General features: G+C 41.2%; 50 protein-coding genes, 2 tRNA genes and 2 pseudogenes (1 of these 54 running past the window's edge). 23 read left to right on the forward strand and 31 right to left on the reverse strand.

From position 1 onward, the window contains the following. From ACK5MF_RS01400 to kduI, 5 genes are all read right to left on the reverse strand, one after another. Positions 1-362 (reverse strand): IclR family transcriptional regulator (locus ACK5MF_RS01400; RefSeq protein ID WP_416918647.1); only part of this gene is annotated, 362 nt, incomplete at its 3' end. Positions 363-588: 226 nt separating this feature from the next. Continuing rightward, positions 589-1,896: a TRAP transporter large permease gene (locus tag ACK5MF_RS01405; RefSeq protein ID WP_416918649.1), complete on the reverse strand. Its 1,308-nt coding sequence runs from the start codon at positions 1,894-1,896 to the stop codon at positions 589-591. A gap of 9 nt (positions 1,897-1,905) precedes the next feature. After that, on the reverse strand, positions 1,906-2,433 hold the full coding sequence (locus ACK5MF_RS01410) for a TRAP transporter small permease (protein WP_416918651.1): 528 nt from the start codon (positions 2,431-2,433) through the stop codon (positions 1,906-1,908). A 78-nt stretch (positions 2,434-2,511) separates the two neighbouring features. Next, entirely contained in the window at positions 2,512-3,501 is a 990-nt protein-coding gene (locus ACK5MF_RS01415) for a TRAP transporter substrate-binding protein (protein ID WP_416918761.1), read from the reverse strand. Positions 3,502-3,535: 34 nt separating this feature from the next. Then, positions 3,536-4,372 (reverse strand): 5-dehydro-4-deoxy-D-glucuronate isomerase, encoded by an 837-nt coding sequence (gene kduI / locus ACK5MF_RS01420; protein ID WP_416918653.1) that lies wholly within the window; start codon positions 4,370-4,372, stop codon positions 3,536-3,538. 300 nt (positions 4,373-4,672) lie between these two features. On the opposite strand from kduI, the gene ACK5MF_RS01425 reads away from it, so the two are divergent. Then, the gene (locus ACK5MF_RS01425; RefSeq protein WP_416918655.1) at positions 4,673-5,614 is read left to right on the forward strand and encodes a DMT family transporter; all 942 of its coding nucleotides are present in this window, start codon (positions 4,673-4,675) and stop codon (positions 5,612-5,614) included. Positions 5,615-5,647: 33 nt separating this feature from the next. Here ACK5MF_RS01425 and ACK5MF_RS01430 read toward each other — a convergent pair whose 3' ends face one another. Next, positions 5,648-6,958, reverse strand: a complete 1,311-nt coding sequence (locus tag ACK5MF_RS01430) for a PTS sugar transporter subunit IIC (RefSeq protein WP_416918657.1) — start codon at positions 6,956-6,958, stop codon at positions 5,648-5,650. A 385-nt stretch (positions 6,959-7,343) separates the two neighbouring features. Here ACK5MF_RS01430 and ACK5MF_RS01435 point away from each other — a divergent pair, with 385 nt between their 5' ends. The 5 genes from ACK5MF_RS01435 to ACK5MF_RS01455 all read left to right on the forward strand — a co-directional run bounded on the left by ACK5MF_RS01435 (position 7,344) and on the right by ACK5MF_RS01455 (position 12,111). After that, a complete protein-coding gene (locus ACK5MF_RS01435; RefSeq protein ID WP_416918659.1) occupies positions 7,344-7,649 on the forward strand; it encodes a PTS sugar transporter subunit IIB in 306 nt (101 codons plus the stop codon). A gap of 110 nt (positions 7,650-7,759) precedes the next feature. After that, positions 7,760-9,085, forward strand: a complete 1,326-nt coding sequence (locus tag ACK5MF_RS01440; protein WP_416918661.1) for a PTS sugar transporter subunit IIC — start codon at positions 7,760-7,762, stop codon at positions 9,083-9,085. 68 nt (positions 9,086-9,153) lie between these two features. Further along, positions 9,154-10,548: a glycoside hydrolase family 1 protein gene (locus tag ACK5MF_RS01445; RefSeq protein WP_416918663.1), complete on the forward strand. Its 1,395-nt coding sequence runs from the start codon at positions 9,154-9,156 to the stop codon at positions 10,546-10,548. Positions 10,549-10,651: 103 nt separating this feature from the next. After that, the gene (locus tag ACK5MF_RS01450) at positions 10,652-10,972 is read left to right on the forward strand and encodes a PTS lactose/cellobiose transporter subunit IIA (protein WP_416918665.1); all 321 of its coding nucleotides are present in this window, start codon (positions 10,652-10,654) and stop codon (positions 10,970-10,972) included. Between the two features lie 182 nt (positions 10,973-11,154). After that, entirely contained in the window at positions 11,155-12,111 is a 957-nt protein-coding gene (locus ACK5MF_RS01455) for a LacI family DNA-binding transcriptional regulator (RefSeq protein ID WP_416918667.1), read from the forward strand. A 43-nt stretch (positions 12,112-12,154) separates the two neighbouring features. Here the strand turns inward: ACK5MF_RS01455 and ACK5MF_RS01460 are convergent, their stop codons facing one another. Together ACK5MF_RS01460 and pxpB are read right to left on the reverse strand one after the other, a co-directional pair. Next, the gene (locus ACK5MF_RS01460; RefSeq protein WP_416918669.1) at positions 12,155-13,093 is read right to left on the reverse strand and encodes a biotin-dependent carboxyltransferase family protein; all 939 of its coding nucleotides are present in this window, start codon (positions 13,091-13,093) and stop codon (positions 12,155-12,157) included. After that, positions 13,090-13,794, reverse strand: coding sequence for a 5-oxoprolinase subunit PxpB (gene pxpB / locus ACK5MF_RS01465; protein WP_416918671.1), 705 nt, complete (start codon positions 13,792-13,794; stop codon positions 13,090-13,092). Before pxpB ends, ACK5MF_RS01460 begins: the two co-directional genes overlap by 4 nt. Before the next feature lie 447 nt (positions 13,795-14,241). On the opposite strand from pxpB, the gene dndB reads away from it, so the two are divergent. Genes dndB through dndE form a run of 4 tightly spaced genes read left to right on the forward strand, consistent with a single transcriptional unit; the run spans position 14,242 to position 19,321 of the window. After that, entirely contained in the window at positions 14,242-15,318 is a 1,077-nt protein-coding gene (gene dndB, locus ACK5MF_RS01470) for a DNA sulfur modification protein DndB (RefSeq protein ID WP_416918673.1), read from the forward strand. After that, complete coding sequence (locus tag ACK5MF_RS01475) at positions 15,318-16,949, forward strand: DNA phosphorothioation system sulfurtransferase DndC (RefSeq protein WP_416918675.1); 1,632 nt, start codon at positions 15,318-15,320, stop codon at positions 16,947-16,949. The genes dndB and ACK5MF_RS01475 overlap by 1 nt, the downstream gene beginning before the upstream one ends. 9 nt (positions 16,950-16,958) lie before the next feature. Next, a complete protein-coding gene (dndD, locus tag ACK5MF_RS01480; protein WP_416918677.1) occupies positions 16,959-18,971 on the forward strand; it encodes a DNA sulfur modification protein DndD in 2,013 nt (670 codons plus the stop codon). Then, the gene (gene dndE, locus ACK5MF_RS01485; RefSeq protein WP_416918679.1) at positions 18,971-19,321 is read left to right on the forward strand and encodes a DNA sulfur modification protein DndE; all 351 of its coding nucleotides are present in this window, start codon (positions 18,971-18,973) and stop codon (positions 19,319-19,321) included. Before dndD ends, dndE begins: the two co-directional genes overlap by 1 nt. A gap of 64 nt (positions 19,322-19,385) precedes the next feature. Here the strand turns inward: dndE and ACK5MF_RS01490 are convergent, their stop codons facing one another. From ACK5MF_RS01490 to dptF, 6 genes are all read right to left on the reverse strand, one after another. Beyond that, positions 19,386-20,510 carry a DGQHR domain-containing protein gene (locus ACK5MF_RS01490; protein WP_416918681.1) on the reverse strand — a complete coding sequence of 375 codons (1,125 nt, stop codon included), beginning with the start codon at positions 20,508-20,510 and terminating at the stop codon, positions 19,386-19,388. 5 nt (positions 20,511-20,515) lie between these two features. Beyond that, positions 20,516-21,025: a hypothetical protein gene (locus ACK5MF_RS01495; protein ID WP_416918683.1), complete on the reverse strand. Its 510-nt coding sequence runs from the start codon at positions 21,023-21,025 to the stop codon at positions 20,516-20,518. 3 nt (positions 21,026-21,028) lie between these two features. Continuing rightward, a complete protein-coding gene (locus ACK5MF_RS01500; protein WP_416918685.1) occupies positions 21,029-22,156 on the reverse strand; it encodes a PIN-like domain-containing protein in 1,128 nt (375 codons plus the stop codon). 87 nt (positions 22,157-22,243) lie between these two features. Continuing rightward, a complete protein-coding gene (gene dptH, locus ACK5MF_RS01505; RefSeq protein ID WP_416918687.1) occupies positions 22,244-27,346 on the reverse strand; it encodes a DNA phosphorothioation-dependent restriction protein DptH in 5,103 nt (1,700 codons plus the stop codon). Beyond that, entirely contained in the window at positions 27,327-28,679 is a 1,353-nt protein-coding gene (gene dptG / locus ACK5MF_RS01510) for a DNA phosphorothioation-dependent restriction protein DptG (protein WP_416918689.1), read from the reverse strand. The genes dptH and dptG overlap by 20 nt, the downstream gene beginning before the upstream one ends. Positions 28,680-28,681: 2 nt before the next feature. After that, positions 28,682-30,271, reverse strand: a complete 1,590-nt coding sequence (dptF, locus tag ACK5MF_RS01515) for a DNA phosphorothioation-dependent restriction protein DptF (protein WP_416918691.1) — start codon at positions 30,269-30,271, stop codon at positions 28,682-28,684. 163 nt (positions 30,272-30,434) lie between these two features. Between dptF and ACK5MF_RS01520 the strand changes: the two are divergent. Continuing rightward, positions 30,435-30,630 (forward strand): annotated as a pseudogene (locus tag ACK5MF_RS01520) (IS3 family transposase); the annotation flags it as partial. Between the two features lie 122 nt (positions 30,631-30,752). On the opposite strand, the gene ACK5MF_RS01525 reads toward ACK5MF_RS01520, so the two are convergent. The 6 genes from ACK5MF_RS01525 to ACK5MF_RS01550 form a co-directional block, all read right to left on the reverse strand. Further along, complete coding sequence (locus tag ACK5MF_RS01525; RefSeq protein WP_416918693.1) at positions 30,753-31,316, reverse strand: condensin complex protein MksE; 564 nt, start codon at positions 31,314-31,316, stop codon at positions 30,753-30,755. Beyond that, entirely contained in the window at positions 31,313-32,722 is a 1,410-nt protein-coding gene (locus ACK5MF_RS01530; protein WP_416918695.1) for a hypothetical protein, read from the reverse strand. The genes ACK5MF_RS01525 and ACK5MF_RS01530 overlap by 4 nt, the downstream gene beginning before the upstream one ends. After that, positions 32,715-35,657: a hypothetical protein gene (locus ACK5MF_RS01535; protein WP_416918697.1), complete on the reverse strand. Its 2,943-nt coding sequence runs from the start codon at positions 35,655-35,657 to the stop codon at positions 32,715-32,717. Before ACK5MF_RS01535 ends, ACK5MF_RS01530 begins: the two co-directional genes overlap by 8 nt. 8 nt (positions 35,658-35,665) lie before the next feature. Continuing rightward, the gene (locus tag ACK5MF_RS01540) at positions 35,666-36,439 is read right to left on the reverse strand and encodes a Wadjet anti-phage system protein JetD domain-containing protein (RefSeq protein ID WP_416918699.1); all 774 of its coding nucleotides are present in this window, start codon (positions 36,437-36,439) and stop codon (positions 35,666-35,668) included. A gap of 319 nt (positions 36,440-36,758) precedes the next feature. After that, positions 36,759-36,835, reverse strand: a tRNA-Val gene (locus tag ACK5MF_RS01545). 34 nt (positions 36,836-36,869) lie between these two features. Continuing rightward, positions 36,870-36,946, reverse strand: a tRNA-Val gene (locus ACK5MF_RS01550). A gap of 294 nt (positions 36,947-37,240) precedes the next feature. Between ACK5MF_RS01550 and ACK5MF_RS01555 the strand changes: the two genes are divergently transcribed. Then, complete coding sequence (locus ACK5MF_RS01555; protein WP_416918701.1) at positions 37,241-38,293, forward strand: GGDEF domain-containing protein; 1,053 nt, start codon at positions 37,241-37,243, stop codon at positions 38,291-38,293. A gap of 11 nt (positions 38,294-38,304) precedes the next feature. Here the strand turns inward: ACK5MF_RS01555 and ACK5MF_RS01560 are convergent, their stop codons facing one another. Together ACK5MF_RS01560 and ACK5MF_RS01565 are read right to left on the reverse strand one after the other, a co-directional pair. Further along, positions 38,305-38,997 (reverse strand): DUF2726 domain-containing protein, encoded by a 693-nt coding sequence (locus ACK5MF_RS01560; protein ID WP_416918703.1) that lies wholly within the window; start codon positions 38,995-38,997, stop codon positions 38,305-38,307. A gap of 196 nt (positions 38,998-39,193) precedes the next feature. Next, a pseudogene (locus tag ACK5MF_RS01565) lies at positions 39,194-40,138 on the reverse strand (histidine kinase); the annotation flags it as partial. 388 nt (positions 40,139-40,526) lie between these two features. On the opposite strand from ACK5MF_RS01565, the gene ACK5MF_RS01570 reads away from it, so the two are divergent. From ACK5MF_RS01570 to ACK5MF_RS01590, 5 genes are all read left to right on the forward strand, one after another. Then, entirely contained in the window at positions 40,527-40,760 is a 234-nt protein-coding gene (locus ACK5MF_RS01570) for a hypothetical protein (protein ID WP_416918705.1), read from the forward strand. 251 nt (positions 40,761-41,011) lie between these two features. Beyond that, positions 41,012-42,484 (forward strand): TolC family protein, encoded by a 1,473-nt coding sequence (locus ACK5MF_RS01575; RefSeq protein WP_416918707.1) that lies wholly within the window; start codon positions 41,012-41,014, stop codon positions 42,482-42,484. After that, on the forward strand, positions 42,481-43,455 hold the full coding sequence (locus ACK5MF_RS01580) for an HlyD family secretion protein (protein WP_416918709.1): 975 nt from the start codon (positions 42,481-42,483) through the stop codon (positions 43,453-43,455). Before ACK5MF_RS01575 ends, ACK5MF_RS01580 begins: the two co-directional genes overlap by 4 nt. A gap of 2 nt (positions 43,456-43,457) precedes the next feature. Further along, positions 43,458-44,651 (forward strand): ABC transporter permease, encoded by a 1,194-nt coding sequence (locus ACK5MF_RS01585; RefSeq protein ID WP_416918763.1) that lies wholly within the window; start codon positions 43,458-43,460, stop codon positions 44,649-44,651. Next, positions 44,638-45,786, forward strand: coding sequence for an ABC transporter permease (locus tag ACK5MF_RS01590; protein WP_416918711.1), 1,149 nt, complete (start codon positions 44,638-44,640; stop codon positions 45,784-45,786). Before ACK5MF_RS01585 ends, ACK5MF_RS01590 begins: the two co-directional genes overlap by 14 nt. A gap of 33 nt (positions 45,787-45,819) precedes the next feature. On the opposite strand, the gene ACK5MF_RS01595 is transcribed toward ACK5MF_RS01590, so the two are convergent. Next, entirely contained in the window at positions 45,820-46,191 is a 372-nt protein-coding gene (locus ACK5MF_RS01595; RefSeq protein WP_416918713.1) for an ATP-binding protein, read from the reverse strand. Between the two features lie 160 nt (positions 46,192-46,351). Between ACK5MF_RS01595 and metA the strand changes: the two genes are divergently transcribed. Together metA and pilW are read left to right on the forward strand one after the other, a co-directional pair. Next, positions 46,352-47,293 (forward strand): homoserine O-succinyltransferase MetA, encoded by a 942-nt coding sequence (gene metA / locus ACK5MF_RS01600; RefSeq protein ID WP_416918715.1) that lies wholly within the window; start codon positions 46,352-46,354, stop codon positions 47,291-47,293. A gap of 176 nt (positions 47,294-47,469) precedes the next feature. Beyond that, positions 47,470-48,180 carry a type IV pilus biogenesis/stability protein PilW gene (gene pilW, locus ACK5MF_RS01605; RefSeq protein WP_416918717.1) on the forward strand — a complete coding sequence of 237 codons (711 nt, stop codon included), beginning with the start codon at positions 47,470-47,472 and terminating at the stop codon, positions 48,178-48,180. Between the two features lie 8 nt (positions 48,181-48,188). Here pilW and ACK5MF_RS01610 read toward each other — a convergent pair whose 3' ends face one another. The 3 genes from ACK5MF_RS01610 to ACK5MF_RS01620 are packed head-to-tail and all read right to left on the reverse strand — an operon-like array spanning position 48,189 to position 49,963. Continuing rightward, a complete protein-coding gene (locus ACK5MF_RS01610; protein ID WP_416918719.1) occupies positions 48,189-48,410 on the reverse strand; it encodes a hypothetical protein in 222 nt (73 codons plus the stop codon). 48 nt (positions 48,411-48,458) lie between these two features. Next, positions 48,459-49,460 (reverse strand): 23S rRNA (adenine(1618)-N(6))-methyltransferase RlmF, encoded by a 1,002-nt coding sequence (gene rlmF, locus ACK5MF_RS01615; RefSeq protein ID WP_416918720.1) that lies wholly within the window; start codon positions 49,458-49,460, stop codon positions 48,459-48,461. Next, positions 49,457-49,963, reverse strand: a complete 507-nt coding sequence (locus tag ACK5MF_RS01620) for a M48 family metallopeptidase (protein ID WP_416918722.1) — start codon at positions 49,961-49,963, stop codon at positions 49,457-49,459. The genes rlmF and ACK5MF_RS01620 overlap by 4 nt, the downstream gene beginning before the upstream one ends. 182 nt (positions 49,964-50,145) lie before the next feature. Between ACK5MF_RS01620 and ACK5MF_RS01625 the strand changes: the two genes are divergently transcribed. Further along, a complete protein-coding gene (locus ACK5MF_RS01625; RefSeq protein ID WP_102955196.1) occupies positions 50,146-50,376 on the forward strand; it encodes a glutaredoxin family protein in 231 nt (76 codons plus the stop codon). A 20-nt stretch (positions 50,377-50,396) separates the two neighbouring features. Here the strand turns inward: ACK5MF_RS01625 and ACK5MF_RS01630 are convergent, their stop codons facing one another. Continuing rightward, positions 50,397-51,266 (reverse strand): LysR family transcriptional regulator, encoded by an 870-nt coding sequence (locus ACK5MF_RS01630; RefSeq protein WP_416918724.1) that lies wholly within the window; start codon positions 51,264-51,266, stop codon positions 50,397-50,399. A gap of 133 nt (positions 51,267-51,399) precedes the next feature. Between ACK5MF_RS01630 and ACK5MF_RS01635 the strand changes: the two genes are divergently transcribed. The 3 genes from ACK5MF_RS01635 to ACK5MF_RS01645 all read left to right on the forward strand — a co-directional run bounded on the left by ACK5MF_RS01635 (position 51,400) and on the right by ACK5MF_RS01645 (position 53,792). Continuing rightward, a complete protein-coding gene (locus tag ACK5MF_RS01635) occupies positions 51,400-52,617 on the forward strand; it encodes an MFS transporter (protein ID WP_416918726.1) in 1,218 nt (405 codons plus the stop codon). Positions 52,618-52,744: 127 nt separating this feature from the next. Then, the gene (locus ACK5MF_RS01640; RefSeq protein ID WP_416918728.1) at positions 52,745-53,095 is read left to right on the forward strand and encodes a DUF2750 domain-containing protein; all 351 of its coding nucleotides are present in this window, start codon (positions 52,745-52,747) and stop codon (positions 53,093-53,095) included. Positions 53,096-53,216: 121 nt separating this feature from the next. Then, positions 53,217-53,792, forward strand: coding sequence for a nucleoside triphosphate pyrophosphohydrolase family protein (locus ACK5MF_RS01645; RefSeq protein ID WP_416918730.1), 576 nt, complete (start codon positions 53,217-53,219; stop codon positions 53,790-53,792). A gap of 265 nt (positions 53,793-54,057) precedes the next feature. On the opposite strand, the gene btuD is transcribed toward ACK5MF_RS01645, so the two are convergent. The 4 genes from btuD to ACK5MF_RS01665 all read right to left on the reverse strand — a co-directional run. Continuing rightward, complete coding sequence (gene btuD / locus ACK5MF_RS01650; protein ID WP_416918732.1) at positions 54,058-54,813, reverse strand: vitamin B12 ABC transporter ATP-binding protein BtuD; 756 nt, start codon at positions 54,811-54,813, stop codon at positions 54,058-54,060. Then, entirely contained in the window at positions 54,800-55,810 is a 1,011-nt protein-coding gene (btuC, locus tag ACK5MF_RS01655) for a vitamin B12 ABC transporter permease BtuC (protein ID WP_416918734.1), read from the reverse strand. The genes btuD and btuC overlap by 14 nt, the downstream gene beginning before the upstream one ends. A gap of 104 nt (positions 55,811-55,914) precedes the next feature. Then, positions 55,915-56,943 carry a succinylglutamate desuccinylase gene (locus tag ACK5MF_RS01660; RefSeq protein ID WP_416918736.1) on the reverse strand — a complete coding sequence of 343 codons (1,029 nt, stop codon included), beginning with the start codon at positions 56,941-56,943 and terminating at the stop codon, positions 55,915-55,917. Positions 56,944-57,300: 357 nt separating this feature from the next. Continuing rightward, positions 57,301-57,671, reverse strand: the 3' portion of a protein-coding gene (locus ACK5MF_RS01665; protein WP_416918738.1) for an adenosylcobinamide-GDP ribazoletransferase. Its footprint extends 430 nt past the window's final position; only the last 371 of its 801 coding nucleotides appear in the window; its start codon lies off the right edge, out of view; the stop codon is at positions 57,301-57,303.

A 57,671-nucleotide genomic window follows, 5' to 3' on the forward strand; every position in this document is an offset into this window, starting at 1 on the left:
GCAATAACGGTCATTTCGCCATTGCTGTATGCCGACATATGGCAAGATTGGTTAACTTTGTTACAGATGTCTTCCATCAAAGGCGTCGCACGCTTTAAAAGCTGTGCTATCGGTGGATGTTGGTTCGATAACGCAAACATTTTTAGCGTTAATGCATAGGTTGAAGTGTAACTATCGTATTCAATGAACTGTTTTTCGACTAACACAGACAGCATGCGAAAAATTTCGTTAACACTTCTATCTAAGCTTTCGGCTATTTGTTTTTTACTCAACGGTTCATCTTGTTGAGCAAGTAGCTCAAGAATATCTAAGCCTTTTTCTAACGCAGGCGCTCTATATTCAGTTTTTTTAACTGATTCCATTCCCATTTACTCAATACGTGTTCATTAAAACGAGCCGATAATACTCGAAATGAACTTTGTTTGTCTCATACTGATGCCCACTATTTTATAACTGGCATTGTTTATAACTAACATTGTTTATAACTGGCATTAGTATAAATTCACATGTTCAATAACCACACAAGCCTGGGCCCGAAAGAAAACAACCCCAGACTAAGCTGAGGTTGTTCTAGACAGGCTATTAAACTTACTTAATCAAACCCATTGCTTCTGGAAGCGTCATCGAGATTGCTGGAATATATGTAACTAACATCAACACGACGAAAATTGCAAAGAAGAATGGTAGCAATGTCTTAATCACAGAATCAATACTAATACCACTCACCTTACAACCAGTAAACAGAATTGGTCCGACTGGTGGCGTGATCGTACCTAGTGAAAGGTTGAATACCAGTAGAATACCGAACTGTACTGGATCCATACCTAATCCCATACAAATTGGTAGGAAAATAGGCGTAAAGATAAGTACTGCTGGTGTTGGGTCCATAAATGTGCCCACAAACAGCAAGATAATATTAATAATCAATAGAATGATAATAGGATTATCGGTTAGCCCCAGAAGGAAATCAGCGATCATACCGGGAATTTGTGTAAACGCCATTACCCACGACATGATTGACGAAGTTGCCAACATAAAGATAACAATTGCCGTCATTTTTGCCGATTGTAGGAAGATTTCAGGTAGCTTAGAGAAATCTAACGAACGGTACATAGCACTTAATAGTAGCGAGTAGACAACGGCAATTGCTGACGCTTCTGTTGCAGTGAATACACCACCTAAGATACCACCGATCACAACAATGATCAGAGACAAACTTGGGATTGCATCAACCGTTACTTGACCACACTCTTTAAGAGTCATGCGATGTTTTGCGATGTAACCACGACGTTTTGCCATCACACCGGCAACGATCATCACCCCTAAGCCCCATAGGATGCCCGGGATATAGCCACCCATAAACAATGCAGAGATAGAAACGCTACCCGCCACTGTCGCATACACGATCAGAGTGTTACTTGGTGGAATCAACATACCCGTTGGTGCTGATGCAATGTTTACCGCTGTGCTAAAACGTTTGTCGTAACCTTCTTTCTCTTGGATTGGTGACATGATGCCACCGATAGCCGCCGCAGAGGCGACACCAGAACCACTGATTGAACCGAACAACATGTTAGATACAACGTTGGTTTGAGCAAGAGAACCAGGGAAGAAACCACTGACAATCTTTGAGAAATTGATCAAACGTATCGCTATCCCGCCGTTATTCATGATGTTACCAGCAAGAATAAAGAATGGTATTGCGAGCAGAGCGAAGGAGTCTAAGCCAACGAACATACGTTGTGCTGACGTTACCATTGCACCTTGCGCAGGCAGGATAACCATCATTGCGCCGAAAGAGGAAATACCTACCGCGATAGCAATGGGTGCACCGATCACGAGGAAGAAAACCACACCGGCGAACATAATTAGGGCAGCTGTTAATGCTAAGTCCATGACTCACTCCTACTCTGCCGAAGAACGTAATTGCTTCCAGCGCTCGACTAGCTGCAATTCGTTATGAATAAAATAGAAAACCATTAACGCACCACTAATTGGAATTGCTGCGTAAATCGTTCCCATAGGAATTTGTAGAGCAGAATCTAGCTGCCACATTTGGCGTGCTGCACTGCTGTATCCACCAAAGATCATGATTGATAGAGCGAAAGTGACAATCGCTAGCTCAATAAATGCTTCAACAATGATTTGTGTTTTTTTAGAAAACTTCTCTTTAATAAAAGAGATAGCCATGTGTTCTTTCAAACCGAAAACAAGTGCACTACCAAACAACACTAACCAGATGAACAGGTAGCGAGAAAGTACTTCACTTACCGCGCTCGGACTATTGAAAACGTAACGAACAATAACTTGATAAGTAACAAGAATTGTCATTAGGGTAACAATGGAAATACAGAACCAAGAAACAATCTTGTCTAACCAATGTTTTACGACAGAAAAAACTTTAAATAAGCCACTTGGAGTATGGTCTAACATAACATCTTACCTTTATATGGCTAGGCCGAAGGCTAATGAGGCCGAGCACAAAACGCTCGGCCATATTACAGTTGGAAATTATTGCAGTGCTGCAACTTTTTCGAATAGATCTTTTTGCTCTGGAGTCTTGATTAGGTCATGTTGTAGAGCGCTGCAAGACTCTTGGAAAGGTTTGATATCAACTTCTACGAAAGTTGCACCTTTATCCATAGCGGTTTTCTTAGCTGTTTCGATTTGAGCATTCCATAGAGCGAATTCGCTTACTGTGCTCTCTTTCGCTAGCTTTTTGAAAGTCGCTTGGTCTTCTTTAGACATAGTTGATAGGAAGTAGCTGCTTGCTACGACTAGGTCTGGAACCATTAGGTGACGAGTAGCAGAGAAGTATGGAGCCACTTCGTATTGCTTAAGGTCAGCGTAAGTGATTTCGTTGTTTTCTGCACCATCAAGAACGCCTTGTTGTACTGCAGTGTAAACTTCACCTTGGCTCATTGGTACACCAGTACCACCCATGCAAGAAAGCATCTTGATCATAGTGTCAGATTGCATTACACGGATTTTCTTACCTTTCATGTCTGCAACGTTTGCTACAGAGTTACCTTTTGTGTACATGCTACGTGCACCAGCTGTGTAAGCTGTTAGTACTTCAAAACCAAATTTTTGAGTCGATGCAAATAGGTTATCCAGTATGCCAGAAGTAAATACTTTCTCTTGGTGTGCTGAACCTGTGTACACGTAAGGCATGCCGATAACAGCAAATGTTTTGTCGTAGTTTTCAACCAGTGGGTTAGCCACTACAGCCATTTGAATCGCGCCGTTTTGTACTAGTTCAAGTGCTGCACGTTGGTCGCCTAATAGTTCGTTAGGGAAAATGTTTAGCTTGTAACGACCGTCAGTTTCTTTGTTTAGCTTCTCACCGAACTCTTTAAGAGCCAGGTATTGTGGGTGCTTGTCAGATTGGTTGAAAGCCGCTTTGATTTCTGTCGCCGCAGACGCAATTGAAGAATAGCTAAGTGCACTACCAACAACTGTAGCAATAGCAGCTAATTTTAGGGCTGATTTTTTAAACATCATGTCTCTCCGTTGGATGAAAATAAAGTTTTTGCTATCGAATTTCGTTCATATCAACGAAATCCATATCATCGAATGTTTGGTTTTCACCCAACATTCCCCATACAAAACTGTAGTTTTGCGTACCACAACCAGAGTGAATTGACCAACTTGGAGATAGAACAAGTTGATGGTTTCTCACTACGATGTGGCGCGTTTCAGTTGGTTCACCCATGAAGTGGAAGACCACTTGAGATGGTTGAACGTTAAAATATAGATAAGCTTCCATACGACGCTCATGAGTATGAGCTGGCATGGTATTCCAAACACTACCAGGTTTGAGATGAGTAACGCCCATGCAAAGTTGGCAAGTTGGCAGTACATCTGGATGTAAGTATTGATTAATCACGCGGTCATTAGCGGTTTCTAGTGAACCCAACTCAACAACACGAGCTTCACTACGCAAAATAGTACGTGATGGATAGGTGTGATGAGCAGGAGCGCTTAAACAGTATAGTTTGGCGAAATCACCTGCCAATGCACGGAACTCGATATCTTGCTCACCTTTACCTAGGTAAACCGCATCCAGGTGCTCTAACACGTAAACACCGTTTTGCGTACGAACTTCCGCTTTCTCACCTAAGTTCACAATACCCAACTCACGGCGTTGTAAGAAATAGTCAGTACCAAAAGCTTTGTTATCAACAAAGTCTTCAAGTTTTAGAACGGCGTCGCTTGGGCTAATGCCCATCGCAACTACTCGGTCAATGTGGCTATATACAAGTGTGATTTCACCTTGTTTGAACAATTCTTCAGTTAGAAATTCTTCTCTTAAACGATCCGTATCGTAAGACTTCGCGTCTTTTGGATTGTTATTGTAATTAATGTGCATAGCACCCTCCTCTAAGATGGAAGAAATTTAACGCTTATTTATATTTGAATAAATTCATTCATATTTGATTTGTGATCGTTTTGGTACTTTCATCATTACAGGCGACATTTTTATTGAGCTAAATCAAACAAATTGATGATTACATTTATGGAATAAATATTTGAAAAATGATTTCAAAATAATCCTAATCCGATAGACGAACAGACTCATTCGCTTCTATAATCAAAACTTTGTCTCAACCCGGCAAAAGCAAAATCACACAATTAATATATAATTCAATAACTTAAAAGGCTGCTGTTCATGTCTTCTCAACCTACTAACTTTTTCTCTCGCCCTATCGTTGTCTATAGTGTAGCTATATTATGTACATTGCTTTGGGGAAGCGCCTATCCAGCAATAAAAACTGGCTATGCGTTACTGCACATTGAAGCTCATGACGTGGCTTCACAGATGGTTTTTGCTGGTCAACGTTTCCTGTTGGCGGGTATATTTCTGATTATTTTGTCGGTTTTATTTAAACGTCGCACTGGGCCGATTACCACAACCAAAGTGCGCCAAATTGTGATCCTCGGTTTAACCCAAACCAGCCTGCAATACATTTTTTTCTATCTCGGTGTTGCTTTTGCTACGGGTGTAAAAGCATCCATTCTGAACTCTACCGGCACATTTTTCAGCGTACTGTTAGCCCATTTCATCTATCACAATGACCGCTTGACACAAAGAAAAGCTCTCGGCTGTGCTATTGGCTTTTTTGGTGTATTTATTGTCAACTTCAATCAATCATTACTCGATTTTCAGTTTAGTCTACTAGGTGAAGGTTCTGTCATTTTGGCCGCATTTATTCTTGCTGCCGCATCGATCTACGGCAAGAAAATATCTCAGGGCATTGATGCCATGGTGATGACTGCATGGCAATTGGCTATCGGTGGGTTGGCTCTGCTGTGTATTGGTTTTATCTTTGGCGGTCACTCAGGAAATTTCGATTTTGCTAGCAGCGCGTTGTTGATTTATCTCGCTTGTTTGTCATCTGCCGCATTTGCTTTGTGGAGCGTGCTACTAAAACATAACCCTGTCAGTATGGTCACCATTTTCAACTTTTTGGTGCCGGTCTTTGGCAGTAGCTTATCTTCGATATTTCTTGGCGAAACGATTCTTGAATGGAAAAATATCGTTGCGTTAGTCTTAGTATGTAGTGGTATTTATCTGGTAACGATCAGCAATAAAAACCGCAAAACCGCGTAACGTTTATTTAATTTAGCAGGTATCAGGGCAGAACTAACGATGACGTAATCGTTCTGCTCTTTCTTTTTCCTGCTCGACCAAAATTTTCTCATGCGCTCTGAAGAATGGCAGATACAAGAAGTATGCATTCACCATCGCAAAAATCACCATCAAAGCATTCACGACGCTCCCATTCGCCGCCCAGGCAGCACCAATGGGTGCCGGTACAGACCAAGGAATCATCAGCACCACTCGATCGAGAATGTGCGCTGAACTCAAAAACCAGGCAATGGTGGCATTAATCATTGGAATGAACACAAAAGGCAATAAGAACAACGGGTTCATAATGACAGGGAAGCCAAAAAGTATCGGCTCATTGATATTAAATATCGAAGGGATAATCCCTATTTTACCCACTGATTTCAATTGGTTAGATTGACTCTTAATCGCCAAATAGATGAGTGGCAAAGTCGAACCTACTCCACCAACTAAAACAAAGAAATCCCAGAAAGCTGTAAGATAAATGTGCGGCAAAACTGAATATCCTTGCTCTAGCACAGACTGATTTTCTAACAAGTTTGAAGTCCAGAATGGATTCATGATCCCGGTAACAATTAGCGCACCGTGAATTCCTACAAACCATAATAATTGACAGATCAAAATAGAAATCAACACGGCAGCTAAACTGTCTGAAGCAAGAATTAATGGGCGAAAAGCGGCTTCGATAAGTTGCGGAAGATGGGCACCAAACTCACTATCAACCCAAGCATTGAACATCGACAGCGTTGTGACGACAACAAAAATGGGGATCATCAGCTTGAAACTTTGCCGAGTCAAAATTGGCACATCTTCTGGCATTTTTACATACCAACCTCTTGTGATAAAAAACCGCACAACCTCTATCGAGTAGATACTCGCGATAATCGCGGTAAACAAGCCCGAGCCACCTAAATACCGGATGTAACCCGGGCCCATATCATGAAAACCAACCAACAACAAAAATGCGATACAGCCTGTTAAACCGGAAAGACGTTCTGGAAGCTGATAATACTTGGCCAAACTCGCAGCAATGCCGAACGCCACTATGATTCCGACCACACCTATCGTCACCTGATAAGTGGGTAAAAGCACCGGTTTCAACGACGTAGCTAACGCAAACCACCAAATAGAAAAACTAGACTCCGCATCAGCGAAAGGCGGAAATATGAGAGGAATGAAAGTGCACCCTACAAATATAAATGGCATTGCCAACTGAAACCCATCGCGCAGTGCCATCAGATGCTGGCTACGCATAAGGAGCTTTGCAACAGGATGCATGACTTGTTCAACCTGAGAAGCAAACACTTTCATGATGACATGATTCATTTAAAGATTACCGTATAAGTGACTTAACTCTAGAATACCTCAGCTATTTGAAAGCTCGGAAACCGATTGTCAAATTTTGACGGTTTGGGCACACATTTTGGCAACGCTAACTAAAGACTAAGTTAACTCATTAAAAATAAAGCCATTATCTTCCATGCAAATCTATACTCGACTGCAACTATTGCATGCCTAAGCATTTCTTACATAGCTAAGTATTGAAAACCCAGTGATAAAATTCGTTAGTTTAGTCACGAAAAGTCACCCACATTTAATAAATATAGTGATCATTTTCACGCACCAAAGGAAATGCAATGGAAACCGGTTTCCATTGCATTTCCAAAGGAGCATAGTAATGAGGTAACAAGAATGTAAGGAGTACATAAAAATGAAAAAAATCATGCTTTGCTGCTCAGCAGGAATGTCCACATCATTGCTAGTAAGAAAAATGTTGGCCTCTGCTGAGGAAAGAGGAATTGAAGTTGAGATTAAGGCATTTGGAGCAAGTGAATTTGCCAATCAGGTATCGAACTACCAAGTGGTACTTCTTGGTCCTCAAGTGAAATACATGCAAAACGACCTACAACAAGTTGCCAACCAATACGGCATAAAAGTTGAGCCAATCAATATGATGGATTACGGCATGCAAAAGGGAGACAAGGTTTTAGATTTTGCACTGGAACTCATTAGTTAACTTACAGTTCGGTGCTATCCCCTACACCGTTAATCAACCCACTCATCCATGCTCCGTTGATTAATTTTTTGCACCGAACTCTTTTTATTATTCAATACGAGATACAAATCATGAGCGCTTTATACGACAGAATGGTCCATGTTATCGAGCAAAAAATAACACCGATTGCCGGCAAAATTGGTCAACAAAAATACGTAACCTCAATACGCGATGGTTTCATCGCAGCACTGCCATTTATGATTGTTGGTTCATTTATGCTGGTGTTTATCTTCCCTCCATTTTCTCCAGACACATCTTGGGGATTTGCACGGGCATGGCTTGATTTTTCAGCGAGTTATCGTGACGAATTGATGTTGCCGTTCAATCTAAGCATGGGAGTGATGACCATATTCATTTCCGTAGGCATAGGGTCAAGTTTGGCAAGACACCATAATCTTGATGCTGTAACGACAGGCTTATTAGCACTAATGGCATTCCTTCTTGTCGCGGCACCTTTGAAGGATGGTATGATTTCAATGCAATATTTTTCTGGACAAGGCATCTTCACCGCAATCATTACAGCGCTTTATTCTACTGAGCTTTACGCTTACCTGAAACGCAATAACGTCACTATCAAACTTCCTCCCGAAGTACCTACTGGTGTTGCAAGATCATTTGAAATTCTGATCCCGGTTTTGGCGATTATCCTGACACTGCATCCTTTGAATCTGTTTATTGAGGCGCAAACAGGCATGATCATCCCACAAGCCATTATGTCGCTACTACAACCATTGGTTTCAGCGTCTGATTCACTGCCAGCTGTACTACTAGCGGTATTCGTGTGTCAGATCCTTTGGTTCGCGGGTATTCATGGTGCACTGATTGTAACAGGCATTATGAACCCTTTCTGGATGGCAAACTTATCGACCAACCAAGCTGCAATGGCCGCTGGCGAAGCGATTCCACACATTTTCTTACAAGGCTTCTGGGATCACTACTTACTCATTGGTGGAGTAGGCTCTACTCTACCTCTGGCTTTCCTTTTAATGCGTAGCAAAGCCGTTCACCTAAGAACCATTGGTAAACTTGGCAGCGTACCCGGGCTATTTAACATCAATGAGCCGATTTTATTTGGCGCACCAATCATAATGAACCCAGTGTTCTTCTTGCCTTTTATCTTAGTACCAATGTTTAACGCAACACTTGCATGGTTCGCTGTAGACAGTGGGTTGGTGGCACGCGTTGTATCGCTAACACCTTGGACAACGCCAGGTCCTATCGGTGCTTCATGGGCAGCGAACTGGGCACTAAGTCCTGTATTTATGTGCTGTGTATGTATGCTGATGTCAGCAGTATTGTACTTCCCATTTTTGAAAGCTTACGAAAAGACATTGCTTGAACAAGAAGAGCAAAGCAACGCTCAAAGCAACACGGATAAACAACCTGCAACAGCGTAATCCACAACACTAACCTCCATTTTCAATTATCGGGGGCAGCGCTTTCTGCCCTCAAAAAGGATGTAAATATGAATTTTCAATTTCCCAAAGACTTCTACTGGGGTAGCGCTGCGTCAGCCACACAAACAGAAGGTGCCGCTTTTTCTGGTGGTAAAGGTGAGAACATCTGGGACCATTGGTATAAGCAGCAACCAAATCGCTTTCATAATGGTATTTCCGCAACGGATGCTTCGACGTTCTACGAAAACTACAAAACTGATATTCAACTGATGAAAGATATCGGTCATAACAGTTTTAGAACCTCCATCTCTTGGTCACGCATAATTCCTAATGGCACAGGCGACGTTAACCAAGAAGCGGTTGAGTTTTACAACCAAGTGATCGATGAACTGATTGCCAAGGAAATCGAACCTTTTATCTGCCTCTATCACTTTGATATGCCCTTAGCGATGCAAAATATTGGCGGCTTCGAGAACCGTGCAGTACTAGATGCCTACGCATCGTTTGCTGAGGTTTGCTTCAAGTTATTCGGTGACAGAGTTAAGCATTGGTTCACATTTAACGAACCCATTGTGCCTGTAGAAGGTGGGTATCTGTACGACTTTCACTACCCTAACGTGGTCGATTTTAAACGCGCAGCAACGGTTGCTTACCACACGATTCTTGCCCATGCGAAAGCGGTTGAGAAATATCGCTCACTCAATAGTGATGGTCTGATAAATGATGGTCAGATAGGTATTATTTTAAATCTTACGCCTTCCTACCCACGCTCTGAACATCCTGCGGATCTAAAAGCATCGAACATCTGTGACTTGATGTTTAACCGCAGCTTTTTAGACCCAGCAGTGAAAGGTGAATACCCGCAGGAACTGATTGAGTTACTTAAGCACCATGATCAGATGCCGATTATCGAAAATGGTGACTGTGAACTGATTGCCAAAGGCAAAGTGGATGTATTAGGTGTCAACTATTACCAGCCTCGCCGCGTAAAAGCCCGCGAGAATGCAGTGCACCCTGATGCACCGTTTATGCCAGAGTTTTTCTTCGATTACTACCAAATGCCAGGACGAAAAATGAATCCTCACCGAGGTTGGGAAATCTACGAAAAAGGGATTTACGACATCTTAACTAACCTGCGTGAAAACTACGGCAACTTGCCTTGTTACATCTCAGAAAACGGCATGGGTGTTGAAGGCGAAGAGAAGTTTTTGGTTGATGGACAAATTCAGGACGACTACCGAATTGATTTCATTCGCGGCCACCTTGAATGGCTTCACAAAGGCATTGAAGAAGGTGCGAACTGTTTTGGCTATCATTTGTGGACGTTCATCGACAACTGGTCGTGGGCGAATGCATACAAAAATCGTTATGGCTTCTATCAACTTGACCTAAAAACTCAACAACGCTCAGTGAAGAAAAGTGGTGAATGGTTTGCTGAAGTTTCTAAAAACAACGGATTCTAATCGGCTAAGATTTCAACATAAAACGCCGCAAAAACCAAGTCGCACAAGATATGACTAACAACGCCGCAGCAGAACTTATTGAAGAATATTTAAAGGCAACAGCATGGAAAATATAGATTTAGAAGAACAAGTGATGGGTATCATCATTAACGCCGGCCAATCTCGTAGCCTTTGCTACGAGGCGTTACGACATGCAAAAAATGGCGAGTTCGTGGAGGCTAACGCTTTGCTTAAAGAAGCGCAGCAATTTGCCAATCAAGCTCATCTTGTCCAAACCCAACTGATCGAAGCGGACGAAGGCACTGGCAAAACAAAGATGACTCTGATCATGGTTCATGCCCAAGATCATCTGACGACATCGATGTTAGCTAAAGAGTTAGTTATTGAACTTATTGATCTACATAAGAAAATTTCAGCAGCCTAAGTAAAGAGAAATCAGTGCAGTTTTTGTCAATCTCAAGCTGCACTGTTACAAAGCCTTTTATTCTCAACGCTTAAAAGCCAAACAAAACTTGAGCTGCATGTACCAGAAAGAGTAAACTATGAAAACTTTGGGAACCGTTTTCCTATTTATGAAAAATTGAGCAAACTTAAGGTTAATAATTGATGGCAACGATTACCGATGTATCTTTACTTGCAAACGTGTCGAAAGCGACAGTTTCACGCGTAATGAGTGGTAGCCGAGGTGTAAAAGCTGAAAGTCGCGAAGCAGTTCTACGTGCCGCAGAAGAACTCAATTATCGCCCTAATGCTGCTGCCCAATCTCTAGCGAATCAACGTTCTGATTATATTGGCGTTATTCTCTCTTCAAGCGATGCCGGTCAAGTTTCTACTTATCTACCTTTGCTGTCTAAATCACTAAAGCAAAAAGGTAAACACATGCTGGTTCAATTTGCTGAATCGGCGGAAGAGCAATCTCACCTAATTGAAGAACTGATGCAAAGCCACTGTGATGCAATCATCACCCTCGGGGGTAACTGTTCGCACATAGAAAGCGACAAAATCATCTCTATCGATGGCAGTTCAGAGTCCCCTTTTTCTATTGGCTACGATTATAAATTTGCCGCCGAAAGTGCTTGTCGCTTCCTATCAAGTAAAGGTCACACTTCAATTGCACTTGTTCTTGATGATGAACACGCACCTTCACAGCATGTATTGGAAGGTTATAAAACCTGTTTACAGAACTTAGCGATGCCAGTGAACCGTCAGCTCATCGTGACTGCAAATAACAATACGGAACAGTCGATCATGGCGCTGCTCAATAGCTACAGTCCGTTCACGGCAATTGTTGTGATGCGTGATAGCCAGGCAGCGATAGCCATGAATTTACTGCGTGATTTTAACTTAGCGACACCAAACGAAGTGTCCATCATTTCCCTGGAAGACTCACAGCTAGCGAGCCAATTAAATCCTCAGCTCACTTGCATCAGCTATCCTTCCGAGCAATTGGTCGATATAGCGATGGAGCAATTAGATGCCTGTTTAAGTGGTCGAGGAACAGACAAAAAACCATTGGTAACCGGTAAATTGGTCACTCGCGACTCTGTAGCAAATAGAAACTGATTGGATTAACCAACAACTGAAATACCCCGTTTTATTGAATCTATCACTCAATAGAAAAATAGCTCATAAATTCACAGTACGCCTGCGTTTCAAGTTCAATGTCACTTCGATAAAACTGTATTACACTGCCCGGTCTTGCCTGAGCCAACTTCATTAGACTCATTTTTGAAACGCAGCCAATTTTGGGATACCCGCCGAGCGTTTGGCGATCATTCATCAGAATGATTGGCTGCCCATTGGCAGGAAACTGAATCGAACCATAGGCAATGCCTTCCGAAATCACACCACTCATCCCCGGCTGCACAGAATTTCCTTGTAATCGAATACCCATACGATCGGATTTGTCGCTAATCACATAAGGTTTGGCGTAAAACGTCCGTTTTGCCGAATGACTAAATAGATGTGATTGGTAAGATTCAATCACAGCAAGACTGACTTCATTGGTGTATTTGGGAATAAACGCTCTTGGCACCCAGTTAAACTTTTGCGTTTTTTGTGTACTCAGTTGAAACAAGGGCAGAATATCGCCTTTTTGGATCGCTGTGCCGGCAGTTTCTGCTAGCCCCCCGAGCTGGTTACGAACGACTGTCGCACTACTGCCAAACATCTTGGGCACATCAAAGCCACCTGCTACGGCCAAATAACAGCGGAAACCTGTTTTCGCGTAACCCAACTTGAGAGTCTGTCCTTTACGCAAAAGAAAACTGCACCAAGTTGACAGCGGCTGACCATCAATTTGAGGATTGGTTTCCGCGCCTGTCAGCGACAATAAAGTATCTTCTAATGCCTGAAAGCAGGCATTTCCCATTGTGATTTCGAGAACCGAAGCATTGACTGGATTATCAAGCAACTTATTAGCCCAACAGTGCGCGTGAAGATCAGCGGGACCGCCAGCACTTAGCCCATGTCGTGCAACGCCAAATCTGCCAAGATCTTGAATAAGCGTTAGCATTCCCGATGAGATAACTTGCAAACCACTCATAACATACCACCCAATGCCAAAAACTGCTCTCTTGAAATAGGTTCAAAGCGCACTTTATCCCCCACTTCAAACGGCATCATTGGGTCAAGTTCAATGTTAAACAAGTCAATAGGGCAATTACCGATGATCTGCCAACCACCCGGTGTTTGTTGCGGATAAATCGCGGTCTGTTCGTCAGCAATTGCAACACTGCCTTTCGCAACTTTAAGACGAGGCTCTGAACGACGAGGTGTAGCGATTTTGGTATCAACAACGCCTAGAAAAGCAAAACCCGGAGCAAAACCTATCGCGCAAACCGTATACTCTTTCTGGCTATGAATATCTATCACTTGCTGAACACTTAGCTGCTTTTCTTTAGCAATGCGTTCCAAATCTGGCGCAACATCAGGATGATAATACACAGGAAAAGTCACTGTTTTTGACTTGCTGATCACGGCCTTGTCACCACCAATGCAAAAATGAGCCATTTTATCCGCCTGAGTTTGGCACCAATCCATGAGTTCCTGGATATCCACTTTCAGAGGGTGATATTCAATCAACAGCGTTGTATATGAAGGGATCACTTCAAATATTTTACCTTGGTACTTCTCCTGTACCGCATGACTAAACAGAGCAATGCGCTCTATCAACTGCAAATCAATCGAATGACCAAAATAGATAATCAAACTTGTCTCGGATACCCGACAAACTTCTACTTTCATCGTTCAATCACTTTGTTTTATGAATGTCATTAAAGAGCGCCCTTTGCTCTCAATCTTTTTTATTCACTATATACAAACTTAGTAAAACCAAAACAATTATGTTTTATGGGTGACTTCATCTATTGCTGGTTTCACCCCCATGGACGCGGGAATCAACTCAAAACTGTGTTCGTGATTTACGAGTAATTGAGACCTTACTAGAGCGTGTTGATCTTTACGGTATGAAACATTAGCCAGAAACTATGAAAATGTGGTCGCGCTGGCATTTACCCTTTGATCTGCACCATGGCAAAACTGTAAGGATTTGGTTCGGACTGGAAATTTACATTATCTGTTTAACTTGTATTCAAACGAGCAAAATATCAAAACTTCGATCAGTATCAGCTTATCATTTTGTCAAAAATAACATACTATGCGTTTTTAAAATGACATACTTTGGAAACTGTTATGAACATGAATGATTCCGGATATTGCTATTCATTTCCTGCAGTAAGAGGAGTACAAGCTGGACGTCCATTCTATATCGCCACTTGCCCTCTACGTATAGTGCCAAAGATATTTAGCTACAACGAAGATGATGTTCCACCGGAACTTCGTGCACAACGTACTCTGAATAAAACTAGAATTCCAGAGATGGTTAAATACCTCCTAGACAACCCGAAAGATTATGTTTTTTCAGCCTTAACTGCGTCTGTAGGTACATCAATCTCTTTTGAAGAAATCGGGGATGCCCCTAATCTAGGCGTACTTAAAATTCCAATGGATGCACAGATCTTAATCAATGATGGACAACATAGAAGAAAAGCCATCGATGAAGCATTAAGAGAAAACCCTGACCTTGGGCAAGATAACCTGCCTGTACTTTTCTTTGTCGATGAAGGTCTTGAGCGTAGCCAGCAGATGTTTGCTGATTTGAACAAATATGCTGTCAAACCGAGTACTTCTCTCGGGACTCTTTATGACCACAGAGATGAAAGCTCTGAGCTAGCACGTTATCTAGCTATGGAGACGAGGCCATTTATCGGCTTTACTGAAATGGAAAAATCCAATGTCAGCCCTAAGTCGAACAAATTATTTACTCTCAGCGCAATCAAACAAGCAACAAAAGCCTTACTAAGCAAAGGGCCGAGATATGCCTTCAATGACGCAGAACAGCAGCTATCTATCCAGTACTGGGAAGCTGTAACCAGACACATTCCAGATTGGCAAATGATGCTCAATAAAGAAGTTTCACCGAGTCAGTTACGCCAGGAATTTATTCATGCGCACGGCGTGGGGTTACAAGCTTTGGGCATTGTTGGAAAGCAATTACTCAGTGAACACCCAAATGACTGGGAATCTCGTTTAAAACCGTTACAATCCGTCGACTGGCGTAAGGCAAATCCCGATTGGATAAGAAGAACCATGAACCATGGGCGGATATCCAAATCTACGACCAACATAACCCTTACCAGTAATGCATTAAAAATCAAGTTAGGCTTAGCACTAACTCCAGAAGAAAAAGTACTAGAGAAGCAACTGTAATGACCGAACAACTATTACTAGCCGAAGACCTTGATGATTACATCGAGTTCATCAATGAAGAGAACTTCGCTGGCCAAAAACTTAACCATTACATTGCTGACGTACAACGTGTGTATTGTGCAGACAAGCGTCCTTGGGTTATCGGCTATAGTGGCGGTAAAGATTCATCTGCTGTTATGTCTTTGGTCTATATGGCTCTTCTAGGATTACCAAAGGAAGAACGTCATAAACCTGTATTTGTCGTCTCATCGGATACACTCGTTGAGACACCTGTGGTCGTCAATCACATTAAAGACTCACTCGATGCTATTGAGCGCGGTGCCAAGAGAGATGGTTTACCCATTACCACTCATAAAGTGGTTCCGAAAAGCAATGATACCTTCTGGACAAATCTATTAGGTAAAGGCTATCCAGCACCTACACGCTCATTCCGTTGGTGTACAGAACGGATGAAAATTGACCCGGTCAGCGACTTTATCAAGTCAACCGTCTCCAAATATGATGAAGTTATTGTGGTACTGGGTTCTCGAAGCCAAGAGAGCGCCTCGCGTGCTCAGGTAATAGCTAAACATAAAATCGAAGGTTCTCGTCTAGCCCGTCATACCACATTGGCTAACGCATTTATTTTTACGCCAATAGATACTTGGTCTGTTGATGACGTATGGAAAATTCTACGTTTATGCCATTTAGATACCCAAGATACTCCATATGGTGTCAAAAATATCTGGAAAGATGTTTACGAGCTTGAATGGGAAAATCCATGGGGTGGGAAGAACTTAACTCTATGGAACCTGTATAAGGACTCATCTGGTCAAGGTGAATGCCCGATGGTAATTGACGAAACGACACCATCATGTGGCAATTCACGCTTTGGTTGTTGGACTTGTACCGTCGTCACCAAGGATAGAGCAATGGAAAGCCTTATCGAAAATGGTGAAGAATGGATGAGTCCATTATTGGAGTTCAGAAACAAGCTCGCTTTTACTACAGATCCCGCCAATAAAGATGAGTTCCGTAACTTTAAGCGCCGTACAGGTAAGGTCACCTATCAATACGCAAAAGATGGTGAAGATATCACTGCTGAGCGCAAGCACGTTCCTGGCCCTTACTGGCTGAAATATCGTAAGCAGTGGATAACTGAATTGCTCAAGCTAGATAAACAATTCAAAGATGAACAACGTGAAATTGAGCTCATCACTGCGCCAGAGTTACATGCAATTCGCCAAGAGTGGCTTCACGATCCAAATGAACCAGATTGGAATGACTCATTACCGGGTCTTTTTAAAGAAATATACGGTTTTGACTTAGATTGGGTCTACGATGACGGCGCCAGTTTTGGCAAAGATGAAGCGGAATTACTGTCTGAGTTAAGCGAAGATTTCGATATCGAACCAGAAATGGTTATGAAGCTTATTGAGCTAGAAGTATCAATGGAAGGATTGAGCCGCCGTAGTGGCATAGGTGAGAAAATTGCTGCTTTGCTTAAGCAAGATTGGGGCAGCCTCGAATCGATTAAAGAAAAGCATTCCGCGCTCCAAAGCCGTGCAGAATATGATGTGCACCAAAAAGAAATCGACCGCTACAACCAGCAGTTAGAAGAAATTGAACTAGTCATGAAAAAAGAGTTTTAGGCCACAACGATGTTAATTACCAAACTAAGTCTTAATAATTTTCGCGTCTTTTGTGGACTCCATGAGATCGATCTAACGCCTTCAGAGCCCATCTCTCACATATCTGGAAAAACTGTACCTGGTTCAGAACGCCCTATTATTTTATTTGGCGGTCTAAATGGTGCGGGGAAAACGTCTATTCTTACAGCCGTTCGTCTTGCTCTTTATGGTCGACAATCTTTTGGTAAACCTCTACATAACAATGAGTATATTGAAGAGCTATCTCAATTAATCCACAAGGGTAACAGTATCAATGCACCTGAAACGGCTTACGTAGAGTTGGAATTTACCCATAACCAAGCAGGAAGAGAAAGCTTATATAAAGTTACGCGTAGCTGGAAACGTGGTAAATCAGACAACTTAACGCTTGAGCAAGATGGGCAACCTCTCACTGAATTAAGCTACGAACAGTGCCAAAGCTTTTTAAATGAGCTCATTCCAAATGGTATCGCAGATCTGTTCTTCTTTGATGGAGAAAAGATTGCTGAACTCGCTGAAGATGAATCGGGTACCGTGCTCAATACAGCAGTGAAACGCCTGTTGGGTCTGGATGTAATCGCGAAACTCAAAAGCGATCTCAATATCTACCTCAAAAAGCATGGTGCTTCATTACTTGAGCAATCTATCAAACAGCAACTTGATGTTTTGGATGAAAAACGTATTCAGCATGAACGCAGCTCGGAGAAGTTACGTTATGAAGCCAATCAAGTACTCATTCAAATTGAACATGAATCGCAACACATACAAAAGCTGGAAGCCGACCTTTCGAGCAATGGTGGAGCTTGGGCACAAACGCGTGAGCAAGAGCAAGACAAGATTGACCAACTGTTAAAAGAAAAAGTCGAGTTGGAGAAACATATCCGCATGGAAATGGAAACCAGTCTACCCTTTGCTCTCGCACCAAATGCTATGAAATCACTATTAGTACAGATTGAAAAAGAGAAAGCTGTTAAACAGCGTCAATCTTTTACTAAAGAACTGGATGGATTTCTTGATAGACTTCGTAGAGATCTCAGCTTCCGTTTGACAGACTCGTCTGTCGCTATGGAAGCTGTTACAGACTGCTTTAACGACTATATTAAGGATGATGACGAACAACTACTATTAGACATTTCAGAACGTCAGGCAAACGCCATTGACTATCAAATCAATCAAAGTGGTAATCAATCATTCCAGCGTTTTGATGATTCACGCCATCGCCTATCAGAAGTCGAAGATCAACTAGACAACATCTCACAAAATGTTGCACGAGCTCCTGAAAAAGAGCAATTGCAGGATACACTAGATAAGATCCGAGCCAAAGATAAGAAGAAACAAGAATTATCCAACGATTATCGAGTGCTGCTCGAAGATGCTAAGCAAGAGCTTAGACTAGCACTTGAAACCGCTCGGCATATACAAAAACTGCACGATAAACATCGTGACAATGCCAACAAAAACGCTAGCGTTGAAAACGCACAAAATACGATTTTATTAATGGATAAGTTTGCTGAACAGCTGACTAAAGCTCGAGTGAAATCTTTAGAGCAGCATTTTGTTGAGTCATACAAGAAACTAGCTCGTAAAGAAGATCTACAGCTTACGGCAACTATCAATCCAAAGACCTTTGATGTTGAGCTTGTTGATGAAGATGGTAACAAAATCAATCGTAAAGCAATGTCTGCTGGTGAAAAACAGATCTATGCGATCTCCATTCTTGAAGCTCTTGGCAAAACATCTGGACGTAAACTACCGATTATCATCGATACACCGTTAGGTCGTTTGGATTCACATCACCGTGATAAGCTCGTTGAAAACTACTTCCCGACAGCCAGTCATCAGGTTGTGATTTTATCGACCGATACGGAAATTGATAAAGACTATATCAACCTAATCCAGGATGATATCGCCAAGACTTATGAAATATGTTTTGACGGTAAGACAAAATCATCTCACCTAACACAAGGCTATTTCTGGAAAAATGCAGTACAGGAGGCAGTGTAATGCTACCAAACCGTATGAACTTAACTCGTTCGACTGAAGAACAACTGAAAAAGCTGAAAGGCTACACAGGGGTTACACCAAACGTCTCCGCGCGCATCGCGTTCTTCCGCTCAATTGAGAGTGATTTTAGATACACAGGTGAAGAAGCCAAGTTAGATGGTCCATTAGTATTGGATAAATTTACTTGGCTTGGTGAAACTGCTGATGTGACAGAAATGATGTTGAAGCTGTATTATCCTGATTTGGATAGCAAGCAGCACCAACAGGCTTGGGCTGCTCATGTTGAGGATGGGATAGCATCTATACGCAACATCCGTTCACTAGCAAATTTAGCTGATAATCTTAACTAAAATTAACTAAAGCAGCACAGAAGTTTTTTACTGTGCTGCGAAATAGTATGTAAAGTAAATATAGTTACAAACCAAGCTGTTGCTTGATTTCATCTCTTATTTGACCTCGTCCGATACCAGAATAATTTACAGTTAGTTTTGCTAATTCTTGAATATTGATTTTACTTATTTCCATCAATACTAAACTTGTATCATTATCAAATTTTACCAATAGTAATTTCAATATATCAAATGATGCCTGTATACCAATAGTCTTATACATAAAGCTAGTATTTATAGACCAAACATTTTCTTTTAGGTAATTAAAGAAAGAGTTTATCACCTCATAAATCGCAGCATCTTTTTTATTTAAATAGAGGTATCTTAGAGGTGGAGAGTTATTACCGAGTTCAAGATCCACCCTCCTATTTTTAATAAGTTTTTTTTCATGTATTTTATATCTATCTGTTGTCGGATTTTTTGATATAAGACGACATATTCCTTCAACGATAGTTGATGTAGATATAAACCAGTCAACATCGACATCACTATACTGATATTTTTTCATACCAAAATTTATACGATCATAAAATGGAGAATCAGGTTCTTTATTTAATAATCTGGATATATATATTGCAAGAGTATCTGGAGCCCAAAATTCCCTATCAGTTGAATCTAAGTCATAACCGAACAACTGATAGGCAAGACTCTTATCAACCTTCTGCTGATTGAAGTTAATTGTAGCAAATATTTCAGCTTGTTGTGGTGGCATCAATTCCATATATATTGCGCATACAACTCTGAAGTTTTCATCTAACTTACCTGACTCTAAAGCTTGTTGTAATCCGGCAAGTCTATGTTGACCATCAACTATCGAAGCACATTTATCCTTGGTTGGCACTATTAAATAGTCATTATCATTTATATACCAACATTTTTCCTCATCAGCCAGCTCACCATTACTTAATACGTTTGCTGATAATATAATAGCATTGGGAAAAAGAGCATTTTGTGTTAACGCGAAAGAAGATATATCTCTAACCCTCTTTTCATTAATCCCACGCTGAACACCGTTTAAAGATTCATTGCCAAATACTGCAGGAAAAGAATAACAAACTTCGACAAGTTTACTAACAGGAATCGATGCAATATAAAAATCACTATATGGCTGGCTCACATATATCGCTTTTTCTTCTAAAAAGTTATCCATTACATTTATTCCTCAAGAATTTCTTTGCTGACATTTGAACCACCACTTGCTGCATTCTCTTCGGTAGGTTTCTGGTAAGCAGGATTATCAACATTACCTAATATCCAGAGATACATACTTAATATCCATGCAAAAAAAGCGCACCAAGTAAAACTATTCATGCTAAAACCCAATGCGAATAAAAAGCAAATTAATACAATTGCTACTATATAAAGTATTACAAACCAAACTGTTGAAACTCGCTCGAGGTTTTTGTTATTTATAATAGATATAACTTTATCAAAGCTAAGCACTACGAGTAGAGGAACAGAGAAACCTATTAAATTCAGAGCATTAAAGCTATCAACAAATCCAGTCAATGTCCTATTTTTATCTATTATTATTGGCTTAACCCAAACTCCGAATGTACCAATAAACAAAATAAATACGAAAAAAAACAGGAAGAATAAATGATTCTTAAAGAAACAAAGAGTCTTTCTGACCAATTCCCCCCAAAAATCTGATATTTTATACATGAGTCACCTTAACTTATATTCCCCAGAATTAACTTTTTCGAAAATATCCTTTTTCCCTAAATATGCACTTAAATCAGAACAATGATTATATATAGTTCTTCTAACGATCACATCCCACGTTGCAGGAAAATCTTTATTGTAATTATTTAATATATAATTATTAATTTCTTTTAACTTAAGCGTTTTTCTTCCATAGAATTTATACGCATCAAGAATATAGCCTAACCAATTTTCAGTATTCCTATCATTTTTTGTCACATTATTAATTTGACTGGACGCTTCAGCTGTAAAAGAAAACTCAAGATAACTCTTGAATAACCTTTCGAATTCGGTTATTGACATAGAATAAAAATGATTACCAGTTTCATGTAAAAATTCATTAATTAACTCCGGTTTAACTCTATTATATTCATTACACCGCCAATCACTTTTAACATCATCAGATATCAATATTACTGGTAAATTCTCGATCTTTGACTTATCAATTAGGGATCTCCAAATTATATAGTCTCCATATTTACAATCCACTGATATCCCGTTAAAAACTAGCAGATTAGTTTTATCAGAATCTTCAAAACCAGGCGGAATATTCTTACTAAATCGACCATCTGCTTCATTTATTAATCTATCCAGTCCAAGTGCATCAATAGGCTCTCCAACATGACCGTCAAACACACTAAAAATAGTATCAATCAACTTATCTTTCTTTGAAGTGTTTAAATTTTTCTTATGCCTTTCCAGAATTACATGCATATTGTCAAAACACTCTGATAACTCACTATTTAAGCTAAATAGTCCACCACGTTTACCGCCAATAGTGGATGCTCCTTGTACATCTTTTTTGAACTTAGCAAATTGCTTTCTAATATCATCGATTCTACTTTTACTCTGATTTATTACTTTCTTTCTATTTACATTAAATTCTAGCGCTGCATGATGTGGAATCCAAATATCAAACTTTTCTTTATTTTTGATATTTTCAATTAGAGAAACCACTTGTTCTTTAACTTCAAATTCATAACGATATAAGTTAAGTAGAATGTTTGCATCAAACGAAACAATTATCTTTTTTTCGTTTAATAAGTATTGTGAAACATAATCTTCACTATAACCTGCAAAAAGCTCCTTCATATATCCCCTCAAAAACGATTCATTTTGTAAATAGGTACTCTATAGAATCCAAATAAATTATTTAACCCACTTAAAAATGAGACAACTTTAAATCAATTCCCAAAATGCTTTATCCCTCATTTTCACAATATTCTTCGCCCCATCAATATAAAGGCTATAATGCTTATCTAATTTCTGAATCGTATCCATCAACCTATCTTGCTCAGCCTTATCATTAACGCTAAACATAGCTTTGATATCTTGCGGCTTAATCTTAGCCACACGGTGAATCACCCAGGTGAGGATATAACTTGAGTAGTCATTTTCACCGGTTTGGAAATGCGTAATATCCTGGGTTGATAGAATCACACCAACGCCATACTCACGCCCTTCTTTTAGAATCTTCCTTAGACTTGGGAAGTTCTGTGACATAAAGTTATCCGCTTCATCCACCAGAATCATCTTGGTTATTTGGCGGAAGTCACCTTGTACTTGTGGTTTACCCTTCTTCTGCATCTGCATATAAAACAGGTCCAGAGTCAGCGCTACGACAAGACTTTGGATCTCACCGGGATAACCAGCAAGTTCAATCACCGTTATGCCATCAATCAAGTCATATAAGCTTTGGCATTGCTGATGATCGGTCTCAAATACTTCTAATTCACACAAGCTTTCTAAGGCTGCATAAAGAGAATCAAGCTCAGGCTCGCTACTCAAGAATAACTGCCATACATCTTCGATAGTTGGGGCTGGTTTTGACCAAGTTGTTGGATCGGATTTATGAATACCTGCGAGCTCATAGGCATCACTAATTAGCTGGCGCAACTTGAGCTGCTGTTTCTGACCAAGATTAAATGCCCTACCCACAGTCTCAGAGAACCCTCGAGCAGTGTGAACAGGCAGCATCGGTGTATCACCAAACAGACTAAGCGGATTGTAAGGCAAGTGGAATAACTTAAACTTCTTGGCACCCGCGGCTTGTTGGAACTCGTCATCAACATAATCAGATTTATAATCGAATATGAGCATACCAATTGGTTGCCCATCCACGTTGTTTGACTGATTACGATATAACTGTGTAATTGCCGATTTGGTAAACTGCGTTTTCCCGGTCCCCATGGTGCCAATAATACCGGTGTTGGTATTCATAAATTTGGCCGTATTGGTTGGCTCCCAGATCAGAGGCTGATCATTTAACGTATTATGTCCAAACAATACTTTAAGGTTATCCGAGACAGTTTCTTTTGGTATATAACTACCATGCAAATTCGGTTCAGCAACTTTAGGAAGTTCAATTTCCTCTTGAGGTAAAACATTCGACTCAAGACCTTTACTACCGCTGACGGTTTCAGTTTCAGGTAAGTTAGCCTCGTCAGTAGCTCTTAGCAGATATTGCTCTGGCACTTTGCAGATTTGGCTAATCGATTGACCCTGTAGCAACTGCTGCAGTGGCGTTGTCACTAATGTATCCAACAATGACATTGGCAGATCAATCCGCAAGATGTCATCTTGTACAGTGTAATTAGTATCCAAACACGCGGCCGATTCCAAATGACTGACAACAAACCCTTGTGGGTAGTTGTTTAATTCTCCCAATTGAAAATGACCAGTTAACCATTGCTCTTTCTCTGCAAGTAGTCGATCAAAGTAACCCTTGCTAAATACCTCGTATAACCGATATTTATCTACCTGCATCAATATCTGGCGTATAAACAAGCTACGATAGAGTTGAGGAACAATCCCTGAACCACCTAAAATGTCTTCTCGCAGATATCGACCTAACTCTTTTGCTTGCTCAATTGCTTTAGCGTAGTTGGGAATAGCTCCGGTTTTAACTTCTAAAGGCAATAGATACATGGTTTGGTCTTTTAACCCAACCATCAGCACATCATCAGAAATCGCACCTTGGCGGTAACCATTCACCTTACGGGAGAACTCACTGTCTGACATTTTCAGACCTAAGTTGCCTGAGACACGGATCATCTCAGCAACAGAAAGGGGTACCCATGTTATATCTGATTGGCTCAGCATACTGGTGACAAATTTATAAGCACCGATGATTCCACGGCGCTCTTTTCTCAGCCTTTCAAATTGCTCAACGGACTTATGACCGTTAGTAGGCGCACTGATCATTTTGAGCAACCAATCGCCATTGAAGGCATTGAACTCATCAACAAAACCGCCGTTTTGCTGAGACAGCACTTTCTCAAACAGATGTCGCTGTGCCGTAACAGTTATCGCATCGTAGCTAGACGATGTGGTGTATTGATCAGAATAATGGATTAGCACCACATCTTCATTACTGTGGAAGAAATCCAAGGTCACTTTGGGATCAATAATCGTGGTCCAGATTGAACTATCGTATGAATGCTTTAATAATGCTCGGAAGTCTTCACTCACTGCCAGAGAAACTGCATTTTTCCCATGATATTGAACATTTTTACCAAGTGCGGGTTTAATCAATGAACCGATTAATTTTGCAACTTTAAGATGTGGTTTATCACTGTATTCGACTTGCTTTAGACCGAAGCCCGTATAATAGGAGCCTTGCCTACTTTGTGACGCTTCGCCAGACAGAAGACCACCAGCAGCCACACCAGATTCCATGGTATCGATGTCGACCTCAGTACAATCCACTTTACTATTGTTACGGAAAAACGTGAGATGTGAATACGCTTGGCCCGATTGATCGATTTGCTTATTGGTAAACTTGCTATAAGTTAAACGCGTCCGCAGAAGGTCAATAACGGTATCCGCGACCTCACGAACTTTTCCTTTATCCAAGTCTAACCACTGTTTGAGTTCGTCATAGTTAACCGTTTCTGCAAACTGATCGAACGCGTTGAACTGTAACTCTTGATCATAAAGATTAACGTGAATGGATGAAGCTTCATCCAAGTTCGCTTTCATATAATCGACAATGCCAAGAAAGAACTCTTCACCTTTTTCTAGGTTCACAGCATTAACTATTAAGCTGTTGTTCTCATCTTCAAACAGCTGGCTAAATGCCGATTGAAACTCATCAATTTTTTCATTAACGAGCTTACGGATAAAATCGTAGGTACTTTTTTCTTGCGGTACGTTTCGGATCCAAAAGGCATTCTCTTTTACCTGTTGATTATAAGCATACTCAAACTTTGGATGATAACTAAACGGTAGCAGACCAGCCGGAGCTAATCGCTCAAGAGTCACTAACGGAATATTGGTAAAAGTGTCATTCTCATCAGATTGGATCTGTTTTTTCAAGTTAGAAAAATACGCTAAAACTAAGGGGTGATAAGGCGAAAAAAACTCATCACTATCTAAACATACTCTTCCTATGTTAATAACTTTCTTCTCTTCATCAGAGAGAGGACCATCAGGTGAGATATTTTCATAATATTGAATACAGGCGTCTATAACACGCTCGACAATAGCCGAAAACGTTTTGCCCCAGGATACCAGAGAAGGTGTTGTTCTTTTCTCTCTTAAATAAGAAAACAACTCGCTGTAACCCAAGTAAACCGCAGGTGCATATTCACGAATATCTTCAAGCTTAAGAACCTGGTCGTTGTTAATAAACAATAGTGATTCGCTTGCCATCTGATGTTCTATCTTGAGTAACTGTAGACGAGTTGCGGTTATGGTAAACTCACTATTATCCAGTGAAACTTTGCCTTTACCTGATAAAAACTCACCATTGTATTCGTCGTCAAACAGCTTGTAATAACGGCCTTTGTTAAGTAAGAGTGGCAAAGGTAAAGAGTCGACCGCTAAACTACCTTCGACACGAATATCGAGTTGGTGTTCGCCTGATTCAATTGAAAATTCAATCTCATCTGACTCTCCTGCTAACGCATCGAAATCCACAATACCAAATGCGGTCATATCTATAATCGATTTAGTATCCTGCAAATGATATGAGTGTGGGATATCAGGATTAATTCGCAATACATTTTCATCCATGTTGAGCTTGATTCGTTCCTTTTTCGGCTCAAGAGTAAAAATGTTTCTTATCGGCTCGATATAAAACATTCCCTTCGGCACGAGTAAGCAACTGAATTTATAACTTTCCGCTGTATTGTCCCGTTTCAATACAATGGAGAAATACGTTGGTATACCAGAGAATGTCGCTTTCAAAGTTGCAAAAGCGCTTTTAAATGAATTACGAACAATCCACTCTTCTCTTTGATTAAAAAGTTTCGCTGGTTGAATTTTTAACTGTTGCTTATCTAAATCACTGGTACCTTCGAAAGACAATTTTAGCTCAAATTCACTTTGTTCCGGGTCAAGTTCAACGATGAGATGTCTATCACGCATACCGGCTTTGGACTCAGCTCGGTTTCTTGCTGTTACTTCACCACCTGACAGCTCTTCTTTTTTCAGCACCAACTGAGCTTTAGTATTGTTCTTTTTCTCTTGCAGTAGAGTTTCTAGCTCTAATGAACGCCACGTATCAGGCTCAGCATCGATAAAATGTTTTCGTACAAACTTTTCACTAAACGCTTTTAAGTGTTCAATCAAATCATCACTGAAGTTCTCGACTTCAAATGCAATCTCTTGATACAACTGACGATTTATCTCTAATCGACCTTGAATCTGCTTTTTGTTTTGGCCCATTTTAGTAATTAACGGGTCATCAAACATATCCAATTCGTGGAAGAGCAAATTGCCATCTTCTACTGCATTGAATAGGGCTTCAAAACCAAACATGGTCGCCCCATCTTCTAAAATATTTTCGAATTGATTTTCAAGCAAACATTCCGAAACATCTCGGTTTTTATCGTCCTTAACAACAAGTTGCTTAATAGCATCACAAATAAGCCCTGGACTCCAAACCTGACCTTCACTCGCCAAATTATCGGCAGAGTTAATAAGTGTGTCCAACAAGCTATTATGGATAACGACCAGTGAACAACCATGAAAAACGCCGTCTTGACCTGCGATAGCATCTCGAAGGTGTGAAATGTAATTTTCTGTAAACGTTCCGTCCTCACCCTCACCATGTAAAACTGGGATGACTTTACTCTGCCCTGTTTCAATAAACGCGAGTTCAATATTTTGTTCTGTCACCAAATGTCCGGAGGCTAATTCAATCATTGCGTTGTGCAAACGTTGACTATTATCGCTGTCAGGTGATTTAAAATGATATCGAAATCCGGCAGGAATGCCTCGCTTAGACCATTGACTAAATTGTTTAGCAAGGAAACGTTCAAATTGTTTTTCGGACATATACCGCATCTCCACTATCACTCATTTTTTCAACGTTACCAATTCGCTCAAAAAACTTTATCAATTCAATTTCAGTTTGTTTATCGAGGTAAATACCACGCTTACGGAATTCAACAATTAATTCTTGAAAACGCAGTTTGTCTTTTTCACCAATTGAGATATTAGCTAAAAGAAGCAGATAATCTTGGTTTAGAACTAACACTCGGCCAGCACGTCCACGCCTTTGCACAAAATCACTAGCTAAATACTGTTCGACTTCACCAACATACTTTTTGTTGATAGCGGGCCGCTCTGTTGAAGTATCTTCAAATTGGGCGATTGCTAGGTTTAATATTTGTTCTAACCAATCCAAAGAGTCTCCACTGTCAGGAAGATTGTTTGGAAGATTACGATTTGATTTAAAAGCTTTGGCAAACAACTCAAGTCGTTCTTTCGTTGTTTGGTTTTTGTTGCGTTCGATTCTTGATGCTAATTCCCAAAGAGGGATTTTTTTTCCTTTTTCAAGGGAATTGGTATCTGGTTGCAACATTTCCAACATGGATAAGTAAGGAAACAATCTATAGCAACTTTTCTCGAATAGCTTATACCCATGATTTCGTACATGTACCCTTTCTTGGCTAGCTTTTTCATGGTCCATGATGAAGTAAAGAGGCTTATGAGTTGGCTCTTCACAGCGGCGCCAATCTGTTAATGAAAGTGCAAGTTGGGAAACATAAACAAAACCATAAATATTAAGAAATGGCTTAATCTGAGAGAGCAAATATTTAGGATGCTGAGAAAGAAACTGTAAATCTTGTCTAAAGGACTGAGATAAAAATGGCAGATAAGGCTTCTCTTTCGCGATATAAGACCTCTCTTTAGCTTCCCCCATTTTATCATTCAGTGTGGATAAGATCTCATGTTCTAAAAAGTTTAGTTTAGTGTCGAACTCTTTAATACGCAGTTCTTGTAACAAGCTAATGTATAATGATGCAAAACGGTCATTTGTTTTATTGTTGCTATGAGATTTTTGCCCTTTGAACAGTAAAGTTTCGGGGCTGATATTAAACAGAGCCTCTGTTTCAAAGTACATCTTATCCAAAACTGACCAAAAACGGGCATCATCTAATTTAGCCTCAAATCTACCTTTACAGTCATTTCGAAAATCATCATAACTGTAACCTTCAACTTTTTTCCTTAGTAACGCGCTAAGGACCATCCCGACTACAATATCTGATTCAAAATCATTTCCCTTGGTTCGAATAGATAAGAAGCTATTTAATGTGTTTTTGTTTGCAACATCTTGACTGGTCACCGCAAGATCCGATTTAAACGGTAAAGCAAAATCATTCATATCTAAATCCCACTGACTTCAAAATAATCACTATCTTGTTTAACAACTTTAAACTTCATCTGATCAGAAAAAACATGAAGTACGTGGTTGTTGTTGGCTGTACTAATGATTTGCTCTATTACATCATCGAGCTGCAAAATAGAGTTTTTATCGTGTTTATTTGGTCGGTAACCATGGTTAATCCCTTCCAAAAGTTGGAAAAGATTAATGTTGATGGGAATAACCTTCAGTTTGTCATCCCCAATTTTTAACCTAGCGTCAAATCCACTGATTCTCGAAATAGGTTGCGTTTGAATTGAATGAAAGTCAGGTTTAATGTCTAACTCCGTTGCAAGACGGTATCCATTGTATTCACTCACAAAATAAGTGCCTTTTTCTAAAAACGGCGCATTTCTATTGCAATAGTTGTGCACAGCTGGAATCAGTGATTCCCTATAAAATTTATTCAGTTCGTTACGAAGATCAGGGGTTCCATCATAGTCTCGATGCAGTAACCATATGTTTGCATACCGATCAACTAATCGGTTATCAAAACTATTGATTAACTGTTGCGAATAGCCATTGGTGAAGCTGTCATCATGCTTAAGTAGATAAATCGCTCTCAAAAATGAACGGGGAGAAGCGATATCTGTAATTCCGAGTTCTGCAAGTTTTCGTTTTAATTCAACATAACCTGAATTCTCGATACCTAGACCAAACTGCAAAATGAATTCGTCTATATCTCGAGTATGCGTAGCACTTGGATCAAAGCTTCTTAGCTGTTCCAAGATTTCATTGTCGATTGCAGTGAAAAGGTTGTCGAACAAATAACCTTTCATGCTCAACATTTGATAAACAAAATCGAGCAACGACCTGGCTGTGAGAAACTGGTCTTTCATCAAACGGGATTTTAACAGCAGCTCAACGATTGTTTTCTGGATAGAGAAATTGCTTAGCAATGCAAAGTTGGTGCACAGCTTGGTCCAACCTGATCGCTCTTTTTCCGCCTCATATAAAACGTAAAACGGATTACTCCAATCAGCTTGTGTCAATTGAATCAAAAATTTCTCAGTGAAATCGGAATGACTAACACCATCGGAAAAGTGGAATTTTGGGTAAGATTCAAAATCAAGATAGGTATGATTTTTCGGTGTTGGTTGCCCTGATAAAAACTGCTTTATCGACGTTTTTATATCATCATGTTCATCAGCCCCCTCTTCAGCATAGTTACCAAGCATACCGGTATTAATACCAATCACTAATGGACGATTGTTAGATTTAAACGCTGTGAATCTATCATCCAGAGCATTGATAGCTGTTTGATTTGGGCTAAAAGAATGGGTCGCATCAAGGTGGAAATCAGTGGTTGTGCGATGCTTCTTACTGTAACGAGTCAATATCTCCGATTTTCCGTCACCGCTACTACCACACAAAAAAATGATTTCTCCACTACGGGATTTTAGCAATGCTTTTTCGAAATCAGCTTCAATATCTGTTTTAATGTAAAGATAACTTTTGTACACAACTAAATCACTGTCGTGCTCAGGGTTTTCGGTACTGACCGCAAACGGAGATGATTTGGATAGTAAGCTTAACGCCTTGATAAATTCCATTATTTAACCTACGTACACAACTGCGCTATGAGCCCATCATGACTCCTATGTTATTTGTCACATATAAAAACATAAATTGTTGGTATTTGGTAGGTTCTATCATTTAAAACATGCTGTCGGGTATGTTATTAATTTAATAAATGTCTAACTAAAAGGTATCTATCACTGCCGGGATAATGTGTGTGTTGAGGGCTTCTTCCACTCGATGAAAGTTGAAGCGATCCAATACGAGCCGATCACAACCCGAGATAAGCCAAACTGTTTTCGAGTACATTGAGGTTGATTATAATCGGACGAGAAGGCACAGTTTTCTTGGGTATTTAAGCTCAGTTAACTTTGAAAAGAAAAATGTCACATAATGAAGTGTCCAGCCGAATTGGAACAGTTCATGCTGCAAGTGACGACGCCACAGAGATTGCAGACGACTGTTCTTGCCATAACATAAGATTAGTATAAAGCTTCCGTAGAGGCTTCATTACAGTTACTGCTCTGAATACTTATCGACATGCCTATTTAAAAAGTGCATTCCAGCAGAGCTTAGGACATAGTGTCTGTCACCACATGGATAGAGAAAGTTACGATCTGCCAAGTAACTTATCGCTTTGTCCCAAGTTTCAATACCGAGAGCCTGGCGAATATCGTTGTAAATCGCTTGTTCTGCAATTTCATCCAAAGCTGCTCGACCTAATCCAATAACCGGTGTCGTTAAATCATCAAGGTCATAACCTTTATCTACCCAGTAGCGAGCGATAATCAACAGTATTGCCTGAATTTTAGTGGCATTGACGTCCGCGTCTTCTTCATCATCACTGCGGCTGATATAGAAAAATTCACCTTCAACGTTGAAGTTCAAAGTATAACCAATATGTAAATACAACTGGGTGAAGTGCTCGAGATGGTTATAGAGCTCGGTATACAGAGGGCTATCTAAGAACTGCTGTTGATAGATATCGTATACCTGCTTAGTAAGCACTCTACCGTTAACAAAAGTGGCATATATCTGCTGGCTTCTCGCCATATTGATTTGTGAAAAAGCCGTTGTCATTGCTTCACTCTCTCTGTTCTTATCTTGCGATATAAATACACCATCTCATCTTGAGATACGCGGTTGCGATAATTGGTGGTATTGATTACGTGACCATCTAGCAAAGCGTCGTTACGCATGACAAAGTTAATGCCTTCTAACAAGTCAACAAACTGATAGCCTTCGAGGTTATCTTTTAATCTACGATGTAACGCCAAGGTAAGATCCTGATACTCAGCCATCTGCATCTGCTTTATCAGCTCATATATTTTCTCAGCGCGCAGCAGGCGTAACTGGGTTGAATTATCTTTTAAGCTTACCAGTTCCACGTATCGATTCTGCTGCAGTAAGTTCTGATCAGCCACTCTGGCTTCGATATCACTAACGACGTTATTCAGATAGGCTTCCGAACTACTAATGCGTAACACTTTTGGTCTTGCTTGCTGCATCAAACCTAAAAATGCACCGTTGTTACGGGCGAATTCTCCATCAATCAAACTTCGTTTAAGATTTTGACGAGTAGCATCTAACGCTTCTGCCAACTCCCCAAACGCAGCTTCAATCGCATTAAACTGCTTAAGGCGCTTTTTAGAACGCGCCAAGAACTGGTCTACTGAATGAGATACCTTACTGATCTGATTATGAAAACTGTTAAAGCTGACTTCATACCTCAGCATCGCCATCGCTCGTTGGTGATCCTGATGAAACTCAAACCTCTCTCGTAATTTCTGTAGACATTCAAACAGGTTTGGTCCGTCGTTGAGTCTACTTTTCTCGTCGAGAAACTGTCTTGTCGGTAGAATATGGCGTGAAAGCAGATGAGAAATCTTGCTGATAGATTCTCTCTGAAGAATGGAAAACGTCTGAGGATTATCTGTTTTTGTCGCCAGTTCACTGGCTTCACTCAGTTCCTGATTAATTGCCTGCATTTTAACCAGATTAAGACGGATGTTGTTCAGCAATTCACTGAGACGATGAAACAGCTCATCCATCAGTTCTTTGTAGTCTAAATCGTCATCGCTAAATAACAGTGAGCCTGACTGAATTTGCTTCAACAACAAACGTATGCCGCCCAATTGCGTCTTTAGTGCTACATCTGTCAGATCCTGAAACAGGCTTTTATCAAACAGGCGAAACAAGCCGATGACCGAGCGGTCAAAGATCAACCGACTCTCTCCACCAAACTCATCCTTATCAACTAAGATATGGGCGGAAAGCATGTTATCGGTTGCAAATGCAGCTCGTAATTGCTGACGTTTTTCCCTGCTCTGATCTTTCATATAACGATGTAGCTGAGCAACAAACCTGGATTCACGCACATAGGGCTCGCCGTTCGTATCCATTTCGCGAATAACGTCCCGCATAATGGAATGATGCTCAAGCATGATGGAAAAGGTTGGAATCGTCAGCAGTCTTTGCTCACTCATCGGCATCTCCAAACATATCTAATTGCTCTCTGTCCATTGTGCTGCCCTTAACCACAAAGCTATCTGGCATACCGGTGAAAGCGATAGTCCGAGCAGGATGATACGGTGTAGCCGTTCGCATTGCGTCTAAGCGGAAATGCTGGCCAAATTTGAAAATAATCTCACTAGAAGCAGAATTCGTTGAAGCGCTGAGCACCCGGAAACCTGCTTGTTTAAGGTTTGGAAGTAACCAGTCAAACTGCGAGCTGTCAACCGATGCGCCTTCATCAATGATCAGCGGGAAATGGGTAGTACACGCTTTGTTTCTCAGACGACCCAGTAAGATTTCCACTAGCTTAAGGTTAATCAGCATAATGGTCGACGTTGATTGCGACTTACTTTCCCAACCAGTTTGTCCCTGCTTTTTCACCCGATACGCAATACCAGCCACAATCTGTTCCATGGTCAGTAATGCCGCTTTCCCATCCGGGAAGAACTTCTGGCTAAACGCTTTTAGCCGTTCGATAAACTGATCCGAAGCCTTTTGATCAGAGTGCGTATCTAAATGTTCGATTTCCCCAACTAAGTCGCTAAAGCGAGCTTCAACTTTAATTGTTGCTTCGACCTGAGTTAAATCATTAATCGAGACTCCAGCGAATGCGCGGTTAATACTCTGCTCAAACTGACGCACCATTTCCCGGTTGTTTTTCAACTCATTGATAATGCTATGAATCGAATGCTTATGCTCCACGAAATTTTTACGCAGAATATCAAATTCACCGTCCAATCCCTGATAGCGAGACTGAAGCTGTTCAAACGCATGAATAAGCAGTTCATCATCGACAAACGAACGCATTAGTTGATCATCGTTTTCCAAAACCTGACTGCGTACAAAATCTTGGATTCGGTTAACAATATCCGTTCGCGCGACACGCTTATTCTGTAAGTTATCAATTAACTGATGCAAATTGTCTTCACTCAGTACCAGAGACGGATTTGGCATCACCGAAAACTCATTAGTTGCCAAGCCATTTGCTTGCAATTGAGCTTTTGCTGCAAGTAAGTACTGAGTCAAATTACCAAGCTGAGTTTTCATCTCACTCACTTTGTCTATCTGCTCTGTGTGTTTTTGTTTTTCCTGAGCTAATAGTTCATTTTGAGTTTCTAATTTCCTCACTAACTCGGATTGTTTGTTTTCTACTTCTTCCAGATCGAGATTGAGAGTTTGTAGCTGTTGTGAATTGCTATTCGAAGCCAAAAGCAATTCTATTTCTGCCTGAGTTCGACTGATTTCCGTTTTTAAAGCAGTCATGTTTTTTACTTGTTCGAAACGACTCTCGTTATCCATAGCCGTGATGTCAGCGACTCTTTTATACTTTCTATCAAGAACAGCGCGCAGCTTAGTTAAACGGCTCTGATCGGATTCCCGTTTATCTATCGATATTGCATCGAGTGTCACTCCAAACAGTTGGTAGCAACGACTGTCATCTGATGTCATCAGTTCAGTAAAAGCATTAATCGCCTGCTCTTCAGAGGAAGACAACGCCCTGCCAAGATTCGATTCCGCAACGTCAATATTCAGAGCCGCCAATTTCAGCCACACAGGTTCGGCTAACTGGTTGAACAATTTAAACTGTTGGTTATCAACCGACGCCTGATAACGCTTTGCCATTGCTTCGAACTTTTCGATGTCTTGCTTCAGTTCCAACAACTCTTGCTGGCGTTGTTCTGCGCTCTCTTTGAGTTCAAGCTCATGCTCTTTTTCCGCCAAATGCTCACGATGACCAGCAATAATAATTTCTAACGTATCGTCTTCATCATACTGATTAATCAGCAACTGCGTTTTTTGCACGAGTTCATCAAGCTTATTTTGCTGACGAAGCAAAGTACGATGTTCACCTTCTAGGCTCTTCTGGGCACTTTCTATTTGACGACATTCGGCAGCACTCACACGGACACGTTTTTCCAGTAACGCCAGTTGGCTCTCTTCAATGCCGAACTCTTTACTTTGCTGATCACATTTGCTTTGCGCCATCATGGTGTATTGCATCAGCTCTTGTTCCGCGTTTTTATTCTTTGTTAACTCTTGATAACTGGCGGAGAGTTTTTCAAATTCAGGACGAAGACTTTCAATATTATTTAACAGACGTTCACGTCGAGCGAGCGTATCGTTGTGCTCAATAAAAGCATCAATATCGAAATTCAGCTCGTCTTTACGCTCTTTTTTCTGGGTTTCAATAATATTCGCAACCGCAACGCGAACGGTATCGGACCCTGTTTTCATATCAAAAAGCAGTCGAACTAAAGCACGGAATGCATCGACATTCGCGTCGTCGGTGGCGCTAAGAGGAAAAAGACAAAAGCGCATCGCATCAACATCAAGCAGTTGATTAGCGTAAATTACGTCCTTAATCGCTGAAGAACGAACTAAGGTTTTAAAGTACTTATCTTCTCTCTTTAGGAACTCTTGTACTTTTGTCGGGCTTAAACCATCGACTCGACCACCAATACCATCTTCCCCTGCGTTTGCATCCCAGAACAGATGGCGTATTTGCTCGTAGCGAAGAGACGTAAACATACGACGATAATCGAGCTTATCGGTATTCCCCCGGTATAAAATCTGACAGTGAGGTAAAATACCTCCCAAATAATTATCGCATTCAAGGATCAAAAAACTGCTGTTGCTTGGGACATAGTGTTCATAACTTTCATCGTCAGAGAAAAATTTTCCCTCTTTATCGGAAAAACCAAACTTTTTAGAGGAATGTTTAAAGTTTTCTTCCGGTAGTAAAAACAGGCGAATCGCATTGAGAAGTGATGTTTTGCCGATATTTCCTCCACCTATCAATATCCCACCTTCTCTAAGGTCAATTTCAGCGATAGCAACACCTGCTGAGTCGACGGCAACTAAACGGGAAATACTGATAAGCAAATTGTCGACGGCGTGATTATCCATTTCAATTCCTAGTTTTCTAATGACAAGAAAGATTCTTGTTCTAAAAATGCGCGAGTTTGATTCATTAACTCCGCTTCTTGTGTAAGCCCTAAATCCCGAGCCAGTTTTACAGCCTTAGCCAGATGGTCTGATGTTTTAGGCTTAAGATTAAATTTATCTCTATGTCCATTCCAGTCAGGCGGAGACAACCACTGGCACTGTGGTAAAGCATTCTTTAATGTTTGATAGATAGTCAAACCACCTAAATCCAAATCCTGAGCGCAGTAAATAACATCATACTGAGAGAGTAATGGAAGATTAAGCTGATCGCATATTTGATTACCAGCGCCCAACAAAATATCGCAGTTAGCTATTAACCCATGTTGCTCAATAGCAGCCAGAAAGGCTTCATAACGATAAAAATTTTCAACGTTTTCGACAATCACGGCTTGCTTGCCGCACAAATGACCTTCGGTTTTAAAACCACGAGCATCGGAAAGAACCACAAACGGAATACCCGATGAACAATGTTGGTTTAAAACTAAAATGTGCGAGAAACTGGTGGTGAAATCATGAGAGCGACCATACTTTGCCGCACTTACCCTGTCCTGCATTAATGGCTTATAAAGAGCTTGATGAGCTTGTTCATCAACGATAGTAAGTCGATACCCACCACGCACCCGCACAGCCTCGTAGACCCGTCTCCATTGCTGAGAGTCAGAATACGGCAAACACGCAATAAAACGGTCGAGATTGATGACTTTTCCTTGTTCTATTTTGGTTAGGTATTGGTTGAGCAGCATAGTAAGCACTTTTATCTATTTGATATTCAGTATATTACTATGATATTTGGTTATTGTAAGCCGTATTGACTTCAATACTGTGTTCGTGATTTTTTACACTGATAGTAATGATGTTGAATGGCATGAAGTACCCGCCATTTCGGTCTCATTCTAACTACTGTATTTTTCCACCCATTATGCCCCCCTAAAAACCACCAGCAAGACTGAATGCTTGCAGAGCAGTAAGTTTCAACGTGCGTAAAACGGGAGAGAACTATGGAAATCAATATATTACAGGCAAAGAAAAGCCCACCTAACAAGGTGGGCTATCTTATAAATTTGGTGGGTCTAGGCGAACTCGAATCGCCGACCCCTACCATGTCAAGGTAGTACTCTAACCAACTGAGCTATAGACCCAAATTTTGTGTTCTAAGCACTCTTACAGAATGAATGGTGCGTCCGAGTGGACTCGAACCACCGACCCCCGCCATGTCAAGGCGATACTCTAACCAACTGAGCTACGGACGCACTGCTTTAGAACGAAAGCGATATTAGCGACAGAGGCTGAGCCATGCAAGTGCAATTTCTATGTTTTTGAACTAATTGGCTCTTCTATCGACAGTTTGGTGTTTTTTTACTCACAATGCCGAAACCTTAACTTACAACCTTCGTTTAGCAACAATCTTATTAATAAGACGCGTGCAACCCACTTCTCTCCAATTTTGTGACATCAACCCAAAAAACAGATTGAATGATTACTCTAAAAACGTAATATTGAATTTATCTAAAAAATACCAAAGCCACCTGACATCAAAGTAGTGAATGGACGTTCATATTTTCGATAACTCACACACACTTCGAGCTTCCGTTTTGGCGGGAGTAAGTCTTTTTATTTCTTTTATTTCTCTGTGTTTTTCTGTTTTTCATTTTCAAGTAACCGGCAGCTATTTTCTCTTAGCACTGGATTTGATGCTCGGTTCTTACTCTTTCTATGCTTATCAATTAACAAAGAAAAACAGGCACAAGACATTCCATATTCAAGGGTTTGTATACTTATTTACTTTTGTCGCATCTATCAGTATTTATATTCAGCCAATCGAACATGGAACCTATATTTGGAGCATGTTGTTTCCGGTGTTTTTTTATTCGTTATTGGGTTTAAAGCAGGGGCGAATGTTCTGTTTCGTTGTACTCATTGTCCATCTGGCAAGCATTTATAACAACATGGAGATACACCAATCAGTTGCGGTACTTCCCACTTTCGTAAATCTGATCGCCTGCTACATATGCGTGTGGATTATTGCTCACATTTATGAATTCAATCGTAGAAACATAGAAAATTCATTAACTTATCTAGCATCACGTGACTCATTAACTGGCGCACATAACCGTCTATCACTAACTTCAACATTCAAACACTTTGAAACGCACAAAGACGAAGAGACAACGCTTTGCTTACTTTTCATTGATTTAGATTATTTTAAGAAAGTGAATGACCAATATGGTCACGATGCTGGCGATAAAGTTCTGATGGAAACCACCCGTTTATTAAGCCAGGTGGTAGGTGACGACAATCTATACCGCATTGGTGGCGAAGAGTTTTGCGTAACATTGTTCGATAATCCAATTGAGCAAGCGGAACAAATCGGTGAACGAGTTCGTGCAATGATGAGCCGCCATCTGTTTTCATTTGGTGACAAAAGAATTCAAATCACTCTCAGTGTAGGGATCTGTGAATACAGTGACGGCGATAAGCTTAGCGACCTATTGAAACTTGCCGATATTCAACTCTATCAGGCAAAAGAAAACGGACGAAACCAAGTCCGTTTAAGTCGTTCTGCAAAAAATTTCGCCGAAGATAGCAGCATTTGTTGAAATGGCATCTCTCAATCTAAACGTTCAACATCCATATCTTGGTCATAATTATCGAGTTCGTACACTACGTTGTAATTTTCTGTATAAGTACAATGTGGTTGTCGGCTACAAGTGAAAAATCTGCGCCCTTTAAAGTCACCTTGACTAGCCGTTTTTATCACCATAGGGCTGCCGCAACGTTTACAAAAACGCACTTCTTTATCGGATTCAATAAGGTCAATATGCGCAGCAAGCAAACGTCTTAGTTTACTGACTTGATAACTCAGTTTTACGTTAGTGCCAATTAATGGAATGTTTGCTGATTTACATACATGAATAAGAAGCTTCTCGCGCTCAACTTTACCTTTTTTCAGCTCTTTGCCATTATCAAGCTCGATCACGACTCTTGGCTCTAATGTCCGCGCATCACAAACGACAAAATCAAAATAGCTTTTTGCAATACGATTATACGCAATGAACCACTGCTTGTTATTATTGGTTTTCGTCGGGGTGATTAAATTCGCCATGCTCACTTTTGTCAATACGACACCATGCTCACCAACAGCAGTCTTCAGTGCATTATAAAAAGCGCTTTCCGTCATATTTAAAACTGGACCTTTTACTTTGTACGCAAAGTCTTTGGTTTCATCACGACGGGTGACTGTTTTCTGAATCACATAAAAAAACAAAACCAAAATGGCAACAACAATGAATATGTTGGTCATAATAATAAGCCGACTCCTGAGCTAAAACGACTCTAACTCTTTAATTCATAACCGAAGTTAGTTAGAAAAACCAGTACTGAAGGTAATTTTTGACAAATGTTGATACAGCGAAGGGCTTCTCGCGTTTCATAATTTCAGTTTTAACGCAAATACTAAGGTGTGAACCGTTTCAAAACTATCTTGCTCATATTCTATTTTCGTCTCTCAAACGAAAACTGGACACCGCTCCGACAACTTTACCATCCACGATAATGGCACTTCGGTTGGCAATCAGTCTTTTGTTATTAATATATAACTCAACATCTTTGTCCGTTTCTCCGGTTTGCAAAATCGTATATAGGTCACTGTCCGGCAGAGATTCCGTTAATAAACGATTAAGTGCCAACGCCTTATCTAGACCTAAAATTTCGCAAGCACTCTTGTTTATAGAACGTAGATAACCTTTTGAATCAATGCTTAAAACCCCTTCTTTAATGGTACTCATCGTCACATCTAACTCGACATAAAGACGACTGATCTCTTCGGGTTCAAAACCCAAAATAGCTTTTTGGAAACGACGAGAGATATAGCTTGAAACCACAACGTTTGCTGCCACAACAAGCAACGCCATACCAGTTAAGTAGATTAAAAAAGGTTCTACCCGATGTTGCAGATGATCAAGCAAATAGCCGACGGAGACAACGCCTAAGATTTGACCACTTTCAGCGCGAATGGCTGAATTGCCGCGAACCGACTTACCCAGCGATCCTTTTGCGTATGAGATATAAGACTCGCCAGCAATCAAAGCCCGGTAATTATCACCACCGACCATAGGCTCACCAACACGCTCATCGAGAGGATGGACAAGTCGGATTCCCTGCCCATCACCTATGGAGATAAAAGCCGCTCCAATCAGTTGAGTTAGGTCACGAAAACGCTCTTGTTGTTCTGATGTAGCATGTCCGGTTTGGAGCATATTGATGACGTTTGGTGATTGAGCAAGAAACGAAGCAACGCCTAAAGCTTTTAATCCAACTTCTTCCTCCTGGCTATGTTTTACATAGACGAACCCCGCTGCAACCAAAAGTAGCAGTTCAATTAAACCAGACAACGTCATTATGATTAACAATCGTTTTCGAAAGCTGATACTGTTCCAAGTCATGGTTCACCTCCACGCCGAAAGTAACACTGAATTAATATCAATACTAAATAACGAATAGCTAAAACAACGAGTAAACTGTGTGGACAATTTACCGCAATGTAAAAGCTAATATTATTAGTGCAGAAACAGTATCTTCACCCCTCATAAAGTACTAGCAATAAAGTTTAGTTGCATCTGCTAAATCTGGCAGAAGTCACAAAGTGCCGCAAGCTTTACTTCAACGCATCGTTTTACTTCAGCATAGTGAAAAAACACGTTGTATAATTAATGGACAAATATGAATACTTATTAGAGCGGAGCAATATCTGTTTAATTTTTAGGTGAGCGAACTTTTTTGGCAATTGATGCCCAACGATTTGAAGGGCTATGTTTTAAAGGGGCTAAATGTATGGAACGGGACGACTTAGGGATTTGTCTTTCTAAAGATATGCTATCTGAACAGCTATGTTCAACATTTACGCATATACGAGCTTATGACCCAGACGACGTTTGCGTAGAAGAGATGTTAGTTCTTCTATCATTCCCTCAAATGTCTGGTCAAGAATTACTGAGCACAATGCAAAGCAGCAAAAAGCTTGTCTGGCGTGCCGATTATTTTTGTCCTTCAGACTATCACTTTTAACTATAGTCACTTTTAACTATAGCTACTTTTAACAACAGCCATTTTTAATAATCGCAATATCTAACAATCGCTGTTTGGTTTTGCAAACAACCGCTATTGCTACTGAAGCATAGGTATTGCTATTCAAGCACTGGTATTGTTACTCAAGTACAGGGTTCTACATACTGTTCTTACTTGAAGATAAACCCGTTGACTTAACTGGCAAATAATTAGAGCATATGCTCTAGTTGTTATTTATAACAGAGCTAAAGATGAAGACAAAAACCGTCGCTCTTTTTGTGTGCTCTTTGCTTGGTATTCAAACTGCGTATTCTGCGCCAATTTCGTTTCAGCAAGCTTGGGAATTACTTCAACAGAACAACAACTCCTTAGCCGCAGAACGTGCCAATGTAGAGCGTTATGAACATGTTGCAAATTCTAAAGGTAACCTCAACTTACCATCCATAACTGTCGGTGCGAATTACACTCGCCTTGACAATAACATTACGCTGTCAGTTCAACAAGTCGCCGAGAGTTCAGCACAATCAATAGCCCTGTCAGCATTTCTTAGTTCGTTGGGTTCCTTCACTTCGACAATAACCGAACGCGACATTTTTACCTCCTCCATACGGGCGGTGTGGCCTATTTTTACTGGTGGTCGAATTTCCGCTGCACAAAATGCCGCTTCAGGGCAAAAAGAGGAGGCACAAAGCCAACTCGCGATGGAAACCCAAGCTCGCTATGAAGATTTGGCCAAATACTACTTCAGCGTTGTCCTAGCTCAACAGGTGCTAGAGACTCGCGTTTCAGTCGAGGCTGGCTTAACCAAACACAGAGATAACGCGGCTAAGCTTGAACAACAAGGGCAAATCGCTCATGTCGAAAGACTTCAAGCCGACGCATCATTAGATAAAGCCTCGGTGGAACGCAAGAAAGCACAAAAAGACCTCGACATAGCACAAAGTGCTTTAACCGAAATTCTGGGGCAAACAACGCAAGTCGAACCAGACGGAATGCTATTCATCAATCAAAGTCTCCCTCCGATGAATGCCTTTATTGATCAAACGCTAAACACCTATCCGGGTTTGAATTTACTTGATGCCAAAGAAAAGCAAGCCAGCAGTTTAATTAACGCAGAAAAAGGCAAGTACTATCCTGAGGTCTATCTATATGGTGATTACAATCTCTACGAAGATGATTCATTGGCGAGTCAAATGACGCCCGACTGGCTGGTCGGCATCGGTGTCAGTGTTCCTTTACTGGAAAACACCGGGCGCAGCGATCAAATGAAAGCTGCGCAAAGTGCAGTTTCCCAAGTGAAATACTTAAAAGCTCAAGCCCGACAAGATTTGCAAGTATTGGTAAAGAAAACTTATCTCGAAGCAGAGCAAGCACTGGAAGAAGTGACCGGACTAAATTCTAGCCTCAATCTTGCTCAGGAGAATCTTAAACTTCGGCAAAAAGCGTTTGCTCAAGGTTTATCGACCTCTGTTGACGTTGTTGATGCCGAACTGTATTTGGCGAGCATCAAAACACAGCAATACGTAGCGAGCTTTAATTACCTCATTTCACTCAATAAGTTACTTGCTCTCACTAGCGAAATGGACACATTTGACACTTACAAAAAGTCCGCCATTCCTCTGACTAATGTTACGTCAAGCGTTAACGCTGATTCAAAAACGAGTGCTCATTTAAAACCTAGTGCTTATTCACAATCTATAGCGAATGAAAAGGATCCATCATGAAGGCTGTAAAAACGACACTCGTTGCTGTATCCACCTTAGCTTTGGTTTCATGGGTCGGCTATGGCTTCTATAAAGCATATCAACCTAAGCCTATTCATTTGCAAGGTCAGATAGAATCACAGCAATACAGCATTTCATCAAAAGTGCCGGGGCGTATCGATCAAGTTTATGTCCGCAAAGGGGATAGGGTTGAAAAAGGGCAACTTATTTTCACCATCCATAGTCCTGAGATTGAAGCCAAGCTTGACCAAGCTATCGCCGGAAAAAAAGCGGCTGGCGCACTGGCGCAAGAAGCAGAAAACGGGGCTCGCGAGCAACAAATTCAAGCGGCAAAAGATCAATGGTTGAAGGCTCGTGCCGCATCTCAACTGGCTGAAAAAACCTACTTGCGTGTCAACAACTTATATAAAGATGGTGTGGTTGCTGAGCAGAAAAAAGATGAAGCCTTAACGCAATGGCAAGCCGCGAAATACACCGAAAGTTCAGCGTTGCAGATGTACAACATGACGCAAGAAGGTGCACGTGAAGAGACCAAGCAAGCCGCAGCAGAGAAAGTTCGCATGGCAGAAGGTGCCGTTGCCGAAGTTGAAGCCTATGCCGCTGATACCCAGATAGCTAGCTGGTTTAATGGTGAAGTTTCACAAGTTTTATTACAAAGTGGTGAACTCGCACCTCAAGGCTTCCCTGTTGTGACTGTGGTCGACACGCAGGATTCATGGGCAGTTCTTAATGTTCGTGAAGATCTACTCAGCAATTTTGCCAAAGATGCACAATTTAATGCCTTTGTCCCTGCGCTCAACAAAACTTTGCCTTTTAAAGTGACACATATTGCCGTCATGGGCGATTTTGCAACTTGGCGCTCTACCGATGCGACACAAGGTTTCGACCTACGCACTTTTGAAGTGGAAGCTCGCCCAGTGGAGCCTATTGACGGCTTACGTATGGGTATGAGCGTGGTGGTTGAGCTTTAATGATGAAACGCCTCGTGGTTTCAACATCTACCCACTCACCGGTTGTCACATCTCAATGGCAATTATTGCGAAGAGATCGCTGGCTTCTTTCGTGTCTGACCTGGATACCTGTAGCGCTGGTTGTCGCAATCTGGTGGATTTTCTCTCAAGCGATTGTTCGCGATCTACCCATTGGGGTTGTGGATTTATCTCATAGTCGGTTATCTCACCAACTGAGTAGAGAGCTGGATGCGACATCCACCCTCTCTGTCATTCGCAGCTATGCGAACGTTGCACAAGCCAGTGAGGATTTAAAAGCCACCGAAATATATGCATACGTCGTCATTCCAAGTCAATTCGATAAGTCAATTTATCGAGGAGAGCCGCCACAAGTAACCACTTTTTTTAACAGTCAAATGATACTGGTAGGAAGGTTAATCAACTCAGCAGTTGTGCAAGCTCAGTCCACTTTTAATGCGCAAATCGAAGTGGTGAAAACGCTCGCCAAAGGTCAACAAGCGACACTCAGCGCAATGAGTCATGCATTGCCGATACGCACACAAATAACCCCATTATTTAATAAGAATAGCAACTATGCTCAATTTCTTGTTTCTGCTCTTGTGCCCGCTATTTGGCAAATCACCATAGTGGTCACCACCATTATGATATTAACGGCGAATCACAGAACCTACGGCTTATCGATTTGGGCACAGCCTAAATCTCTGTCTCGATTAGTAACAACGCTGGCCCCTTATTCTTTAGTTTTCGCACTACAGGGAGCCGCATTTCTCACTTGGTTCTATCACGGGCTTGGCTGGCCAATGCATGGTGAGATATCAACCATACTCATTGCCCAGTGGTTTACGATTATCGCCTGCATGATTATGGGTTCGCTGTTTTTCTTTATTTCACTTGATTCGGCGAGAGCGATGAGTTTTGCCGCCGCTTATACAGCACCGAGTTTTGCGTTTATGGGTATTACGTTTCCCGCCAGTGACATGGGTACATGGGCTCAAATTTGGCGCAGTTTACTTCCAGTGAGCCACTATATTAATGTTCAAGTCAGTCAGGCCAGTTACGGGCTTGATGCCTATCAGTCACTCGCTTCATTATGGCCCATGTTAGGGTATATTGTTCCGCTTGGATTAACGTTACTGTTGCTTAAAAAGCACCTGCGAGCGGACGAATACAAGAGGTGCGACCATGAGCTGGTTTAACTTAATCAAAGCAGAATTAAAGGCACTGTTCACTAACCCGGTGGTGGTTCTTACTGTCTTTGGTGGCGTTGTATTTTATTCATTTCTCTATCCGCTTCCATACAGCCACCAAACCCCGAGAGAACAAACTCTTACCATAGTGAATTTGGATAACAGCCAGGCGAGCTATCAATTAGAACGCATGGTAGATGCCACGCCTCAAGTTAAAGTAACGCAGCGAAATTCCACGATTGAAGAAGCAAAGATGGCTTTTTTGAACCAAGAAGTCAGCGGTATTTTGGTCATTCCCGAACACTTTTACAAAGACTTAATGCTGGGGAAAAGTACTACTCTCGCCTATGCCGGTGATGCTTCCTACTTCTTAGTGTATGGAACATTAGTTGAAGGTTTAGCTCAGGCAGGCGGCACATTAGCCGCAAAAACCAAAGTGACTCGTCTGTTGGCTGATGGGGAACCACTTTCTCTGGCGTCCAAACATTACTCCCCAACGGGACAAAACCTCAAACCAACGTTCAACGCCCGAATGGGTTATGTTGATTACGTTGTACCGGCCGTATTCGTGCTCATATTGCAACAAACCATGTTAATTGCCTCAGGCATGATGGTTGGTACACAAAAATACGGTCATGGCTACTGGAGCCAGCTTTCTAGCCTCAGGCTCATTGCGCTACGAAGCCTTGTCCTCATCCCCATTTACTATCTGCTCAGTATGTATTACTTCGGCGCTAGCTTTAACTTACATGGCGTAAATACTCTCGCATATGCAACAGACATTCTGACGCTACTGTTTCCATTTTTGCTTTGCTCTTGTTTTATCGGGATTTGGCTCGGTTCAATTACACCACGTAGGGAGCTCGTCACCTTAGTGGTGTTGTTAAGCTCAATGCCTTTGATTTTCTCTGCCGGCTTTATATGGCCTGTAGAAGCAATACCTGAGCCCATAGTGTGGGCAGCAAAGCTTTTTCCAAGTACGCCAGCAATACAAGGTTTTTTGGCTCTCAATCAAATGGGTGCAGAGTGGCGACAAATTGCGCCGCAATGGACTTTGTTATGGGGACAGGTTGTGTTTTGGTTGATATTAGCCTGGTCTCAGCTTCGAAAAACTCACTGTACTGACACTATTACAGTTAAATAGAACAGATACGGTTAAATAGAACAGATTGAGAGGCTATTCTTGCCACTCTTTTCTCATTCTCTCAATGACATCTTCCCTTACGCCGTGGATATTTCCATAAGATTCGCGGCAGACAATAATGTTCAGTTTAGCGTGGTACTTTTTGGCTAACGTCTCATAGGCGCTCATTTCCCAGAGTTTTACAAAAGTGTTTGAAACAATGACATTTTTACCTTGTTGCAGCCAATAATCCGTTTGATTCTGACACCATTGATGAGCTTCTCCAATCGCTTCCGGACGATACCGATATTCTCCCTGCTGATTCACAAAGTACATATCCGCCTCTAAATGTATGCCCTCGAATGTTTTTGCTAAAGTAGATTTACCAGAACCGGGCAAACCGCGGATAAGAGTGAGAGTCAACATTAGGAGCCTATTTGTAAAATATAAAATAATGAAATAATCATAATGGCTGCGAATATTAACTTAATTTTGGCTTGTCTGCATTTTGCTATCGACATATGCGATGAGTTAAGCTATAAGTCTAGATGTATAGACGTCCAAATATTAGCTAAGGGAGAAAGCTGTGCCAATTAGGATCCCCGATCAATTACCTGCCAGTGATGTGTTACGAAGTGAGAATATTTTCGTGATGCCAGAGTCTCGCGCATCAACGCAGGAAATCCGCCCACTTAAAATTTTGATCTTAAATCTGATGCCGAAAAAGATTGAGACTGAAACTCAATTTCTACGTCTACTCTCCAATTCGCCTCTTCAATTGGATATTGAATTGCTACGCATTGATGATCGCCCAAGCAAAAATACACCCGAAGAACACCTTAATGCCTTCTACCGTCAATTCGACAAAATTAAGGATCGTAACTTCGATGGTCTGATCATTACAGGTGCTCCACTCGGTCTTGTGCAGTTTGAAGATGTCGCCTATTGGGATCACTTGCAGACTATTATGACTTGGGCAAAACATCATGTAACCTCAACCCTTTATGTTTGTTGGGCAGCACAAGCGGGTCTAAAATTATTGTACAACCTGCCGAAAAGAACGCGTAAAGAAAAGCTATCGGGCGTGTATCATCACGATATCCATCAACCATTCCACCCTATTTTACGTGGCTTCGATGATACATTTTTGGCTCCTCATTCTCGTTATGCTGATTTCAATGCGGATTACTTAAGTAATCATACCGACTTAGATATTCTAGCCACTTCCGATGTCGCTGGTGTGTATTTGGCTTCGACGAAAGATAAACGTAATGTGTTTGTCACCGGCCATCCTGAATACGATGCCAACACTCTGCACAATGAGTACATCCGTGATTTAGGCGAAGGAATGGAACCGATGATTCCAGTGAATTATTACCCGAACGACAATCCGGATAATCTGCCAAGAGCGAGCTGGCGTAGTCACGGGCACCTATTGTTTGCCAACTGGCTCAACTACTGCGTTTACCAACAGACTCCGTTTGATTTGGAGCACTTCAGTGAAGACAAATTTACTAAAGATGATTAGTCGATTCCGCATTTAAAATAAAACGTTGGGCCCACTAGTACTAAGTGGGCTTTTATTCACCAATTTTGATATAAAAATTGCGGTGAATATGCAAAACCTGTCGCATAAACTTTCACAAAAACTTCGATAATTACTTGATTTCATTATCATACTTTCAAATATCAGGGAGTAAACACATGAAATCAATACTCATCATATTGTTATCATTGTCGGCTTTGGGCTGCATAACAATAAAACAACAAGAGAGCTCTCGATTCAACAGTGACCCCATCGCAAGAGCCGAATCAAGGATCACATTAGGTTTAGGCTACCTAGAGAATGGCAATATGTCTAAAGCGCGAGAGAATCTGGAAAAAGCATTACAACATGCTCCTGAATACTACCGCGCCATGCTTGCTATTGCTCATTATTACTACGTCGTTGGAGAAACAAAGAAAGCCCAACAAGCTTATAAAAAAGCATTGAGCGAGCACGATAATAACGGTCAAGTGTTTAATAACTACGGCACATTTCTTTGCAAAACCGGTCAATATCGTCAGGCTGATAAGTATTTCAACCAAGCCGTGGAACAGCCGCATTATTACATGATTGCGGAGAGCTATGAAAATGCAGGGCTATGTGCCATCAAGGACGGTAGTTTGAGTAAGGCAAAAAAATATTTCGGTCGCGCGCTCGCTCATGATCCGCAACGTTTTCTTTCCATTTTTCAGTTATCAAAACTGGAAATAGATTCCGGAGATTTTTCCCAAGCGCGAGCAAGGCTGATTCAGTTTCATCACAACCACGGCTATCAGAAAGCATCATTACAATTATTGGCGAATTTAGAACGGCGGGCAGGTAATACAAGCTTAGAACATCAATATTTGTCATTGTTGAAGCAGTTATAGAGTCGATACTATTTTGAGTTGTTAGGACGACCATCATTGCCGTCTTTTCTTTCGCGATAATGGACTCGACGCAGACGGCGCACCTTTTTCGCTCGTTTTATCTTTAGATACTCGCGATAAACAATGCGGATAAACAGCACCAATCCTACGATCAACAACAATGAAAATATACTTAGGAATGGCTTACATATCCAATCGGGTTGGCAAGGTTGAAATAGCACAATGTCCATACTTACCTCCTCTACTACAGATTTTGTAGGTTTTCCTCTATTGATAGATTAGCATTTACTCTGCAACCACAGCTTGCGCTGTTCAACATTTTGAAAAGTCCATGCAATAAAACGAGTTATCTTTTGCCCTTGTTGCATCTCTACTACTTTTATCGACTCCACACCCACTTTCTGAAGTTGTTTTTTCATCCAACGTACGTTTTCGCTTTTGGATATCAAAGTCGTGAACCACAGCACCTGCTTGGCAAAATGTTGGCTTTCTAACGCCATATTTTTAATAAATTCAGCTTCGCCACCTGGGTACCAAAGTTCAGCTTTCTGCCCACCAAAATTAAGCGTCGTTTTCTCATTTTTCTGTGGGTTTAACGGCTGACTAACAAAGCCTTTTTTCTTCTTATTGGCTTGAAGATTTTTCAGCTTGCGTTGTGTTCCCTGCTCAGCTTCTGCTAATGAAGCATGAAAAGGAGGATTACATGTCGTAATATCGTACAGTTCATCGGGTTGGATAATGCCTGTAAATATCGCTTTGCTGTCGCCCTGTAAACGACACTCTATGCGCCCTCGCAAATTGTCATTGTATTGGGCAATATTATTCGCTTGTTTTACCGATACAGGGTCAACATCACTACCGATACAGTTCCATCCATACTCGGTCACACCAATGATAGGATAAATGCAGTTAGCACCGACACCAATATCTAATGCTCGAACTCTGTTTTGCTTGAGTGATTTGTTCTCTGCATACAGCAAGTCAGCTACGCGGTGAATGTAGTCTGCACGACCCGGAATGGGTGGGCACAAGTAACCCTGCGGAATATCCCAGAACGTAACACCGTAATGAAGAGCAAGCAACGCCTTATTCAATAGTTTTACAGCCATGGGATCGGAGAAAGTAATACTCCAATCACCGTTAGGATTCTTAATCAGATGTGGTTTTAACTCTGGCAGCACTTCGCTCAACGCCATAAAGTCGTAATTGCCTTTATGGCGATTTCTTTTATGCAAACCATGTTTGCCTTTTGTACTGCTTGTATTCGTTGGAGTATTCATCCGTTACCTCGGCTTAATTCTAAAACCATCATGTAAATGCGTGCATCCAGTTCATATTGATGATAATTCGGTTCCATATGACAACAAAGTTGATAGAAGGATTTGTTGTGATCTTTTTCTCTCAGATGCGCAAGCTCGTGAACAACCAGCATTCTTAATAAAGGTTCAGGCGCGTTTTTAAACATACTGGCAATGCGTATTTCATTTTTTGATTTGATCTTATTGCCATGCACTTTTGATACGTAAGTGTGAAGCCCCAGAGCATTATTGATTAGGTGTATTTTGCTGTCGTAAACCACCTTGCTCAGCGGCGCAGTTTTCTTCATATACTGATTCTTAATCGCCATCGTATATTCAAACAATGCTTTCTCACTTTGAATAGAATGACGTTCAGGGTAACGCTGCTCGAACCAAAGAATGAGTTTATCGTTATCAACCAACTTTTGGACTGACTCGACAATATGAGCAGGATAGCCTTGAATGTATCTGAGTACTGAATTCATACGTATTTTTGAAAGCCTTAAAATGAAGCCGCACAGTGTAGCGGAAAGTCGATAATGATTCACGCGTAAGGGAAGCGCTACAATAATTATCTATAGGTTTGCATCATTATCTGTGTATCGGTAAACTTTGCCGCTTTGCTACGCCACCTTAACTAAGCCACTTTACGAGCAGAGCGAATACCATGAAACGAGTTGTTTTATACGTTAAAGACAAGTGTCCACATTGCAAAGACGCACAGCGATACCTTGATTCTAAAGGGATAAAATACCGCTTATGTAACGCGAAGATGGAACGTGGACGCAAAGAGCTCGACGCAATGGGTGCTCGCAGCGTTCCTGTGTTGAAAATTGGCGATCGGGTAATGATTGGCTGGAACCCGAGTAATTTCGACCGTATGTATGGAAAAGGCTAACATCTACCACACCTAATGACTTAAACGTATTTTTTCACGAATTCTATAAAGGTTCTGTCCGCATTGGACAAGTAACCTTCTTTTCGCCAGGCGAGCGCTAAATCTAGATAAACAGGTGGATTAAACGGTATCGCACGAATTTCTGGTTCGTGGTCGGTCACTAGCTCTAATAACGCCGTGATGGCGTACTCATGCTTCACTATACTCAGAATCATTGGTAGCAAGTTGGTTTCAAACGAAATATTGGCTGTTAATTTGTATTCTTTACAGGTGTTATCAATGAAATCGCGGTGAAAATACCCCGGTTTAAACATCACCAGCTCGTGTTGGAAAAACTCTTCAAATTCGATTTTTTTCTTATCAGCAAACTCATGCTCTTTACCTACCACAGCAACCATTTGCGACGATAGTAGAGGATCCACTTCCAAGTCTGGTGGTAAATCATGGTTGAGGATAACGCCAATATCAAGTTCACCCGAAAGCAGCATTTTACGTATTGACTGTGTGCCCGCTTCTACCATGGTCATTTTCAGATTAGGGAAATAGCTTTTAAACGCCATGATGATCTCAGGAAAGAAATACGAGCCCATCATGCTAGGCGTGCCAAGCCTAACTTCACCCTTTACCAAACCCTTCAACTCATCCACAGCCAGTTGTGCGTCTTCCAGCTGTCGTAATACCCGCATAGCGTGTTCAAGTAATACTTCACCTTCATGAGTGAGGCTGACTTTCCTTTCATCACGTTTAAACAAGGTGACTCCAAGCTGCTGTTCAAACTTTTTGATAGCGATACTCAACGCAGGCTGGGCAATATGTAAAGCATTAGCAGCGTGAGTAAAGCTTTGTTGTTCAGCAACAGCAACGAAATATTTAAGGTGGCGAGTTTCCATATGCAGACGCGTCGTTAGCTATTAATTATTTATATTGCAATTATAGTTTTAATATATTTTATTAATTCATTTTTCACTGATAATTTGTGAGCCACTTCCAGTTTTATTCACCACTTGGTGTGTTGAGAGCGTTATGATCGAATTACAAAGCCCGCAATACAAGAAAGTCACTTTTGCTCTCGCATTTGGTTCATTCCTCGTATTTTGCAACCTCTATCTTTTCCAGCCAATGTTGCCATACATGGCAAAGCACTTTGCTGTTTCTGAAACACAAATTAACTGGTTATTTGCTGCATCAACTTTTGCACTGTCGGTATGCTTAGTGCCTTGGGCAATCACTTCAGAAGCGATTGGTCGCAGAAAGGTTATGTTACTTGGCTTATTCGCCATGCCTTTCATAAGTCTAGTAATGCTAATTAGTGGCGAGTTTTGGGTTATGGTCGCAGCAAGAGCGTTGTTGGGGGTTGCACTAGCGGCTTTCGCCTCTGTTGCGGTTGCTTACATGGTTGAAGAGCTAACACCACAAGCGTTTAGCAAAGCCATTGGTGGCTATATTGCAGCAAACTCGTTAGGAGGCATCAGCGGACGTATTTTCGGCGGCTTACTCACTGACGCATTAGGTTGGAAGGAAGCGCTAATCATTGCGGCTATATTTACTCTATTTGGGGCAATCTTAGTGCTTGTCTTACTGCCTGTTCAGCAAAATTTCAAACCGCAAAAAGGTCTTTTCTTCCATCATAATCGTGCTCTGATTAAACATCTATCAAACAAAACACTTTGGTTTGCTATGCTCATCGGCGGTGCTAACTTTGCGCTATTTGTTAATTTGTATTCGGTTATGGGGTTCAGACTCGTCAGCGAACCTTATAACCTACCTATTGGTTTAGCATCGCTGATCTTCGTTTGTTACTTGGCTGGCACCTTGAGCTCAAAATTAACGTCCAATTGGAGCAGACGCTTCTCTCCAATTTCAGGTATGGTCGTTGGTGGTTTTATCAGTCTTAGCGGCATGATCGTGGCGATTATCGCCTCAATTCCTATGATGCTTATTGGCTTGATGTTGATTAGCTTTGGGGCGTTCTTCACTCATACACTGGCTTATGCTTGGGTAAGTCAAAAAGCGACCGAAGCAAAAGCGACCGCAACCGCTTTATATCTTTCTCATTATTATATCGGTGGTAGTTTGGGTGGCTTCTACTTGCTCTATTTTTGGCAACACGGTGGATGGACTATGGTTGCCGCAGCAGGGTTGGTTATCTATGCTTTGATGTTTGCCTTATGTTGGAAACTAAGCCAGACAGCACGCACCCCAATAACAGGGCAATCAGCGGTGCTCAATTCAACTCACTAAACTGTGTTATCAATGACGTGGTAATAGGACTAATGGCCGCCTTTTTGTTGTGTCTTTTCCAAATGTTAATGGGAAAAAATGCCTCAAAGTGCTACCCTTCGAGCATCATTCTTAATGAGAAAATAAAATGAGCAAATTAACAGCAGATGTTCAAGCTAACCTAGAGCTATTCATCAAAGAAACTCAAGAAAACCAATTAGTTTGGGGCTTGCGCAATGAAGAAGGTTGGTTATCTTGTGAGTCAACGGAATTCGAAGAAAGCGAAGTAATGCCTTTCTGGTCTTCAAAAGAAGATGCTGAACTGCACAATGTCGAAGAATGGGCAGACTTCGAGGTTTTGGAGATCCCACTTGATATTTTCGTTGAAGATTGGCTGATCACTCTTGATGAAGATGGTGTTCTTGTTGGTATCAACTGGAACCAAACTTTAGAAGGTAAAGAACTTGAGCCTGCAGAACTAGCCAAAATGTATCTTTAAGCGAGCGAAGATTTCCTTTCCTCACGTTGACAAAACAAGACGCTATTGGCGTCTTGTTTTGTATTTGTGGTTCGAGCTTTGGTACTATGACCGCCTGTTAATTTTCAACTGGATTGAACCCATGCATTTATCTAAGCTGACACAAGAAATTTACGACCACCTGTACCGCGACATTAACGAATTCCGTAGCACTTTTGACTTACCAGTAGCGGACCCAGCTAGCTTAGATGCAAAAGCAGATACTCTTCACACTTCACTCGCAATCGAAGAACTCACCGAGCTTGCCGAAGCTGACAATAAGACGGAACAAGCGGATGCGATTGTAGATAGCGTTTATGTACTGATGGGGCGTTTAGTTCACCTTGGGCACAGCAACCTCAATGATAACATCGCCATCAGTTACTTGATTGACCTACTCCTTAACGTTGCAGTAAACCGTGGTATCGATTTCCTTCCTTGTTGGGATGAAGTTCATAGCTCGAACATGAGCAAAGTATGTCGAAACGAAAAAGAGTATGGTGATACAGAAGCTTTTTATGCGGAACAAGGCATCAAGCTAATGGCCGTACAAAAAGGTGATTACCTGATTGCTAAATGTGCAGAAGATTTTATATCGGAAAGTAAGACCATTCGCCAAGGTAAAGTTCTGAAATCTGTCTATTACCGCCCAGCAAATCTAGAAGTCCTAACTCAGTAACTTAAACCATTGCACTAGCAAAATCGTTTATTTGGTCTAAGCTAAAAAAATGCCACCTTGGGAGCAAGGTGGCGAATGAGACTATAAAAAGCCTAACAAGAACGAGAATGTATCACTCTTATTAATGCTAATTGTGTGCCAACTTTTAAATTAAATCTAACCTATTGATATATATAAGTTTAATTTATTCACCATCAATATAAACAAAGAGTCAGCAACTCACTTCTGTGATATCTGAACCAGATTTGTGCTCAATGCACCAAAATTAATCGAATATTAAGTAAGGTTTACCGTCAAGTGCTACACATCTCACAGATGTGCCAAATACACGGCATAGATGCTCTTCACTCAATACTTCACTTGGTTCACCAATACTCTGAGCAATGCCTTGGTCAAGAAGTAACACTTTGTCAGCATATCGCAGGCTTCGGTTTAAATCATGATTAGCCATAATGATAACTAATCCCTCTTGCGCCATTTGTGCAATCAGTTGGTATAACAATCCTTCTTGAGCAATATCTAAAGGTGCACTAGGCTCGTCTAGGATCAACAGCTTCGAATAAGGGTTGATAGCAGGCCAAACTTGCAAACAACTTCCAGCTAAACGGACTCGTTGCCACTCTCCTCCTGATAATTGATGGATAGAGCGATGCAGCTTATCGTCAATCTTCAACAGGTGGGCAAAATGCTTTACAGCTTGGTTCACTTTAGGATCCTGCAGAGCGCTATTGACTGGTAGGGATAGAGCTAAATATTGAAACACATCCAAATTAAAAGCCGGCTTGTCACTTTGGGATAAATACGCTCTGCGAAGCGCCACTTCACTCAGCGAATTACTTTTAACATCGAAGTCCCCAAGCAGTATCTCTCCAGAACTATCAATCACCCCCGCAATCGCGGATAGAAGCGTGCTTTTACCACTGCCATTGGGACCAACGACATGAAGGATCTCTCCAGCATTACATTGAAATGATAGAGGCAGTAAACGTTCGTTAACGTGCAGGCTATTAACGCGAATCATGATTTCTAACCAACATCCAGATGAAAATCGGTGCACCAATGGTAGTGGTGACAACACCTAAAGGCAGCTCTGCGGAATCCAGAGCAAGACGAGCGACCATATCGGCAAACACCATGAGAAGAGCGCCACTTAGCACACTTAATGGCAGTAACATTCTGTTTTCCGATCCCAAGGCTAAGCGCAGCAAATGGGGTACAACCAAACCGACAAATCCGATCACACCACCTAAAGCAACTGCGGCTCCAACGAGAACCGACACAGCCAGTATCAATTTCCAACGGATTCGATTGACATCAACACCCAGTTGCTTCGCATGAGTTTCACCAAGCATCAATTTGTCTAAAACTGAGCCTTGTAACAACAACCAAATCATCACGGGTAAAGCGATAAGAGTAAGAGTGTGCTGATACCAACTCACGCCACCAATACTGCCCATCAACCAATACATGAGTTGGCGTAGGCTCAACTCATCACTGAAGTAAAATGCCCATGTCACGACTGAACCTGACAAAATGCCGAGTGCAACACCAACCAGAAGTAGGCGCGTTGTGGTCAGTCGCATTGCATTTGCAACAAACACCAACAATAAGGTAAATAATAAAGCGCCAACAATGGCAGACACCATAAACGCTTCAGGGCTGGCAATGGCGGGAAAGAAAAACAATAGAATCACCATCGCGACACTAGCACCACCAGAAATACCAATGATTCCAGGCTCGGCAAGCACGTTACCGAGCAGTACTTGAAGCGTTGCACCAGATAGCGCTAACGCGGCTCCAATCATCATCGCAGCGAAGAGCCGTGGTAAACGCAAGTCCAATACTAAACGACTTTCTAGGTCGCCCAGAACTAGCTCATTCAGAGAACGAAAAGGTGAGATAAAGATTTCACCAACCATTAAGTAAATCACACTGACAAATAGCAATGCAGCAAGCAAAAGATACCCTGCTTGCTTCCAGCGTCGCTGCTTGTGCAGCATAAGTTGACTAAAATCCATAAACTGTATGAGAGAATTTTCGTATGACAAAAAAGAATGGCTTAACCTTACCGTTAAGCCATTCAAATATAAAGCATCAATAGTAGAGACGACGTTTAAATACTCTAATCGTATATCGCTTGACCGTCGTCATAACGAATTTTTACTTTGCAAACCATTAATGCTGCCCGTTCGCCCACTGCTGCATTACGATTCGGGAACACGATGGCTTCTTCTTCATTCTTAGCCATCAACGGCTTGTCACCGTCATGACCAAACACTTCGCCATGCATAAAAGTGGTGAAGTTATCAATATTGTCGTCAAACAAGAAATCAAAATCGTCGTGAATGCGAACAATGGTGCGACTAACACGGTACATAGTCGTTTTTCTTGGCAAATGCTCAGATTGAGTTCTAGAGATCAAATCACGCAATGACAAATCAAACGCAGTTAAACGCTGCATGTTGTTGAAACCAATCTCAGCAACCTGCCCTAATTCAATCATCATCGCCTGTGCAGCGTAGGTTTCAGCGCTGTACCAACTGAAAGTACAAGCAGGTGCATTTGAGAACATTACCGCATCAACATGACCATTTTCGATGAAGTCCAGCAGAGCTTTACTGCGTACTGGATGGCGTGATTTGGGGCTCACGGCAAATGAGTAGTGTTTGGAGCTACGAATGGCGCAGTGCAAATCTAGATGCCAACGAGACTGAACCTCTGTTTCTGCGTAGAAATTTTTCAGCACTATTTTCAGGTTATCTGCAATCGCGAGCTCTTTACTCTGATTGTGCACTTTCTCGTCAAACAGATGATTTAAGTTTTCATCGAGAGAACGCACATGTAACTTAGTCGCTTCAGGATTGGCGATGATAAACAAGCATCGTTCATTAACGGTTTGGAATCCGCTCAGAATATCATTAACCAGTTTATCGATAAGCTCCATCGGGGCTGTTTCGTTACCATGAACGCCGCATGAGATAACAATATTTTTAGTATCGGAATTTTGCTTAGCTGGAATCACTTCCAACATACCGCGCTGAAGCAACTTAAGAGTGACACCATTAGATGCTGTCACTTGGTTTGGCTTCATTGATTGTTCAAGATCGAGACTGTCGAAAAGAAAAGATTGGCGAAATAGAGACTTCGTCATGCGCTACTCCTTTATTGCACAGCGGTATGTTAAAGAATTGAGCAAACAATTTATGTTGAAGTGATCTCACTTATTGAGTTGAACCTCAATATAAAATGAAATATGCCTGCTGTACTTTTATAACCTGTTCGACTATTGCTAGATTACGTTGAAGGCGAATTCTATCCTAACTGGTTTTGAGACTCTATAGCCAATCGGCTTCAATTGGTTGAAACCCTTGTTTTAAATCTCAGTTTTGAATTTTCTTTCTCCAATATCGCTGAATAACAGCGAGATAGTCAGAGTTTGAATGCTTTGCCAACTTTTCAACGACGCTAGATTTGCTACTTCGAGCAACAGCGAAGATCAATCGCACGCTCATAACACAGCGCCAATAACAGACAAACCATTCTGAGCGAATATCACAACAACAAGATAAATGATCAGTTCCATCAGTTGCTGTGCAGCACCTAAACAATCTCCGGTAAATCCACCCAGTCGACCAATTAACCAACGTTTAAATAGATAACGAAATACAAGTGCAATGGTAATAAGAACCAGGGTTAGATAGCCATCAAGAAGCACACATGGCATTAACCCAGTAATCACGACTAGCGCGAGTTCTCGATAGCTCTGCTTATGAGCCAGAGGTTTGCTTTTGCTGGTATCACTGTCTGAGACATAAGGAGTGTTGAATATAAACGACGATGCCACCGCACGACTTAATGTATATCCCACTAACCATATTG

The sequence above is a fragment of the Vibrio sp. genome (assembly GCF_047973365.1).
GTDB lineage: Bacteria > Pseudomonadota > Gammaproteobacteria > Enterobacterales > Vibrionaceae > Vibrio.

Excerpts from the sequence above, each read along its gene's own strand:
- ACK5MF_RS01405 (WP_416918649.1), bottom strand. The coding sequence starts at position 1,896 with ATGGACTTAGCATTAACAGCTGCCCTAATTATGTTCGCCGGTGTGGTT.
- ACK5MF_RS01410 (WP_416918651.1), bottom strand. The coding sequence starts at position 2,433 with ATGTTAGACCATACTCCAAGTGGCTTATTTAAAGTTTTTTCTGTCGTA.
- ACK5MF_RS01415 (WP_416918761.1), bottom strand. The coding sequence starts at position 3,501 with ATGTTTAAAAAATCAGCCCTAAAATTAGCTGCTATTGCTACAGTTGTT.
- kduI (WP_416918653.1), bottom strand. The coding sequence starts at position 4,372 with ATGCACATTAATTACAATAACAATCCAAAAGACGCGAAGTCTTACGAT.
- ACK5MF_RS01425 (WP_416918655.1), top strand. The coding sequence starts at position 4,673 with ATGTCTTCTCAACCTACTAACTTTTTCTCTCGCCCTATCGTTGTCTAT.
- ACK5MF_RS01430 (WP_416918657.1), bottom strand. The coding sequence starts at position 6,958 with ATGAATCATGTCATCATGAAAGTGTTTGCTTCTCAGGTTGAACAAGTC.
- ACK5MF_RS01435 (WP_416918659.1), top strand. The coding sequence starts at position 7,344 with ATGAAAAAAATCATGCTTTGCTGCTCAGCAGGAATGTCCACATCATTG.
- ACK5MF_RS01440 (WP_416918661.1), top strand. The coding sequence starts at position 7,760 with ATGAGCGCTTTATACGACAGAATGGTCCATGTTATCGAGCAAAAAATA.
- ACK5MF_RS01445 (WP_416918663.1), top strand. The coding sequence starts at position 9,154 with ATGAATTTTCAATTTCCCAAAGACTTCTACTGGGGTAGCGCTGCGTCA.
- ACK5MF_RS01450 (WP_416918665.1), top strand. The coding sequence starts at position 10,652 with ATGGAAAATATAGATTTAGAAGAACAAGTGATGGGTATCATCATTAAC.
- ACK5MF_RS01455 (WP_416918667.1), top strand. The coding sequence starts at position 11,155 with ATGGCAACGATTACCGATGTATCTTTACTTGCAAACGTGTCGAAAGCG.
- ACK5MF_RS01460 (WP_416918669.1), bottom strand. The coding sequence starts at position 13,093 with ATGAGTGGTTTGCAAGTTATCTCATCGGGAATGCTAACGCTTATTCAA.
- pxpB (WP_416918671.1), bottom strand. The coding sequence starts at position 13,794 with ATGAAAGTAGAAGTTTGTCGGGTATCCGAGACAAGTTTGATTATCTAT.
- dndB (WP_416918673.1), top strand. The coding sequence starts at position 14,242 with ATGAACATGAATGATTCCGGATATTGCTATTCATTTCCTGCAGTAAGA.
- ACK5MF_RS01475 (WP_416918675.1), top strand. The coding sequence starts at position 15,318 with ATGACCGAACAACTATTACTAGCCGAAGACCTTGATGATTACATCGAG.
- dndD (WP_416918677.1), top strand. The coding sequence starts at position 16,959 with ATGTTAATTACCAAACTAAGTCTTAATAATTTTCGCGTCTTTTGTGGA.
- dndE (WP_416918679.1), top strand. The coding sequence starts at position 18,971 with ATGCTACCAAACCGTATGAACTTAACTCGTTCGACTGAAGAACAACTG.
- ACK5MF_RS01490 (WP_416918681.1), bottom strand. The coding sequence starts at position 20,510 with ATGGATAACTTTTTAGAAGAAAAAGCGATATATGTGAGCCAGCCATAT.
- ACK5MF_RS01495 (WP_416918683.1), bottom strand. The coding sequence starts at position 21,025 with ATGTATAAAATATCAGATTTTTGGGGGGAATTGGTCAGAAAGACTCTT.
- ACK5MF_RS01500 (WP_416918685.1), bottom strand. The coding sequence starts at position 22,156 with ATGAAGGAGCTTTTTGCAGGTTATAGTGAAGATTATGTTTCACAATAC.
- dptH (WP_416918687.1), bottom strand. The coding sequence starts at position 27,346 with ATGTCCGAAAAACAATTTGAACGTTTCCTTGCTAAACAATTTAGTCAA.
- dptG (WP_416918689.1), bottom strand. The coding sequence starts at position 28,679 with ATGAATGATTTTGCTTTACCGTTTAAATCGGATCTTGCGGTGACCAGT.
- dptF (WP_416918691.1), bottom strand. The coding sequence starts at position 30,271 with ATGGAATTTATCAAGGCGTTAAGCTTACTATCCAAATCATCTCCGTTT.
- ACK5MF_RS01525 (WP_416918693.1), bottom strand. The coding sequence starts at position 31,316 with ATGACAACGGCTTTTTCACAAATCAATATGGCGAGAAGCCAGCAGATA.
- ACK5MF_RS01530 (WP_416918695.1), bottom strand. The coding sequence starts at position 32,722 with ATGAGTGAGCAAAGACTGCTGACGATTCCAACCTTTTCCATCATGCTT.
- ACK5MF_RS01535 (WP_416918697.1), bottom strand. The coding sequence starts at position 35,657 with ATGGATAATCACGCCGTCGACAATTTGCTTATCAGTATTTCCCGTTTA.
- ACK5MF_RS01540 (WP_416918699.1), bottom strand. The coding sequence starts at position 36,439 with ATGCTGCTCAACCAATACCTAACCAAAATAGAACAAGGAAAAGTCATC.
- ACK5MF_RS01555 (WP_416918701.1), top strand. The coding sequence starts at position 37,241 with ATGGACGTTCATATTTTCGATAACTCACACACACTTCGAGCTTCCGTT.
- ACK5MF_RS01560 (WP_416918703.1), bottom strand. The coding sequence starts at position 38,997 with ATGACCAACATATTCATTGTTGTTGCCATTTTGGTTTTGTTTTTTTAT.
- ACK5MF_RS01570 (WP_416918705.1), top strand. The coding sequence starts at position 40,527 with ATGGAACGGGACGACTTAGGGATTTGTCTTTCTAAAGATATGCTATCT.
- ACK5MF_RS01575 (WP_416918707.1), top strand. The coding sequence starts at position 41,012 with ATGAAGACAAAAACCGTCGCTCTTTTTGTGTGCTCTTTGCTTGGTATT.
- ACK5MF_RS01580 (WP_416918709.1), top strand. The coding sequence starts at position 42,481 with ATGAAGGCTGTAAAAACGACACTCGTTGCTGTATCCACCTTAGCTTTG.
- ACK5MF_RS01585 (WP_416918763.1), top strand. The coding sequence starts at position 43,458 with ATGAAACGCCTCGTGGTTTCAACATCTACCCACTCACCGGTTGTCACA.
- ACK5MF_RS01590 (WP_416918711.1), top strand. The coding sequence starts at position 44,638 with ATGAGCTGGTTTAACTTAATCAAAGCAGAATTAAAGGCACTGTTCACT.
- ACK5MF_RS01595 (WP_416918713.1), bottom strand. The coding sequence starts at position 46,191 with ATGTTGACTCTCACTCTTATCCGCGGTTTGCCCGGTTCTGGTAAATCT.
- pilW (WP_416918717.1), top strand. The coding sequence starts at position 47,470 with ATGAAATCAATACTCATCATATTGTTATCATTGTCGGCTTTGGGCTGC.
- ACK5MF_RS01610 (WP_416918719.1), bottom strand. The coding sequence starts at position 48,410 with ATGGACATTGTGCTATTTCAACCTTGCCAACCCGATTGGATATGTAAG.
- rlmF (WP_416918720.1), bottom strand. The coding sequence starts at position 49,460 with ATGAATACTCCAACGAATACAAGCAGTACAAAAGGCAAACATGGTTTG.
- ACK5MF_RS01620 (WP_416918722.1), bottom strand. The coding sequence starts at position 49,963 with ATGAATTCAGTACTCAGATACATTCAAGGCTATCCTGCTCATATTGTC.
- ACK5MF_RS01625 (WP_102955196.1), top strand. The coding sequence starts at position 50,146 with ATGAAACGAGTTGTTTTATACGTTAAAGACAAGTGTCCACATTGCAAA.
- ACK5MF_RS01630 (WP_416918724.1), bottom strand. The coding sequence starts at position 51,266 with ATGGAAACTCGCCACCTTAAATATTTCGTTGCTGTTGCTGAACAACAA.
- ACK5MF_RS01635 (WP_416918726.1), top strand. The coding sequence starts at position 51,400 with ATGATCGAATTACAAAGCCCGCAATACAAGAAAGTCACTTTTGCTCTC.
- ACK5MF_RS01640 (WP_416918728.1), top strand. The coding sequence starts at position 52,745 with ATGAGCAAATTAACAGCAGATGTTCAAGCTAACCTAGAGCTATTCATC.
- ACK5MF_RS01645 (WP_416918730.1), top strand. The coding sequence starts at position 53,217 with ATGCATTTATCTAAGCTGACACAAGAAATTTACGACCACCTGTACCGC.
- btuD (WP_416918732.1), bottom strand. The coding sequence starts at position 54,813 with ATGATTCGCGTTAATAGCCTGCACGTTAACGAACGTTTACTGCCTCTA.
- btuC (WP_416918734.1), bottom strand. The coding sequence starts at position 55,810 with ATGGATTTTAGTCAACTTATGCTGCACAAGCAGCGACGCTGGAAGCAA.
- ACK5MF_RS01660 (WP_416918736.1), bottom strand. The coding sequence starts at position 56,943 with ATGACGAAGTCTCTATTTCGCCAATCTTTTCTTTTCGACAGTCTCGAT.